The sequence below is a fragment of the Jiangella ureilytica genome, assembly GCF_004348545.1.
GTDB classification, from domain to species: Bacteria; Actinomycetota; Actinomycetes; order Jiangellales; family Jiangellaceae; genus Jiangella; species Jiangella ureilytica.
In genome coordinates, this window is sequence record NZ_SMKL01000012.1 from 1 (window position 1) to 56324 (window position 56324).

Consider the following 56324-nt stretch of genomic DNA (forward strand, 5'->3'; position numbering starts at 1 on the left):
GGCCCTCCCCACCCCGCCTCACCCGCGCCGGGTGAGACGACCACAGCTACAACAGCCCCAGTTCGCGGGCGCGGTCGACGGCCTGGCGCCGGCTGCCCACCTCGAACTTGCGGTAGATCGCCTTCAGGTGTGTCTTGACGGTGTTGACGCTCAGCACATGCGCGTCGGCGATCTCCTCCAGCGACAGCAGCGACGGCAGGTCGCGCAGCAGTTCCAGTTCCCGTGCCGTCAGTGCCTCGCCGGACACCGTCGCCGTCCGCTCCGATCCGGCCTCCTCTCCTCCCATGGCCAGGACCAGCGCGCGGACGAAGTCGTCGTAGGCGCCGAACCGGCCCCTGCCGTGGATCAGCAGCGACCGGACCCGGCCGGACGCCGCGACGAACTCGCGATACAGGTGCCGCGGCGCCGCGAGCTCCAGCGCCCGCAGCAGCGCCTCGTGGGCGCGGGCCGGCTCGTCCAGCTCCGCGGCGAAGTGGGCGGCCAGCAGCCACCCGGTGATCTCGGCGTTGACGACGTGACAGGCCAGCGTCCCCCCGAGCACCGGCTGCAGCGCCGCGCGGGCCGCCGCCTTCCGGCCGTCGTGCGCATGCACGAGAGCGCGCAGCACGAGCACGTCGCCGCCCTCCCCGAGCAGCCGCTCCGCCCGGCCGAGCACCTCCGTGGCCGCCGGCCGGTCGCCCGCGGCGAGCGCCAGCTGCAGCTCGGCCAGGCAGAAGTAGCTGACGCTGACGGGGAGCAGGGCGGTGTCGTCGTAGGGCCAGGCCCGGCGCAGCACGCGCGCGGCCTCGTGCCGGTTCGCGGTCTCGGCGGCGGCCAGGCAGGCCCGCAGCAACCGGGCCGACAGCTCCACCTCGGGCTCGAGGTCGGCATCGATGGACCCGACGAGCGACAGATACCGCGCCGCCTCGGCCTGGTCGAGCCGCTGGAACGCCGCGCCGGCCGCCAGCAGGTACACCGGCGGCATCCGGCCGGTGCCCGACCAGCCGCGGCGAGCGGCGAACTCGATCGTCTCAGCGGTCCGGCGCACGACGGCGTCGGCGTCACCTCGCGCGGCACCGATGACCGCGAGATAGGACAGGCACTCCAGCGCGAGGGCGTCGCGGCCGTCGCGCCGGGCCATGCGCAGGGCGCCGCGCAGGTCCTCGTCAGCGGCGTCGTACTCACGGAACCAGATCCGGAGGATTCCGCGGTTCACCGCCGCGAGGAGCAGCAGGTCGGACTCGCCCGGCGCCGGCTCCTCGCTCAGTTCGATGAGCCGCAGCAGGTCCGGGCCGCGGTCGCCACGCAGCCGGGCCTCGCACAGCAGCGCAGTGGTGTGCAGCAGCCGCAGCCGCGTCGACGCGTGCTCGGCCGGGTCGCGCCCGACGAGGTCGATGTGCCGGCGGGCCGCGGCCAGGGCGCCGTCGTGCAGCGCCGCCAGCGCCGCCAGCAGCGCCGTCACGGGCTCCGTCACCAGCTCGTCGGGCAGCCGCCGCACCGTCGCCGTCAGCCGCGACGCGTCGCCGGACAGCAGCAGCCGCAGGCCGTACCGGTCGATCAGCTCGGCCGTGCGCAGCCAGTCGCCGCCGTCGGCCGCGTGGTCGAGGGCGGGCCCGCGCATTCCGTGGTCGGCGAACCAGTGCGACGCCGCGACGTGGGCCCGGCGCTGTGCCTCGACATCGCGTCGGGCGGCCTCGGCGAGCAGGAAGCTGCGCAGCAGGCCGTGCACGCGGTACGACGTCGGCGCCCGGCCGACGCGCGAGACCAGCGCGTTGTCGCGGGCCAGCCGGGCCAGCACGGCGCCGGCGTCGGCCCGGCCCGCGAGCCGGCTGGCGAGGCCGGACGTCAGCGTCTCGGTGACCGCCGTCGCCAGCAGCAGCTCGACGGTGTCGTCCGACAGCGCGTCCAGCACCTCGGCCACGAGGTAGTCGGCGACCGGCCGCTCGTCGCCGGCGAACCCGGCGATGTACTTCGTCCGGTCCTCCTGCGAGGACAGCGACAGCGCCGCCATGCACAACCCGGCCGCCCAGCCCTCGGTCCGTTCGAGCAGCAGCGAGAGGTCGGACTCGTCGAGCCGGATCTGCCGCCGCCGCAGCAGCTGGTCCGCCTCGGCACGGTCGAACGCCAGGTCGGCCGCTCGCACCTCGGCCGCCTGCCCGTCGAGCACCATGCGCGCCACCGGCAGCGGCGGATCGAAGCGGCTGCCGAGCATGATCCGCAGCCGGGCCGGACGGTACCGGAGCAGCCCGGCGAGGCAGGCCAGCCCGCGCGGCGACGAGATGACGTGCACGTCGTCGAGGAGGATCCACAGCGGCCCCGGCAGCGCGTCGACGGCCTCGGCGAACGCCGTCATGAACCCGCGGTTGCCCGCGTCGGCGGGCGGGGTCAGCGCCGCCAGCCGCACCTCGGCGGCCGGGTCCAGCCCGCGTACCGCGCGGCCGCACGCCCGCAGCAGCCCGGACCACAGCACGAACGGGTCGTCGTCGTGGTCGTCGAGCGCCAGCCAGGCCGCAGGCACTCCCGCCGGGCGGAGCCGTCGCCACCACTGCGCCAGCAGCATCGTCTTGCCCGCGCCGGCCGGCGCCGAGACGAGCGTGAGCGCGCGTCCCTCCGCCTCCGCAGCCTCGAGGTCACGGAGAAGACGGGTACGCGGCACCACGCTGGGCGGCATGCGAGGGACCCGCAGCTTCTGTTCCAGTACGCTCGCACGCCCCGCGTGGGCGGTGGTGGCGGCCACGATCATCACACTAGCGGCGATCAGCCGATCCGGAGCTTGATCAGCCGCTTCACCTCGGGTCACGCCGGATCGGGCTCCCGGGCGACCGGCAGGCCCGCACAGCGAAGGCCGGAGCCGTCGCGCCCCTTCACCCCGTGCGGGTGAGCCGGTCCCCGTCGCCGCCAGCGATGGTGGAGCGTGTCCGCAACGAAGCCATGGGGGCGCATGCACATGCGCTACGAGTTCCTCGTCGCCGGCCGGGTGTCCGACACCGTCCGGGCCGCGTTCCCCGAGTTCGAGATCGCCGACGGACCCGCCGGCGGCACCTCGATCTTCGGGCCGGTCCGTGACAAGGCCGCGTTACGGGGGATGCTGGCGCGGCTCGACTCACTGGGCCTGACGGTCGTCGAGATGCGCAAGCTGCCCGACTCCCAGAGCGCCACCGACGTCCCCGACTGACGTCACCGACCGACGTCCCCGACCGACCGACCGCCCGCCCGAGGAGGCCGAGCCGATGACCCACGACCCCTCTCCCCGGCCCGGTCCGCCCGGCGTCGACGCCCGCCGGATATGGGCCGGTGGCGTGGCGACGGCGGTGATCGGCGCCCTCATCGCCGTCGTCGGGATCGTGCTGGTCCGCGGCGTCTTCGACATCCCGATCCTGGCGCCGGAGGGCGAGGGCACCTGGGGCGACGCGAGCACCGGCTGGTACGCGGCCGGCGCGGCGCTGGCGGCGCTGCTGTCGACGGGGTTGGTGCACCTGCTGTTGCTGACGACGCCGCAGCCGCTGCGGTTCTTCGGCTGGGTGGTGGGACTGGCGACGGTGATCGGCGTGGTCGCGCCGTTCACCTCCGACGCCGAGCTCGACGCGCAGGTGGCGACCGCAGGGCTCAACCTGGTGCTCGGGGTCGCCATCGGCACGCTCGTCTCGTCGGTGGCGCAGAGCGCGAGCCGGCCGCCGGGGCGCCGCGTCACCCGCAACGGGTGAGGCGTCGGGCCGGCCGGCGGCGAAGGCTGGGCGGCATGGACACCGTGGAAGTGGGACCCGTCGACGTGCTGCTGCTGAAGTTCCCGGGCAACCGGTTCAAGGGCGAGATCGTGCCCGCGCTGCGCGACCTCGTCGTGAACGGGATGATCCGGGTCATCGACCTGCTCTTCGTGTACCGCGACGACGACGGCAGGGTCGGCTCGATCGAGCTGGCCGGGCTCGGGCCCGAGCTGACCCCGTCGTTCGCCGACCTCGACGGCCAACTCGGCGGCGGCATGCTGGACGCCGAGGACGTCGACGAGGTGGCGGCCGACCTGCCGCCGGGCAACTCCGTCGCGGTCCTCGTCGTCGAGAACACCTGGGCGATCCCGTTCGTCAACGCCGTCCGGGGCGCCGGCGGCGAGGTCGCCGACCAGGCCCGCATCCCGGCCGAGACCGCAGACCGCGCGCTGCGCGGCCTCGACATCGGCTGAGGGGGCGACCGCGATGGGACTGCTCCGCGGGATGGCCCGGACGGCGGTCGTGGCCGGCACGGCGACGGCGGTGTCGAACCGCGTGTCGCGCCGGCAGGCCACGCGCTGGCAGCAGCAGGAGTACGACCAGCAGGCACGGGCCGCGTACGCCGCCCCGCAGGCACCGGCGCCGGCGCCACCGCCCGCGCAACCGCAGGCGGCACCGTCGGCACCCGCCGGCGACGACAGCCTGTCCGCGCAGCTGGAACGGCTGGCGGACCTCAAGGCCCAGGGCGTGCTCACCGACGAGGAGTTCGCCGCGGCCAAGGCACGCCTGCTGAACGGCTGACGCGGGTGCGCCCGCGCCTCCTCGTCCTCGTCCTGACGGTGGTGCTCGCCACCGGGTGCGCCGAGGACGACTCCCCGGCCACGCAGTGGGCCGACGGCGTCTGCTCGGCCTGGTCGGAGCTGCGGACCGACGTGTCCGGGCTGACCTCGGGGCTGAGCCTGGACGCGGTGACGCCGGAAGCCCTGGACAGCCTGCGGTCCGAGCTCGAGGACCGGCTGGCCGCGATCCGGGCCGGCGCGCAGAACCTCGCCGACGCGATCGCCGACACGCCCGACGGCGCCGATCAGGCCGTCGAGGACGCCCAGCAGGAGCTGAGCGGCCAGACCGACGAGGTGCGGGCCGGGCTGGACGCCGTCGGGCAGGCGCTGCAGGGCGTCTCGGGCGCCACCAGCGGCGAGGACGTCACGACCGCGCTGTCCGACGCGCAGGCCGGGCTCTCGGAGACCGGCCAGGCGCTCACGGCGCTCGGCGACACCGTCGGCGGCTACGCGTCGGCCGCCGACGACACGCTCCAGCAGGCCTTCGACGACGCGCGGTCCTGTCAGCAGACCCGCACAGGAGGGACGCCGTCATGAGCGACGACGCGAGCGCTACCGCGAACCTCCCCCGGCACTCCGTCAGCGCGGAGACCGCGGCCGTCGTCATCGCTGCCGAGCCGGCGCCGCCCGAGCGGGCCGACGAGGCCGCCGCGAAGGCGTGGCACCCGCACCGGTCAGCTGCTGGGCGAAGTAGGCCAGCGCCGTCCGGGTCTTCGTCAGCTGCACGCCGCCCAGGTCGATGCCGCGCTCACCGAGGAAGGCCCGCGACTCGGCCGCGACGTTGAGCGCCTCGGCCGGCAGGCACTTCGTCGACAGCTCGAGGATCCGGTTGCCGTCGGGGTAGAACCAGAGCTCCGCGACCATCCGCCGGCCGATCTCCGGCGAGGCGAACTTGAGCTTCATGATCGGGATCGGGCCCAGCGGGCGCAGCTCGTCCAGCTCGATGCCGTCGGGGCCGAACGCGGCGAACAGGTCGCGCTGCTGCTTGGTGAACAGCTTACGGATCGGCCGCTGACCGGCGAGTACGTCCTTCACGTGGGCGTTGTCCGCCGGCGCCTTCATCGTGGCGGAGGCGACGAACGAGCCGCCCGGCATCGCGTCGACCTCGACCCCGAAGTCCGGCGACCGGCGCAGCGACGGCGGCAGCCGGTCCGGGTCCACCGGACGGAGCTTCACGACCGCGTCGCCGGGCCGGCGCTGCACCCGGCGGGCCCGGATCACGACGCCGGCCTTGTCGAGGGCGAGGTCCGGGGTGTCGAAGAAGACGACCTGCCGGATCTGCGCGTCGAGCGGGTCGATCCCCAGCGCCTGGACCGCCGACCGCTGGTCGCCGTCGGGGACGCTGAGCTTGAGCTCGACGGTGTCGGCGGCCTTGACCAGTCGCAGCAGCTCCCCCAGCCGGTCACTCGACATGATCGGCAGCACGGTCTCGGCCATGTGACCACCCCTTCGGTGTGGGTCCGACCGTCTCTCCGGCGGGTCCGTCCGGCACCACCCGTACGGGGTGAAGCCGGCCACAGCCCTTGACCTCAATCGCGGTTGAGGTACGAGGCTGGGGGCATGACCACAGACCTCGACGCCATCCGCCACGTCATCGACACCGTCGAGCACGCCCAGAACCACGAGCAGCCCGACGAGTTCCTCGCCCTCTTCCGGCCCGACGCCATCTGGACCACGGGCGGCGGGAAGCGCCTCTACGGCCTCGACGAGATCACCGAGTTCACCCGCCAGGTCCTCCCCGGCGGCATGCGGGGGATGTCGGTGCGGTTCGAGCTGGAGCACGTCCTGTTCATCCGGCCCGACGTCGCCGCCGTCAAGCTGCGCCAGGTCTACACCACGCCCGACGGCCTCGACGTCGGCTCGCCGCTGTGGATCATGGCCAAGGAGGACGGCCGCTGGCTGCTGACCGCCTGCCAGAACATCGGCGTCCCCGACGACGAGGACGTGGCGCCCGGCCGGCCGGTGTTCGGCGCCGCCTCCTGACCTCGTCGTCGCAGCCCCGGCGTCAGCGGGCGTTGCGGCCCACCGCGCGTTCCAGCACGGTGATGCCGTCGTCGCGTAGGTGCCGGATGAACTGCCGGTAGGCGCCACGGATCCCGTGGATGCGCATCCCCGCCGGCCCGTCCACCGGATCGGGGACCTGACCGGCGAAGACGAGCAGCTCGTCGGCCAGCCGCTTGCGGATCGTGCCGTCGATGGCCTGGTAGGCGACCGGGCCGAGCCGGCCCCAGCGCCACTCCATGGGTGCCCGCGCTCCGCCGGGGACGCGCAGGGCGACGGCGGCGGTGCGGGCGACGTCCTCGCGCGGGACGAACGCGCGGGCCGCGAACGTCGTCCCGCCGAGCGCCTGCCGCATCGCCGTGCCGCGCTGCGACAGCGACACCTCCGCCCGGCCCAGCTTCACGCCGGCTCCGCGCACCCGCTCCAGTTCGCGCAGCGACGCGATGACAGCGACGACGGCCATCCGGCGGGTCTCGATGCCGAACCGGTTCGACCCGAGGTGACCGTCGCCCATGGCCCGCCAGTGGTGGCCGCCCGGGACCGGTTTGCCGTCGGCGTCGACGTCGCTGACGACGTCCAGGCCGAGGTTGTCGACGTCGTGCAGGGCCAGGCTCACGATGTCGCCGAGGGAGATGTTCGCGACCGCCTCGCCGCCCAGCGTCCGGATCCGGTCCACCATGACACCGCGGGTCACCCAGCCGAACCACCAGGCCAGCTGCGGCAGCTGCTGCCGTTCGTCCAGCCGGTCGAAGAGGAACCGCGCCAGGTACTGCAGGATCCGCTGGCCGCTGTCGGGGAAGCGCTGCTGATACCAGTCGCGGATCTCCGCGCGCGGCGTGCGCACGTGCCCGGCCGAGAACGAGTCGGTCAGGAAGTGCAGCCCGAACGCCTCCTTCGTCAGCGCGCGCCGCCAGAGCGCCGGGTCCGGCGTCCGGCCCGCGTCCAGCGCATCGACCAGCGCTTTCGCGTGCCAGCTGGTGTACGCCGGCCAGGCCGTGCCACCGCCGGAGAAGTGGGAGATGTTCCGCGACGCGAGCAGCAGGTACCGGTCGGTGACGGACTGGATGGTCGCGGCGTTCGTCGTCGGCGCGGCCACACCGTCGCGCGACAGCGACAGGCAGTGCCAGCGCGCGTACGCCAGCTCGATCCGTCCGGCCGCGGTCCGGGACAGGTCGCGCATCTCCTCGTAGGTCGCGAAGTAGTCGCCGGCCAGCGCCGTCACCTCGCCGAAGGTGAGCTGGGCGGGTGGGTCGCCGAAGCTCAGCGACGTCAGCTCCTTGCCGGAGGCGTTGTCCGTGATGTCGCGGTGCTCACTACCGCTGAACTCGGCCAGGTCGCCGTCGCCGACGGTGTCGGCCTCCGTCTCGCCCGCACCCGGCTCGGTCTCGCCGGGGGCGGTGCCGTAGCCCGTCGCCAGCAGCTCCATGGCCTCGTCGTCCCCGACGTCGTCCAGGACGGCCTCGCCCGAGCCGGACGACGAGCACGACATGCGGCCCGGCGTCAGGGCGTAGAGCTCAGCCATCGTCCGGTGCTCCGGCAGCAGGTCGGCGGTGACGAGGAACTGCTGGTAGCGGCGGTTCCGCTCGGCCGGGTCCTTGGTCACCTTCTCGGTGTGCGCGACGGCCTCGCGCAGCATGTGGGCGGTGCACCGCAGCTGCTCGGCGATGTCGGCGTTCACCTTGCCCGGGCGCGCTCTGGCCCACTTCGCGGAGTCGGTGTACGCCTCGACCTCGTAGCGCATCATCGTCGCGTGATCCGCCGGTGGCCTCCCGCCGGCCTTCGTGAACTGCCGGACGTGAATCGCCTCGTGGTACAGGGCGGCCGCCAGCAGCTCCGGGGCGTCGTTGGCCCGGGCCGCCACGTACACCGCCGTCGGCGAGTTGGTCCACGCGCTGAAGGCGGTCCTCGCGACCAGCGCGGACGGCACGCAGCCCTGGAGGTCGCGGAGGACGACCTTCGGCAGGTCCTTGATCAGCTTCGGCCACAGCGCCCGCGCCGCCGCCACGTGCGCCGGGATCGTCGGCTTCTCCTCCGCGCCCGGCACCCTCGTGTCGAGCAGGTCCGCGTCGTCGGCAGTGTGCGGGCGCAGCAGCAGCTGGCCGGGTCCGAGCCGCCACGAGGCCGCCTGCTCGCGCGGCAGCGTCGTCACCGTCCCGGGACCCGGCCGCCCGAGCGGGACGTCGACCAGCAGGTCGCCGCGGTCCGAGCCGGCCGCGACGTCCTGGCCGGGGCGGGCGAGAACGGCGAAGTGCTGGCCGACCCAGCTCGCCAGCTCACCACCCGGCCGGTACAGCAGCTCGCGGAACGCCTGCGCCGGGGTGACGGAACGGTCGGCTGCCATGACGGCCTCCTCGGGACGATCGCGGACGGTTGACAGGATGGCGGCCAGCCGGGTCAGGTCGAGGTACCCGGCTCCTGCGCGGCCGGGCGGCGAGGCGCGCGGTGCGGGCCGGACGGCGTCGAGCACCAGCCGGCGCAGCTCGACCGCGCCGAGCCGGCCGGCGGTCGCCTGCAGGCAGAGCGCGACCGCCCCGGTGACGTGCGGCGCGGCCATGCTGGTCCCGGACTTGCGGGTCAGCGCGCCGGCGCTGACCCGGCTCCCCGGGGGGGCGGACCGCGCGGACAGGACCGCCACGCCCGGCGCCAGCAGGTCCGGCTTGCCGCGGCCGTCACGCGTTGGGCCGGCGCTGCTGAACGGCGCGAGCGGCGCGGCCGGGTCGCGGGCGTCGTAGGCGCCGACGACGAGCGGCAACCGCCCGGTCGCGATGGTGCCGACGGTGCCGGTGCGCGCGACGTCCCGGGCGACGAACCGCGGCTGGCACGGACCGCACCGGTCGTCGCGCTCGAGCCAGGCGTCGAACCGCCCGCCGGCGACGTCCGCGGCCCGCAGGCTCACCGTCCAGTCGCCGGCCGGCGCCGTGGGTTCGAGAAACGCGTCGACGTGGTGGTCGTGGTTGTTGGGGTCGCGGAACCGGTGGTACAGCCGCCCGACGGTGTCCCCTCCGGCGACGACGGGGACCTGCTCGCCCAGCCGCGCCCACGGCCCGGGCGCACTGCCGGGCGGCGTGAGGCGGACGTCGAAGCGGTCGCCACCGTCGTACCAGATCTCCAGCTCGTTGCGGCTGGGGTCGCCGGGGCGGGTCCGGAAGGTCAGCGTGCGGGTGGTCCCCGGGGTGACGGTGCCGGCGGCGTGCGCGCGGGCGCGGAAGTAGTTGCCGGCGCTCTGCACGACGAGCGCGCCGGTGGTGGCGCCGAGCAGCTCGTCGAAGGCGAGCTCGAGGAGCGTCCGGCCGTCGTGCGGGCCGCCGTGCCGCCCGACGCTGAGGTTGATCACCCACGGGCGGCCGGCGGCGGTCCGCCGCACGAAGTCGGCGGCCTCCAGCAGCCGGACCGAGTCGCCGAGCGTCGCCAGGCCGCCGGTCCCCCGGTCGGCCAGGTGCACGAACACCAGGGCCGCGGCGGGCGCCAGCCCGGCGGCGATGGCGGTGACGTGCGTTCCGTGCGAGCCGCCGCCTCTGTCGGCGTCGGCCGGGTGGTAGCCGAGTGCGGCGTACGGATCGCCGGTCCGCAGCGCCGCCTCGACGGCGGCGCGGCCGTGCACGCGGCCGTATCCGTACGGCGCCGGGCTGCCGCCGTCGGCGCAGGCGTCGCCGTCGGCCCGTCCGTCGCGCTGGTCCCACAGCGCGAGCAGCCGGGTCCGGCCGGCGGCGTCACGGAACGCGGGGTGGTCCACGTCCAGGCCCCAGTCGACCACGCCGACGACGACGCCGTCGCCGGTCAGTCCGGCCGCGTTCAGCTCCGGCGGCCGCCGGACGTCACCAGGCCGCGGACCGCCGGGTACGCCGTCGGCGCCGATCCGCCGGGCCGGGTCCGGGCCGTAGCGGCGCGACGCCTTCAGGCTGCGGACCGCCGGGTGCCGCCGGACCGCCCGGACGTCGCCGGCGGCCAGCCGGCAGGTGGCGATCGGACCGAACCGCGCCACCAGCCGCACGCCGGGCACGACGGCTTGGGCGTCGCGCAGCCGGACGATCGCCTCGATCTCGCGGTCCGGCGTCGACCGCTCGGCGCGCAGCAGCTGCCACAGCGCCGGGTCCATCGGACGTCCCGCCGGTCAGGTCACGACGAGCGGGAGGCGGCGCGCGGGCAGCCCCTCCGCCGTCGCGATGAGGAACACCGCGCCGGCGTTGACACCGGTGACCTTGCCGGTGGCGTCGACGGTGGCGATGTTCGGGTCGCTGGTCGTCCACTGGACGGTACGGCCGGCCAGCACGTCGCCGCGCGGCGAGATCACCTGGGCATTGAGCTGCACGCTGGACTTCGCCGTCAGCTGCGACGGCGCCGCCACGTCGATGCTGGCCCGGTTGCGCTGCTCGCCGAGGACGGTGATGCCCAGGATCGCCGCGCCGCCGATGACCCGCGGGTCACTGGCGAACGCCTCCAGCCCGCGGCCGCGGCGCTGCGGCGTCAGCAGCAGCAAGGGCGCGAACCGCAGCGCGGCGCGCGCGTATACGTTCTGCGGCTGGTCGAAGGACTCGACGAACTGGCTGACGGCGAGACCTGCCACCGCCGCGTACTCGGAGCGGTTCATCCTCCTCCTCTGCAGGGCCAGTTCGCGGCGCAGGCTGTCGTGGGCGACGCGCGAGTCCAGGTCGACGGCGCGGATCGCGGCCGCCGTGCGGGCCGCCGGCGCCGGCGGTGCCGCCGCCGGGCGCGGTCGCACCGCCGTGGTGCGTGCGCGGGCCTGCGCCTGCGCGCGCACCTGTGCCTGCCGCCGGGCGACGGCGAGCTGCCGCGCCTGGGCCCGGCGGCGCCGCGACGCCCGCGACTCCTCGCTCTCGCCCTCGTCGCTCTCGCCCTCGTCCCATTCCAGGTCGCTCTCGGAGTCGTACAGCTCGCCCTCGTCGTACTCGGCGGCCTCCGAGTCCAGGTCTTCCAGCCACGTCGTGCTCACGATCGCACTCCCTCCTGTGGTGCGGCGGCCGCTCGCCGTTGGACGGCGGGCGCCACGTATTCGGCGTAGAGCTCGAGGTCGGGTTCGGTCCAGCCGGCGCTGCCGCGGCCGGCGCACACCGGGCAGCCGGGGTCGCGGCCCCAGCACACGCACGCGCCGAGTGCCGCGGCCAGCAGGATCTCGGTGTCGCCCAGCCCGGGTGCGGGCTGAACGACGGTGACCGGCTGCGCGCCGCCCGGTTCGGTGGCCAGCCGCTCCAGCAGCTGCTCCAGGACCCGGTCGGCGAATCCGCGCGGATCTGGCAGCGCCTGGAACAGCAGCGTCTCCAGTTGCTGCAACTCGCTGCCGTTCAGGTCGTGGTGACTCATGGCCAGCTCACCGCCTCACGCAGTTCGGCATTGTCGGCGTCGACCAGCGCCGTGTAGAGCGAGTCGTCGTCGCCCCACTCGGCCGCCTCCTCGGCGTCGCCGTGGCCACCGAGGTACATCAGCTCGTCGGCGTCGGCGGCGGCCCGTCCGAACACCGAGCTCAACATGCTCATGAGCGCCGCCACCGGTACGCCGTCGACGGTCTTCTTCCCGTGCTCGCCCATCGCCATGGCGAGCAGGCCCTTGGCCACCGTCGGGTGCTGGGTGAGGACGGCGGCCTGGGTGGCCGCCACCGACCCGCCGCCGGCCGACGGCGCGGGGGGTGCGGCTGCCGGCGTCGTTCGTGGCTGGGGCAGCGAGCGGGCGGCGACGGAGCCCAGCTGGGTGCCGACCGCCGTGCCCAGCGGGCCACCGATCGCGGTGCCGGCCGCTGCCCCGGCGACTGGCAACACCCGCCCGGCGATCTGCGCGAACGCCGGGTCGGACACCAGCTTCCCGGCGCCGCCGCCGAGCTGGCGCAGCGCCTTGCCGAAGCCGAACGCCTCTGCCGGGCTCAGCTCGTCGAGGACGTCGGCGACCGCCAGGTCGAGGTCGGCCGGGGTCGCGGCGGCGTAGTCGTCGGACAGCACCTCGGCGAGCGCCTCGCCGAGCCCGCCGCCGTCGCCGTAGCCGTCCTGGTCGTCGTCGTACGCGTCGTACGCGTCGTACGCGTCGTAGGTCTCGTCGTAGCCGGTGCTCATCGGTACCCCCAGGCGGCGTCGTTCTCGGCGACGCTGCGGATCGCCGCCGCGATGGCGCCGGGCGTCACCGCGTCGAGCGGCTCGAGCGCTGGCCGCAGCCGGTACACCGCGCCGCGGCCGGCCTCGACGTCGACGCAGACGACCCCGACCCGCGGGTACTCGTCGAGCAGCCGCTCGGCGACCGCCGGCACCCGCCCGCTCGGCATCGCGACCACGACGACGTCGGCGCGGCTCGCCTCGAGCATGAGGGCGACCTCGCCGGCGGCCGCCGCGACCAGCGTGAGGTCGGGCTGGCCGGCGAGTCCCGCCTCGACCAGCCGGTGCAGTTCCGCGGGCGCCTCGCCCAGCGCTATCCGGATCCGCCGCATGTCTCGACGCTAGGTCCCGGCCGCACTCGGCCGACAGGACCGGACGGGTCCCGGATCCGGCCAACGGTGGGTCCGGTCCCGAGGACCGGCCGGATCGGACCCGGGGTACTAGGACCGGGTCACCAGGCCCGGCCGCGCGGACGCCGCGACCAGCGCGGACAGCTCCGGCACCCGGGCGTCGCGGAGCCGGGCGGCGGCCTCGCTGCGGTGCCGGACCCGCAGCTTCTCGAGAACGTTGTGCACGTGGTTCTTGACCGTGCGCACCTCGATGCCGAGCCGGCGCGAGATCTCCTTGTTGGTCAGTCCCTGCTCGATCAGCACCAGCACCTCGCGCTCGCGGGACGTGAGCCGGCCGTCGTCGGCGGGCGCCCGCACGGCGCTGGCCTCGGCGTACACATGCTGCACCAGCGCGCCCACAACGCTCGGCGGGCACACCGTCTCGCCTCGGACGACGCCGGCGACGGTGGCCTCGAGGTCGCGCAGCGTGCCGGTGCGCAGCACGATGCCGGCCACGCCGGTCTGCGCGCAGGCGAGCGCGTCGTCGCCGTCGTCGGGCACGGCGATCGCGACGACCCGTGCCTCCGGCAGGGCCGCACGGACCGCCCGCAGCACGCGCAGCCCGCCGACGCAGCCGAGGTGGACGAGGACCACGCTGGACGCCGGGTCGAGTGGCAGCCTGGCAGTGGCCGCGACGTCGGCGGCGGTGTGGACGTCGCCGGCCCACGCCTGGCAGCGCAACTGGGCGGCCAGCGCGTCGCGCGACAGTGTGGTGTCGTCGACCAGGATCACAGACGTCATCGCACCGCCCCCCGTGCCATCCACTCTGGTCCCGGCGGCGGGCGCCGTCAAGATCGGCCGGTCGGTCACCTACGCTCGCCGCCATGAGGATCGCGGTGACCGGGGCCAGCGGCCGGGTGGGCCGTCACGTCGTCGAGCTGCTGGCGGCCCACCGCGAGCACGAGGTCGTCGCCCTGACCCGGCCGGCGGCCGACTACGCCGACCTCGGGGCGCTGCGCTCTCTCCTCACCGGCGTGGACACGCTGGTCTTCGTCTCGAGCGACGGCCACGCGGCGACGGTCATGCTGCACCACGCCAACGTCGTGCGGGCGGCCGCCGAGGCCGGTGTCGGGCACGTCGTCGCGCTGAGCGGCCTGGACGTCGACGTCGACTCGCCGTTCTGTTACGCCGTCACGAACGGGCACACCGAGCAGCTGCTGAGGGCGAGCGGCTGCGGCTACTCCCTCGCCCGCGCCTCGGTGTACGCAGAGTTCTTCGCCGGGCTGGTGCGCGGCGTTCTGGTGCCCGGACCGCGCGGCGACGAGGTCCGGCTGCCGGCCGGCGACGCCCGGGTCTCGCTGGTGGCCCGGGCCGACGTCGCGCGGTCGCTCGCCGCGCTGGCGCTGCTGCCGCCGTCGAACACCCACCACGACCTCACCGGCCCGGCGGCGCTCACCGTCGCCGAGGTCGCCGCGGCCCTCGACCCGGCCGCCCGGCACGTCGACGTCGCGCCGGCCGAGTACCTGGCCGCCCTGCTCGGCAGCGGCGAGACGTCCTGGTGGGCGCACGCCTACGCGACCATGCTGGAGTCGATCCGGCTGGGCCGCTGGGCGACGGTGTCCGGCGAGGTCGCCGCACTGACCGGCCGGCCGGCGACACCTGCCGGCCACGTCCTCAGCCGCTGAGGACGTGCCGCGGGAGCAGGTGGTCGCGGACCCAGGCCTGGGTGGCCATCTGGGTGGCGTCCCAGGGTGAGCCGAGCGGCGGGGTGTAGGAGAGGTCGAGCTCGCTGAACCCGTCCACCGTCGTGCCGTGGAACAGTGCGGTGGCGTAGGTGTCGACGCGCTTGGCGGTCTCGGTGCCGCGCGGCCCGACGAGCTGGGCGCCGAGCAGCAGGCCGGTGTCGCGGTCGCCGGTGATGCGGATGGTGATCGGCTGGGCACCCGGGTAGTAGGCCTTGTGGTCGTCGGGGGTGGCGGTGCTGCTGACCGGGGCGAACCCGGCCGCCGTCGCTTCGTGCTCGCGCAGCCCGGTGCGGGCGGCGACGAGGTCGAACACCTTGACGACCTGGGTGCCGAGGCTTCCGGCGAACCGCGCCTGCCCGCCGAGCGCATTCTCACCGGCCACCCGGCCCTGCTTGTGTGCCGTCGTGCCCAGCGGCAGGTACGTGACGCCGAGCTGGCGGTGGTGGGTGACCACGCAGTCACCGGCGGCCCACACGTGCGGCAGCCCGGTGGCCATCGTCTCGTCGACGACGACCGCGCCGCGCGGCCCGGTCCGCGCGCCGGCCGCGACCAACAGGTCCGTGTCCGGGCGCACGCCCACGACCACCAGCACCAGGTCGACGTCCCAGGCGAGCGGCGCGCCGTCCGGCCCCGTGCCGTCGACGTGCAGCCGAGCGGGCCCCGATTCATCGCGGGAGATCGCGGTGACGGTCGAGCGGGTGTGGACGGTGACGCCGTGCCGGTCCAGCTCGGCGTGGACCAGCGCGCCGAGCTCCGGGTCGACGGTCGGCAGGACCTCGGGCAGCATCTCGACCTGGGTGACGGCGATGCCGCGCGTGGTCAGGCCCTCGGCCATCTCCAGCCCGACGTAGCCCGCGCCGACGATCAGCGCCGTCGCCGGCTCGATGCGGTCCAGGCTCCGCTCGAGCGCGAACGTGTCGCCCATCGAGTGCAGCACGTGCACCCCGTCGGCCGCACCCAGCGAGTCCAGCCCGGCGATCGGCGGCCGGACCGGCAGCGCCCCGGTGCCGACGATCAGCTCGTCGTACTCGAGCGTCGTCTCGCTGCCGTCGCTCGCGCGCAGCGCGAGCCGCCGTCCCTCGACGTCGATCGCGGTCGCGAGCGTGTCCAGCCGCAGCCGCATCCCGGTGGCCTCGAGGTCGGCGTGGGTGCGGTGGGCCAGGTTCGACCAGTGCCCGACCTCGCCGGAGATGTAGTACGGGATGCCGCAGATGGAGAAGTTGGGGTACGCGTCGGCGACCACCACGGTCACCTCGGCGGACGGGTCCAGCTCGCGGGCGCGCAGCGCGGCGGAGATGCCCGCGTCGCTGCCGCCGACGGCGACGATGTGCACAGGGTGCCTCTCAGGCTCGGAGTTCGGTGGGTTCAGGATGCGGCACGACGACGGCGTCAGCAGCGCGGCCCGCGCTGGGGTACAGCACGAGGACGAGCAGGACGCCGACCGCGGCACCCACCAGCTGGGCACCGACGAACGCCGGTGCCGACGACGCAGCGATGCCGGCGAAGGTGTCGGTGAACATGCGTCCCACCGTGACGGCGGGGTTGGCGAACGACGTGGAGCTGGTGAACCAGTACGCGGCGCCGATGTACGCCCCGACCGCCGGCGCGGCCAGTGCCCCGCGGCCGGTCCGGGCGAGGGCGAAGATCAGCAGCACCAGCCCGGCGGTCGCGACCACCTCGCCGAGCAGCAGGCCGCCGCCGGTGCGTTCCGTCGAGGCCATCCCCGCGTCGACGGCGAACATGGCGTTCGCGAGCACGGCCCCGCCGATTCCGCCGGCGCACTGGGCGACCACGTAGGCAGCCAGCTCGCCGCCGGCGAGACCGGTGCCCGATCCGCGGCCCAGCCACCAGTCCGCCACGGACACCACCGGATTGAAATGTGCGCCCGACACCGGTCCGAAGAGCAGGATCAGCACCGTGAGCCCCAGCACGGTGGCCGTGCTGTTCTCCAGCAACTGCAGTCCCACGTCATCCGGCGACAGCCGCTGAGCGGCGATCCCGGAGCCGACGACCACGGTCACGAGGAGGCCGGTGCCGAGGAATTCGGCGAGCAGGCGTCGATACGTCACGGCGTCATCTTGACGGCGTGCATTAGCTCAGTCAAGATTGAGTCAATGAACACTGAGCGAACAGGCTTGGAGCGACGCGCCGCCAAGCACGCGGCGCTGGCCGACCCGGCGCGGCTGCACATCGTCGACCTGCTCAGTCTCGGTGACCTGTCCCCCAGCGAGCTGCAGCGTCGGCTCGACATGCCGTCGAACCTGCTCGCCCACCATCTCAAGGCGCTGGAAGCGGCCGGCCTGCTGGCCCGCGGCCGGTCCGAGGCCGACCGCCGGCGCAGTTACGTCAGGCTCACCGCGGACGCGCTGGACGGGCTCGTTCCCGGGGCGGCCGGCCGGGCGCGCCGGGTCGTGTTCGTGTGCACCGCCAACTCCGCCCGCTCCCAGCTCGCCGCCGCCCTCTGGAAGCGGGCCAGCACCATTCCCGTCGCGTCGGCGGGCACCCACCCGGCCGACCGCGTCGATCCCGGCGCCGTCGCCGCCGCCCGGCGGCACCGACTCCCGCTGCGCGCCACCCGGCCGCAGCGGCTGGCCGAGATCGCCGCCGACGGCGACTACGTCATCACCGTCTGCGACCACGCCCACGAGGAGCTCGGCGACCTCGGCGGCCTGCACTGGTCGATCCCCGACCCCGTCCGCGCCGGCACCGACGACGCGTTCGACGCCACCGTCACCACGCTCGCCGGCCGCGTCGGCGAACTCGCGCCGCGGCTCGCCGCCTCCTGAGAGGACCACCCATGTCGAACACCTACGAACGAGCGCCGATCACCCTGGACCAGCAGCTCGCCCTCACCACCGCCGCGACGCGGCTGGCCGGCGACTTCGACGGCGTCTTCGGCCAGGAGACGATCGAACGGTTCCTGCACACCTCCTACGACCAGTTCGCCGGCCGCGCCGTGGTCGCGAACTTCCTTCCGCTGCTGGCCGAGCGCTTCGCCCGCCAGCGGCTCACCGCGCTCGCCCGGGTCGAGGGCCTGCACCACGACGGCCGGCCCACCGTCCTGTTCCTCTGCGTCCACAACGCCGGCCGGTCGCAGATGGCCCTCGGCTTCTTCCAGCACCACGCCGGCGACAACGCCATCGCGTGGTCCGGCGGCTCCGAGCCCACAGACCAGATCAACCCCAACGCCGTCGCCGCCATGGCCGAACGCGGCATCGACATCTCCGCGGAGTACCCCAAGCCCTGGACCGACGAGGTGGTCCGCGCCGCCGACGTCGTCGTCACCATGGGCTGCGGCGACGCGTGCCCCGTCTTTCCGGGCAAGCGCTACGAGGACTGGGTCCTCGACGACCCCGCCGGGCAGGATCTCGAGGCCATCCGGCCGATCCGCGACGAGGTCGAGCGCCGCGTCCTCAGGCTGCTGGACGAGCTCGAGGTGCGTTAGCAGCAGTCGCAGCCGGGACCGCAGCCGTCGGCCTCGGGGTCGCGCAGCAGCGCGCCCGCCGACATCGCGCAGGCGTCGCCCCGCCAGGCCTCGACGCCCTCGCGGACGGCGAAACCGGCGATGACCAGCGCCGCCAGCAGGTCGGCCCACCACCAGCCGAACACGGAGTTCAGCACCAGCCCGGCCAGCAGCACCGCCGACAGATAGCTGCAGATCAGCGTCTGCCTCGAGTCGGCGACGACGGCGGCCGAGCCCAGTTCGCGGCCCGTGCGCCGCTCCGCGTACGACAGCGCCGGCATGACCGCCAGACTGACCGCCGCCAGCGCGATGCCGACGGTGCTGTGGCCGGCCTCGGCACCGCCGGCGAGAGCGCGGACCGCCTCGAACCCGACGTACGCGGCCAGCGCGAAGAACGAGAACGCGACGATCCGCAGCGCCGTCCGCTCGCGGGACTCGTGGTCGCGGCCGGCGAACTGCCAAGCGATCGCGGCCGCCGACACGACCTCGACCACGGAGTCGAGGCCGAACCCGATCAGGGCGGCCGACGACGCCGCGGCGCCCGCCGCGATGGCGACGACCGCCTCGACGACGTTGTAGCCGATGGTCGTCGCGACGATCAGCCGGACCCGGCGGCGCAGGACGTCGCGCCGGCCGGTCTCCGTGGGCCCCAGTGGCAGCGTCATCGGCAGGAACACCCCTCGGGTGCGCAGCAGGACGGGTCGACCACCAGCACCAGCTCCAGCAGCACGCCCAGCGTGGCGCCGAGGTGCGCGTCGGCCAGCCGGTACCGGGTCCGCCGTCCCTCAGGAGCCGATTCGACCAGCCCGCACCCGCGCAGGCAGGCCAGCTGGTTCGACATCACCTGCCGCGACACGCCCAGCTCGGACGCGAGGTCGGACGGGAACGCCGGCGCCTCGCGCAGCGCCAGCAGGATCCGCGCCCGCGTGCCGTCGGACAGCGCGTACCCGAGCCGGGCCAGCGCCTCCGTGTGCGACGCCGTCACCATGGTCATGCGGCTGACAGTACAGCAATCGCTGTACTGACTGAAGCCCGTGACCTCAGGGCGCCCGGCGGGTCAGCTGGAGCAGCTCCGGCTCCGCCGCCGGTCCGCAGCACCCGCCGCCCCCGGCGGCACCGTCGCCGTCGTACCCGCCCGACCCGCCGCAGACGCCGGACTCCGGCAGCACCAGCTCGACCCGCTCGGCGGCGGCACGGTCGCCGGCGAACGCGGCGGCGATGCTGCGCACCTGCTCGTAGCCGGTGAGCGCGAGGAAGGTCGGCGCGCGGCCGTAGCTCTTCATGCCGGCGAGGTAGACGCCGGGCTCGGGGTGGGCGAGCTCGCGGACTCCGTGCGGCGGCACGCTGCCGCACGAGTGCACGTTGGGGTCGATCATCGGCGCGAGCCGGACCGGCGCCTGCAGCGTGGAGTCGAGCGAGAGCCGCAGCTCGGACAGCCAGGCGAGGTCCGGCCGCAGCCCGGTGAGCGCGACCACGTGGTCGACGGCGTCGACGGTCCGGCCGTCGTCGGCGACCAGGACCAGCGACCCGCCGGCGCCTGCCTGGACCGCCGCCGTCCGGAAGCCGGTGACCACCCGCACGCCGCCCGCCTCGACTGCCGCTCGGGCCTGCTGCCCGAGCCGTCCGCGGGCCGGCAGCTCGTCGGCCGCGCCCCCGCCGAACGTGTCGTCGATGCCACCGCGACGCAGGATCCATGTCACCGTTGCGTCACCGTTCCGCCTGGTCAACGCCACGAGGGCGGTGAGGGCGGAGTGTCCGCTCCCGGCGACGACGACGTGGCCGGCGAGGTTCGCGCGCGGGATGCGGTAGGTGAGCCGCCCGGCGTCGGCGGCGGCCCGCTCCCCGAGGGCGGGCAGGCCGTCGCCGCCCAGCGGGTTCGGCGTGCCCCACGTGCCGGACGCATCGACGACGCCGCGGGCCCGCACCCGCTCCTCGCGGCCGTCGGCGTGCCGCACGTGGACGGTGAGCGGCTCGGTGTCGCGGCCGGCGTCGACCACCCGGTCCCGGCCGCGGCGGGCGACGCCGACGACCTCGGCGCCGGTGCGCACCCGCTCAGCCAGCGTGGCCGCCAATGGTTCCAGGTAGTGGCGGACCCACTCGGCGCCGGTCGGGTAGACGCCGGCAGGCGGTTCGGTCCAGCCGGTCGGTTCGAGCAGCCTCCGGGCCGCGGGCGCCACCAGTTCCGGCCAGGCCGAGAACAGCCGGACGTGCCCCCACTCCGCGACCGCGGCTCCCGCCGTCGGGCCGCGTTCGAACAGCACGACCTCGACATCGCGCTCGGCGAGTTCCGCCGCGGCCGCCAGGCCGACCGGGCCGCCGCCCACCACCACGACCGGATCCGTCATGACTCACTCTCTTTCATCGAAGACTGTCGATGAAAGCATGCCTCGTCGATCGACGTTTGTCGATAGACTGCGCGCATGACGACCCAGGCCGCTCCGGCCCCGCTGCTCCCCGCGGACGCCGCCACCGACTACGCCGAGTGCTTCGCCTGCCTCTCCGACCCCACGCGGGTCCGGGTGCTGCACGCCGTCGCGGGCTCGAACGGCGGGCTGACGGTCGGCGAGCTCACCACGCTGCTCGGCATCAGCCAGTCGACCTGCTCGCACCACGTGCGCAAGCTGGCCGCCGTCGGGTTCGTGCACGTGGCGAAGGTCGGCACCAGCACCCGCGTCACCGTCAACGAGGCCTGCTGCACCGGGCTTCCGCACATGGCCGACGTCGTCATGGGCGCGGTCGGCGCCACCCGGCCGTGCTGCCCCGACGACGTCCCGGCCGACGTCACCGTCCGGGCGCTCGACGACGGCGACTGGCCGGCGGTCCGGCGCATCTACGGCGAGGGCATCGCGACCGGCATCGCGACCTTCGAGACGTCCGTGCCGCCCAGCACGCGGCTGGCCGCGACCTGGCTGCCCGGGCATCGCTGGGTCGCCGAGCTCGACGGCGCCGTCGTCGGCTGGACGGCGGTATCCCCCGTCTCGGCCCGCGACTGCTACAGCGGCGTCGGCGAGACCTCGGTCTACGTCTCCCCCGAGCACCGCGGCCGAGGCGTGGGCAAGGCGCTGCTGCGCAAGCAGGTCACGGCCGCCGACGCCGACGGTATCTGGACGCTGCAGACGTCGGTGTTCACCGAGAACCGGGCCAGCCTGTCCCTGCACCACCAGGCCGGCTACCGCACCGTCGGCATCCGCGAGCGCATCGCCCGGCGCGACGGCGACTGGCACGACACGGTCCTGCTGGAGCGCCGGGCATCATGAGGGCATGACGGCTCTCACCCCCGCCGGCGGCGACGCGATCCTCGCCGCGAACTTCGCCCCCTGGGTCCGGGACCTCGGCCTCGCCGTCGTCGGCACCGGCGACGACCACGCCACGCTGCGGCTGCCGTGGAGCGACCGGCTGGCGCGCGAGGGCGGTGCGCTGTCGGGGCAGGCACTCATGGCCGCTGCCGACACCGCGACGGTGGTCGCGATCAGCGCCGCCCGCGGCGGCTACGGGCCGATGACCACCGTCCAGCAGTCGACGAGCTTCCAGCGCCCCGTCGTCGGCGCGGACGTCCTGGTGACGGCGCGGGTGAGCAAGCTCGGCCGCACGCTGGCGTTCGTCGACGTCACCATGGCTGCCGACGGCGACGACCGCGCCGTCGCCCAGGCGTCGACGGTGTACGCCCTGCTCAGCTGAACCCCGTCGGCCGGCGCAGCGTGTACGGCTCCTCGAGCAGCGCGGCCTCGTCGTCGGTCAGCTCGAGGTGCAGCGCCGCCACCGCGTCGGTCAGGTGGTACGGCTTCGTCGGCCCGACGATGGGCGCGCTGACCACCGGGTTGCGCAGCACCCAGGCGAGTGCGACCTGCGCCATGGGCACGCCGCGCGCCTCGGCGACCCGCTGGACGGCGTCGGCGATCGGTTTGTCGGCCGCCTCGGTGTACCGGCTCCGCGCCAGGGTGTCGGTGTCGCTGCGGGCGGTCGACGCGCCCCACGGCCGGGTCAGCCGGCCCTTGCCCAGCGGGCTCCACGGGATGCTCCCGACGCCCTGGTCGGCGAGCAGCCCGTACAGCTCGCGCTCGTCCTCGCGCTGCATGAGGCTGTACTGGTTCTGCATCGACACGAACCGGGTCCAGCCGCCGAGGTCGGCGGTGTACTGCAGCTTCGCGAACTGCCAGGCCCACATCGACGACGCGCCGAGGTAGCGCGCCTTGCCGGCCTTGACGACGTCGTGCAGCGCCTCCATGGTCTCCTCGACCGGCGTCTCGTGGTCGAAGCGGTGAATCTGGTACAGGTCGACGTAGTCGGTGCCCAGCCGGGTCAGCGACGCGTCGATCTGCTCCATGATCGCCTTGCGCGACAGCCCGGAGCCGCCGGCGCCGTCGTGCATCGGGAAGAAGACCTTGGTCGCTAGCACGACGTCCTCGCGCCGCGTGTAGCGCTTGATCGCCCGGCCGACGATCTCCTCGGACGACCCGTCGGCGTAGATGTTGGCGGTGTCCCAGAACGTGATGCCGAGCTCGAGCGCCTGCCGGAACACCGGCTCGGCCGCGTCGTCGCCGAGCGTCCACTCGCTGCCGCCGTCCGCCGCGTCGCCGAAGCTCATGCAGCCCAGCGCGATGCGGCTGACCTTCAGTCCCGAGTCGCCCAGCCGGGTGTGCTCCATGGTCCGCTCCCGTCGTCGTGGGGGTCGACGGGGCCATCCTTCCGCACGTGCCGGTGGTGGCGGTGGTGCGGGCGCGCGTACTCGTCGTAGCGCCAGAGCATGACGCCGAGCATCGCGGGGATCATGACGGCGTGCTGGACGCCGAGGCCGGCCCCGGCGCCGAGGGCGCCGGCCGCCACGAGGGCCGCGGCGAGCGCCGTCGGGACCATCATCGACGCCGCCATCTCGGCGCTGCGCAGCGCCGGGTGCCGGCGAAGCGTCATCCACAGCACCATCGGGATGGTCATGTTCACGCCCATGAGCAGGACGCGGAACCAGCCCGCCTGGGCGCCGACGCTGCTGCCGGCCGCGCCGAACGCGAGCGCCGCGAGGCCGCTGAAGATGCCCATGCCCGCGAACATGACCACGACCATCTCGAGGACGTGCAGCCAGAACCGTCTCCGGCTGGGTGCGCGCTCGTCGTCGACGCTGATCGGCTGCGGCTCCATGGCCGCGAGGATCGCAGCCCGTCGCCGCGCACGGCCAGAGGGCGAGCTGCGCCGGCCCAGGACGGGTCCGGAATCCTGGGAAACCTGTCCCACCGGACCCGGTCGCTTCTCCTAGGGTGGGCGGGTGACGTCGCGGCAGGTCGTGGTCGTCGGGTACGACGGTGCCGAGCTGGTCGACATCGCGTCCGTGACGACCGCGTTCGATCTGGCCAACCGGCTCGGCGCGGCGCCGCTCTACGACATCGCCCTGGCGACGGTCGACGGCGGTGCGCTGCGGTGCGAGACCGGGCTGATGCTGCACGCCCAGAGCCCGCTGCGCGCACTGGACGCCGCTGACACGCTCGTGGTGTCGGGCGGGCGCGGGCACACGGCGGCGGCAGGCGACGCCGAGCTGATCCGGCAGGTCCGGCGGCTCGCCGGCACGGCCCGGCGGGTGGCGTCGGTCTGCACGGGCGCGACGGTGCTCGCCTCGGCCGGCCTGCTCGACGGCCGCCGCGCGACCACCCACTGGTGGTACGCCGACGAGCTGGCGACGGCGTACCCCTCGGTCCAGGTCGACGCGGCGCCGATCTACATCCGCGAGGGCAACGTCTCGACGTCCGGCGGCGTGACGGCGTCGCTCGACCTCACGCTGGCCTTCATCGAGGAGGACCACGGGTCGGAGCTGGCCCGCTGGGTGGCCATGGGCATGGTCGCCTACCTGCAGCGACCCGGCAACCAGGCGCAGATGAGCGTCTTCACCACCGCCCGCCGCCCCGACCACGCCACCCTGCGCGCCGTCATGGACCACGTCACCGCCCACCCCGACGCCGACCTGACGACGGCGGCGCTGGCGGAGCGGGCCGGGGTGAGCGCCCGGCAGCTCAGCCGGCTCTTCCGCGACCACCTCGGCGAGCCCCCGGCCGCCGTGGTCCGCCGCTTCCGGCTGGAACTGGCCGCCCGCCTGGTGGCGTCGACGGACCTGCCGCTGTCGCAGGTGGCGAAGCGGTGCGGGTTCAGTTCCGCCGAGGCGCTGCGGCAGGCCTTCATCGCCCGTTACGACGTCAGCCCGCGCGCCTTCCGCCAGACCCAGTCTCGCGCAGCCGCCGGCGGCTGACGCCTGTCACCCGCGCGCGAGTCCGAAGATCGCCTGTTCGATCTCGACTCTCGTTCGGCCGAACCGGTCGCCCCAGACCTCGAGTAGGGCGAGATAGTCACGGTAGGACTTCGTCTTGGCTGGGTTCAGATTCATCACCCCGTTGGCACGCAGCCAGGTGGCGACCTGCGTGTCCAGGATGGGAGCGGCATCTCGGCCATGGACGCCGTCCACGGCCGAGACGAAGTAGAGCCACTTTGTGAAGAACGCCCCGCCGAGATACTTCACGCGACCGGCCCCGTACATGTAGCCATAGGCCTCCGCCGCGCCCTCGTTCCGCACGACGTCGACGGCACCGCGAAGCTTGCTCGACACCTCGGCGTCGCGGACCGGTGCCTGGTAAGAAGCGACGCCCCATTGGCCAGTGAGCGCTGATCGCACGCGAGTCGGTCCGTAGCCAGTCGTGCCATGGCCCCACACCATCGCGGCGACGAAGGCGGGAATCACCCGATCCCGCTGCAGTGCTCGAAGCACGAACTCACGAGTCACCTCCCTGTCGACTTCAGCAGGCAGGTCCTGGAGGAGCTGCAGCACGTCGGGGAGATCGTGCATCCGGTTGTTCCAGGCCGAACGGGACCAGAAAAAGGTCTGCTGCCGCGTTGGTTCAGCCGCGAGGACCGCTGCCAACTCCGCGGGTGGCCGCGGCGTCATCGCTCCACCATGCCGATGCGCGCGTGGCTCCAGATGGCGTAGTCGATCGCGGTCGCGTCGACCCTCAGCTCGGCCGCGGCGGCCTTGACGAGATCGCGGCTCTCGGCCGACGACGGGGTGCGGCGCAGCGCCCGGTGCACGAATCGGTTGATCCAGACGTCCGCCTTCACGCCCTGCCTGCCGAGCAGCATGAGGAAGTGCTCCCACGTGACGTCGCCGAGCCCGACGACATCGGTGTAGGCGAGCTTCTGCCCGGTCGAGTCCGGGTCGACGTCGGCGGCGTGCCGGACACCGAGTTTGCTGAGGTTGCGCGCCGCCTCGACGATGGCCTCGGCCTTCGACGCGCCACCGGACAGTCGTTGCTTCCCGACGATGCCCGTGAGCACGGCCGGGTCGGTCTCGGCGAGCACCGTCAGGTCGTCCGTCCTATCAGAGCCACGATGGGCACGCCACTGTCCCACGGCGCCGCGGACGCCGTTGTGCTCCCGTCCGTACGCCGCTCGGATCGACCGCACCGCGTCGATGAGCGCCGCCTCGATCTGGTCCGGCCAGCCGCCCGGCCAGGCCGGCCCGTCACCGGGCAGCTCCGTGCGGACCACGGCCACCAGCGTCTGGACATCGTCGTTCGCCATGAACCCCCCAGCTCACCTCGTGTGCGGGCAGCCTAGGGGAAGGGCCGGACAGATCAGTCGGTCACCGAGGCCGGCTCGCCCAGGGTGAGACGGCGAACGCGAGCGCGCACGTCGTCGGGGGCGGCGGCGAGGGCCGCGTCGAGACCGGCCGGGCCGTCGGCGAAGTGGGACCAGCCCTCGTAGTGGACCGGGACGGCGACCCGCGGCCGCAGCGCCCCGATCAGCGAGACCGCGTCGCGGCCGGTCATCGTGTAGCGGAGCGGGCCGGTGATGCCGAACCGGACGCCGCCCACGTGCACCAGGGCGACGTCGACGGCCAGGGACGCAGCCGCCTGGCGCAGCGGCCCGTACAGGACGGTGTCGCCGGTGATCCACAGGAGCACCGGCTCCGACTCCGACCGCCGCAGCGCGAAGCCGACCACGTCGCCCACGATGGGGCGGGACAGCGGCGGGCCGTGCCTGGCCGGGGTCGCCGTCACGGACAGCGACGGCCGCGTGCCGTCACCCGGCAGCACCGTCGTCGCGCCGGCGGCAAGGCCCCGGACCGGTCCGAGACCACGAACGGAACCGAGCCGGCGCGCGCCCGGCATCGTTGTCACCACGGTCCCCGCGGACGACAGCAGCCCACGCCCCGCGACGTCGAGGTTGTCGCCGTGGTGGTCGTGCGTCAGCAGGACGACGTCGACCGGCCCCACATCCGCCACGGACAGCGCCGGGCCGGTCAGCTTCACCGACGACGAGCCCCACCCGAAGGAGTAGCGCTCCCCGGGTGGGTCGAACGTCGGGTCGGTCACCAGCCGCCAGCCGTCCGTCTCGATCAGGACGGTGGGGCCGCCGATGTGGGTGAGGATCAACGAGCGTGCTCCACGGCCCAGGCGAGGACCTCGTCGGCGATCTGCTCCCAGCCCTTCTGGGCGGGCAGCAGGTGGGCGTAGCCCTCGTACTCGCGGATCTCGGTCACGGTGTTCGACTTGTAGTGCTTCTGGTTCGACTGCTGGATCGCCGGCGGCATGATGTGGTCCTCGCTGCCCGACACGAACAGCAGGGGCGCGCGGCCGTCGTTCTTGTAGTCGACCCAGGTCTCCTGCGGGCCGGGCTGGAAGTTGGCCAGCACGCTCCCCCACAGGATGCCGCCGTTGGCCGGGATGTGGTACCGCTCGTACAGCGCCTTCGACTCCTCCTCGGTAAAGGTGTTCGTGAACGCGTACCGCCACTGCTCCGCCGTCAGCCCCACGGCCTTGTGCCGGTTCGCCGGGCTCTTCAGCACCGGGAACGTCGACTTGACCTGCGAGAACGGGACGACCTTCACACCCTCGGTGGGCGCGGAGTTCATGGCGACGCCGGCGGCGCCGAAGCCGTGGTCGAGCAGGATCTGGGTGAACGCGCCGCCGGCGGAGTGGCCGATGATGATCGGCGGACGGTCCAGCTCGCGGAGGATGCCCTCGATCTTCTCGATGATCGCAGGGACGGTGACGTCGACGATGATCTGCGGATTCTCGCGCAGGGCCTCGACCTCGACCTCGAAGCCGGGGTAGCCGGGCGCGATGACCTTGTACCCCTTCGCCTCGTAGTGCGTGATCCAGTGTTCCCAGCTCCGGGGCGTGACCCAGAAGCCGTGCACGAGCACGATCGTGTCCGGTTTCATGTGCCGATCATCGTGGGCAACCCGCTGGCCAGGCACTACGCTGAGCGCCAGAGTTACCACGAATCCGGCCACGGGGGTGTGAATTGGGGCGCCACCGGGTGGCCGTGATCGTCCTCGGCGGGACGTTCGTCCTCGACCTCGCCGTGGCGGTGCAGGCGTTCGGCCGCCGGCCGTCGGTGTTCTCGAAGATCCGCGACGAGCCCGAGGCGCCGTATGAGATCGGCGTCTGCGGCATCGCCCCCACCCCGACGTCGCTCGGCTTCACGATCGCCGACCTCAAGCCGGTCGACTGGATCACCGGCGCCGACACCGTCGTCGTCCCCGGGCTGGAGGCGCCGTGGGCGCCGCAGGATCCGGCGGTGATCGAGGCCGTCGCCCGGGCCGCCGACGACGGCGCGCGCCTGGTCTCGCTGTGCGCGGGCGCGTTCGTGCTGGGCCAGGCGGGGGTGCTCGACGGGCGGCGGGTCACCACGCACTGGGCGCTGGCCGACGAGTTCCGGGCCGCGTTCCCGAAGGCCGACCTCGTCGAGCACGCGATGTACGTCGACGACGGTCAGATCCTGTCGTCGGGCGGCATGCTCGCGTCGGCGGACCTGTGCCTGTACGTGCTCGGCCAGGACCACGGCCAGTCCTACGCCAACGATGTCTCCCGCGTGCTGGTCAGTCCGCCGCACCGCACCGGCGGCCAGGCTGTGTACGCCAAGCCGGGGCCGCGCCCGTCCGGCCCGCTCTCCCCCGTCTTCGACTGGCTCGACGAGCACCTCACCGAGCCGCTCCCCGTCGGCCGGGTCGCCGTGCAGGTGCACATGAGCCAGCGCACGCTGGAGCGGCGGTTCCGTGAGGAGACCGGCGAGAGCCTGGCCGGCTGGATCGCGCGGCGGCGGGTCGAGCGGGCGCGGGCGCTGCTCGAGGACTCGCACCTGACGGTCACGCAGATCGCCCACGCCGCCGGGTTCGGCTCGACGGAGTCGATGCGCCGGCACTTCCTCACCCACACCGGCACGACGCCGCGTTCCTATCGCGAGACCTTCCGCGGCTCGGTCTCCGCGAGCTGACCCGCGGATGGACCGGGCCGGGCATAGTCTGCCGGTGTGGACGACGAAGATCGCATCGCTCTGTTCCTCGACTACGAGAACCTCGCCATCGGCGCCCGCGACAGCCTCGGCGGCACCGCGTTCGACGTGCGGCCCATCGCCGATGCCCTCGCCGAGCGCGGCCGCGTCGTGGTGCGGCGGGCCTACGCCGACTGGTCCTACTTCGACGAGGACCGCCGTATGCTCACCCGGTCGCACGTCGAGCTGATCGAGATGCCGCAGCGCATGGGCGCCTCGCGCAAGAACGCCGCCGACATCAAGATGGCGGTCGACGCCGTCGAGCTCGCGTTCGTGCGCGACTACGTCTCGACGTTCGTCGTGTGCACCGGCGACAGCGACTTCACCCCGCTGGTCTACAAGCTGCGCGAGCTGAACAAGAGCGTCATCGGCGTCGGCATCCGGTCGTCGACGTCGGCGCTGCTCCCGCCCGCCTGCGACGAGTTCCTCTACTACGACGATCTCGAGGGCGTGGAGCCCGCTCCGGTCCGGCGCCGGGCGCGGCGCACGACGCCCGAGCCGGCGCCCCCCGAGCCCGCTCCGCCCGCCGTCGCGGTGCCGGTGCCGGACGAGGAGCTCCCGCCTCGCGACCTCGACGACCTCGCCGTCCTGGTCGCCCAGACGGTGTCGGGCCTGCAGCGCACCGGCGGGCCGGTCACGGCGTCGGTGCTGAAGCGGACGCTGCTGCGCAAGGACCCCACGTTCAACGAGGGCGACCACGGCTTCCGGGCGTTCGGCGAGCTGCTGCGCCATCTGGGCGAGCGGCACGTCATCGAGCTGGCCGAAGGCTCGGCCAAGGGCGACCCCGAGGTCCTGCTGCCCGCGCTCGACGGCCAGGAGGAGGCGTTCGAGCTGCTCCACTCGGTGGTCCGCGACGTCATCGACAAGCACGGGCGGGCCGCGCTGTCCGGCCTCAAGGACCAGCTCCGCCGCGTGCGCCCCGGTTTCAGCGAGCAGGCCCTGGGCTACCGCAGCTTCCTGCAATTCTGCCGTGCCGCCGCCACGACCGGCGCCATCCGGCTCCAGTGGGACGACGACGCCGACGACTATGTGGTGACGTCCGCCGACAACTGAGTCAGTCAAGGATGATCGCATGCACACGACCATCTCGCCCGACGGCACCACGCTCGCCTTCGACCGCAGCGGCGACGGCCCGTCCGTCGTCCTCGTGGGCGGCGCATTCGGCACCCGCGACCACCCGTCCTTCGTCGGCCTGGCGCAGCATCTGTCCGAGCACGTCACCGTCTACAGCTACGACCGCCGGGGGCGCGGCGACTCCACCGACACTCCCCCGTACGCCGTCGAGCGCGAGATCGAGGATCTCGCCGCCGTCATCGACGCGGCCGGCGGGCGGGCCCACGCGTACGGCCTGTCCTCCGGCGCGGGGCTGGTCGCCCGGGCGGCCGCGGCCGGCCTGCCGATCGACCGGCTGATCCTGCACGAGCCGCCATACGACGTCGACGGCGCGCGACCGCCGCTGCCGGCCGACTTCGCCCAGCTGGTCGCGGCGCTGGTCGCCGAGGGACGCCACGGCGACGCCGTCGAGTACTTCATGACGCGGGGCATCGGCCTGCCCGAAGAGATGATCGGGTCCATGCGGCCCACGCCCGTGTGGGCCGGCCTCGAGGCACTGGCGCCGACACTCGTCTACGACAACGCCGTCATGGGCGACAACTCGCTGCCGGCCGACGATCTTCGCGCGATCGAGCAGCCGGTCCTGGTGCTGTCCGGCGAGCTCAGCCCGAGCTGGTTCCACCGCGCCGCCGAGGCCACCGCCGCCGCCTGCCCGGACGCCCGTCACCTGCAGCTGGCCGGGCAGAGCCACTTCGCCCCCGACGACGCCGCCATCGCCGCCGCGATCCTCGAATTCCTCCGCCCGTAGGGATGACCCGGGCGTGGCGTCGATGCCCCGCCCTCGTTGATCTTGGAGCAACTGCGGCATTCATCGGACATTCCGGACGGGATCTCCGCGATTACTCCAAGATCAACTCGGGGTGGGGAGGACAGAGGCCGCGACCGCGAGGCGAGCACCACGCGTGGGTGACCGAGGGCACGTCGTTAATTGGTTGCGTGGCGCAACCAACTTGATAGGCTGACGGACGCACGCCGCCGTCGTGCCACGCGCCGACCTCCACCCCGGTACGCAGGAGCACGCATGACAGACGCTGTCGCCACGGTCGTCGACGATCGCCTCGAGACCCGCCGCACCGCCACCCCGGCGCTGACGCTGCTGGCCCTGGGCGCCGCGGGCCTGGTCATCTCGCTGCAGCAGACCCTGGTGCTGCCACTGCTCCCCCGGCTGCAGCAGACGTTCGACACGTCCGTGACGGCGGTGTCCTGGGTGTTCACGGCGACGCTGCTGGCCGGCGCCGTCGCGACGCCGCTGCTGTCGCGGTTCGGCGACATGTACGGCAAGAAGCGGATGATCACCGTCACCATGGGGCTGCTGGTCGCCGGCTCCGTCGTCTGCGCGCTCTCGGACTCCCTCGGCGTGCTGATCGCCGGCCGGGCGCTGCAGGGCTGCGCCGCCGCGGTCATCCCGCTCGCCATCGGCATCATCCGCGACACCTTCCCGCGCGAGCGGGTCATGTCGGCCATCGGCATCGTCAGCGCCACCATGGGCGTCGGCGGCAGTGCCGGCATGCTCGTCACCGGCGTCGTCGCCGACCACACGCAGAGTCACCACCCGGTGTTCTGGATCTCCGCCGGCATGGGCGTGCTGGCCCTGGTGATGGTGCTCGCGTTCACCGTCGAGGCGGGCGAGCGCGCCGGCGGCCGGCCCGACGTCGCGGGCGCGGTCCTGCTGGCCGGCTGGCTCGCCACGCTGCTGCTCGGCATCAGCCAGGGCAACTCGTGGGGCTGGACCAGCGGCCGCGTCCTCGCGCTGTTCACCGCCGCCGTCGTGCTGTGCGCCGCCTGGGTGGCGGTCGAACGGCGGGTGCGCGAGCCGCTGGTGCACCTTCGGCTGCTGACGGGGCCGAGGTCACTGTCGGCGAACCTGGCGTCGGTGCTGCTGGGATTCGCGATGTTCGCGGCGTTCACGCTGGTGTCGAACCTCATCCAGACGCCGTCGGCGGTCGCCGGATACGGCCTCACCGGCTCCGTCCTCGACGTCGGCCTCTACATGCTGCCGAGCACGGTCACCATGCTGGTCCTCTCGGTGCTGGCCGGACGGTTCGAGGTCCGGCTCGGCGCCGCGTTCACGCTGGCCGTCGGGGCGGTGTTCGCGGCGACCAGCTACACCTGGCTGGCGCTGAACCACGACACCCCGCTCGACGTCATGATCTTCAGCGGGCTGCAGGGCATCGGGTTCGGCATCGCCTACGCCGCGCTGGGCACCCTCGCCGTCGAGCACGTCCCGATGAACCAGAGCGGCATCGCCAGCGGCATCAATGCACTGGTCCGCACGGCCGGGGGCAGCGTCGCCAGCGCGGCGACGGCGGCGATCCTGACCGGCACGCTCATCGCCGGCACCTCCATCCCGGCCGTCGACGGCTACGTGGTCTCGTTCGCGACCGCCGGCGTGGCCGCCCTGCTGACCGCCGTCATCGCGACGGTGCATGGGCTGCGGCACCGGCGCGTGCATCTCCCCTAGCCGTGGATCTTGGCGATCTCGGACCGGTCCGTCCCTGATTCCGACCCGCCGTCCAGCAGGGCCAGGCTGCTCGCGATGGTGAGCATGCTGGCGACCAGAAGGGCGAGCAGGCGCCGTTCGGCACCCGGCCGCAGGAGCCAGCGACGCATCTCGCTCAGGACGTGGTGTCCGGTCACGGGAGGGTCCTCCGTCTGCTTCGGGGGTCGATGAGCATCAGGCCACTACCCGCTCGCCGGGCCTCGAAACGGTCCATGGCCGACGCCACCGCCAGGCGCCCGGCACCGCTCCCGTGCTCCCGCGGCTGCGCGAGACCATGGCGGCTTCGTTGCGCGACACGCCCCTGGCAAGGCTTGCCGAGGGCGACCCGTCCTCAGTCGAGGAACCAGCCGCCGGTGATCGCGTCGTGCCAGTCGGTGACGACGGCGGGGGCGATGCCGAGCGGGAGGTCGCCGTCGGCGCCCCACATCGTGTGGGTGCCCCCCAGGTAGCGGGTCAGCGCGTACTTCGGCCTCGGCTCGATCGCCTCGACCATCGGGACGATCACCTCGGCGTAGACCTCGGGGCTGTGGTCGCGGCTGCTTCCCGAGATGCCGGCGAGGGTGGGCGGGAGCGGCTTGACGCCAGGGTCGCGCAGCGACCGGGTGTAGCCGGTGAACCGGTCGACCAGCGCCTGCGTCCCCGCGGCGCCGAGGCCCAGCCGCTCCGCGGACACCGTCGCCGCGGCGACGAGCGAGGAACGGATGTCGTGGGTGATGAGGTACTCGCACTTGAACCGTGGGCGGACGGTCTGCGCGGCCCACTCGTCGAGGATCTCCTCCATCAGCCACGGCAGCCGCATGAGCGCGGCGGGGCCCTCGGCGGCCAGCGCCTCGGGGCCGCGGTAGCGGGCGTGGTCGCGCCACGTGCGGATGTAGAGGTCGTTGAAGAGGTCGTAGCGCGCCTTGCCCGGCGCCGCGGTGCGCTCGTAGCCGTCGACCTTCCCGGTCGGCGCCCAGGCGTACTTCGCGGCGTTGATGTAGCCGAACGGCGAGCTCTCCGCCGCGAGGTTGCCGGCGCAGTTCGGGATCCGCTGCGACAGCATCGACACGATCGGCCCGCCCGTGGAGTGGCCGTGGACGTACACGGAGTACTCCGGCTCGGCGAGGTGCCGGCGGGCGGCCTCGACCATGCCGACCTCCATCGCCGCCGGCCAGGCCGCCATGCGGTGGTAGAACCGGGTGCCCGGCTTCGCCCGGGCGAGCGTCCGCGTCCCGTCGCGCAGCCGCTGCTTCTGGTCCTTGATGACGTCGTAGTCGTCCGGCGGGACGAACTCGCCGTCCTGCCAGATCGGGGTGCGCACCGTCCCGTCCGGATGGATGGTGTCGCCCGGCCAGTTCCGGCTCGGGTCCGGCAGGTACAGCCGCCCGGGGAACGTGGGCAGGACGACCTTCCAGCCCAGCTTGCCGACCAACAGCTCGGCGAGGGGCACCAACTGGCGCCAGTCGTCCTCGCCTCCGTGCAGCATGAACGCGCCGACTCTCTTGCGATCGGCGCCGACGGCGGTCCGCTCGGGGCTCGTGGGCTCGAAGACGCGAACGCCGATGTCCCACTGCAGACCCAGGGCCTCGACGGTGAAGACGTCCTCGCTCTCGCTGAACGGGATGTCCTCGCGGCCGAGCAGCGCGGTCGTCGCCGCGACCATGTCGGGCCTCTCGACGATCGGTTGCGGCGTCCACACGGTCTGCGTCATGGTCGAAGACTCCCGTCCCACCGGACTGATACCTTCCACCACCCGTATATCATGTTTTATATCCACGGTCATCGGGTTGACTCCTGATCACCGCCTCGCCGAGCGGGTCGCACCCGTCACCGCACCCGCCGGGATGGTCGCTTACGGCGTGCTCGGCTGGATCGACGGCCGCGGCTCATCCCCTCTCCCAGGTCGAGGTGAGTCGGACGGCCGGCAGCGCGCCCGGCCGTCATCCCTCACCCCATGGCGGGTGCGCGAGGCGGGGCTCCCGCCCGGACCCCACGCACCCATGGCACCACGGCACGTGCGGGTCACGAGACCCAGTACGAATACAGGTCGACGTTGACGAGGTGGAAGCGGAACTTGACCTCCTGCCCCGCGAGGGTCGCGAGCCGGGCCCGGCCGCGCCAGTTCACCGAGGCGTCCAGTCGGTCGCCCTTGATCGGGATCATGTCCGCGCCGGTGAAGCCCGGGATCGGTGCGCCGTCGGCCGTCAGCACCTCGACCAGCAGGCTGCCGCCGTCGTGCACCACGGCGTTGACGTGCAGCTGCGAGCCGTCGAACGCGACCGGCTTCGTCGTGACCTCGCCGGCGTCGCCGAGGCCGGGCAGTGAGGCGTTCGACATCGAGGCGAAGCCGTCGCGCCGCCAGGTCGCGAGCCCGACCTGGCCGAAGTGCTCATCGCGGTTCGGGTCGTCGGAGTCGGCGCCACCGTGGCCGTTCTGGAAGCCGGCGTAGTACATCGAGATCGTCGTGTCGTCGACCAGGATGTTCGAGGCCGTGTAGAGCGCGCCGTCGTCCCAGGCGCCGCCGCGGCTGGGCTCGAGGATCGGGTCGCGCACCGGACGGTCCCAGCGCAACAGGTCCCGCGACGACGCCAGTTGCGGCAGCACCGGGCCGTCGGCCGCCGACGCGTACTCGCCGGACGTGTAGTCGGTGGTGAGGAAGACCCACGGGATGCCGATGTAGGTGCTCTCGTACGGCAGCACCGGCATGCCGTAGATCTGCCCCTCGACGCCGCCGATCGCCTCGGCCGCGCCGTCGTCGGCGGAGTCGCCCATGACGGCCAGCTGGGGTGTCGTCCAGTTCTCGAGGTCGGTGCTGGTCGAGACGAACGCAGCCCGCTCGTAGATGCCGGGCGTGCGCGCCGTGAACATCCGCTTCTTGATGGTCGCGATGTAGAGACCCGCCTCGGGGTCGTACGCGGTCTGCACGACGTCGCCGTCGTTGAGCAGGTGCTGCGCGCGAAGCGGGGTCCAGTTGTAGCCGTCGGGCGACTTCCAGCCGTAGTAGCCGTTGCCTCCTGGCACGCCCGGCGCCGGCTGCGTCTTCATGGCGAAGTAGCGGCGGTCGGCGGGCGCGTCGGGGTTGTAGACGACGTGCGCGCTGCTGCCGGCCATGACGATGTTCGTCTCCGAAGCCGGGATGTCCTTGTAACCGACGCCGGACACCGTCGAGCGGCCCACCGGCTTGTCCCAGGTGACGCCGTCCTCGCTCTCGGCGTAGCAGAGGTGGTAGTGCGGCGCCTGGTCGTTGTAGCACGTGTACCACATGCGGTGGAGGCCGTCGATCACGTAGACCGAGCCATAGGCGTAGCTGCTGTCCTCCCACGGCCGGTCCGGCCGCAGCACCGGCCGCTCCCGCTTCTCGCCGGGGTGCACCACGCGCTCCACGTCGTGCGCGGACTCGATGCGGTAGTCATCGAGGAACAGCTCGCGCTCGGTCCCGAGCTCGGGGTCGTAGGCCGGCGCAGCCGCCGTCAGCACGGCCTCGTCCCAGTACGAGATGCCGGCCGCCGCCTGCGAGCCGTAGATGTGCGCCGTCACGTGTGCGGTGTTCGCCGGGGCGAAGCCCGTGACGCTGACCTCCTGCCAGTCCGCGCTGAACGCCGGCTCGACGTGGGGCGCGCCGATGCGGTTGCGGTCGAAGTCCCAGAACTCCAGATACAACCAGGCGGGCGTGCCACTGCGCCCCTTGAGGTTGGCCGTCAGCGTGTACTCGTCACCGGCCGTGGCGACGATCCGCTCGCTGCGCACCGACACCGACGTGCCGGCGGCGTCGTTGATTTCCAGCGACCCGAGGCCCGCGGTCCGGTACGCCTGCAGGTTGACGACGTTGGCGCCGTCGGCGTTGCCCTCCACGCCCCAGCCGAGCGGGTGGCCGCTGCGGTCGCCGGCGTCGAACGCGCCGTTCTGCAGCAGCAGGCCGGGCCGGCCGACGATCGGCTGCGGCAGCGGCTGCGCCGACACCAGCAAGGTGGACGACAGGCCGACGGCGGCGGCGACGGCGACGGCCGTGGCGGCCGCGCGCACGAGGCGCCCTCGTGGGGTGCGCGGCTGGGTCGGGTAGGACATGACGACTCCGATGCTCTGGGGGACGGGGACGGCACTCCGTGGTCGGCAGCGAACACGGGCCAACGTTTCATGTCAATAGACATGTCGTGATGAACGTGGTCTTGACCGCTGACGCCGGACGGACCTACCGTCGCCGGCCAAAGGTATGGAATGTCATTCCAATCAACGCCGAGTGTTGGGAGTCCCCCTCGTGCCCACTCGCTTCTCCGGCCTCGTCGGCGGCCTGGTCGGCTTCGGCGCCGCCGTCGTCCTGCTCAGCAGCACCCTCGGCGCCCCCGCTGACGACGCCGCCGTCGACCCCGCAGCCGAGACGCCGGACGGCGCGATCAACCCGCTGCCCGCCGGCGACGGCCCCGCGCCCGACGCGTCGGTCACCGGCGTCGGGCCGCAGTGGAACGTGCTGAACTGGGGACCGGGCCCGCGCGCCGCCGTACCCGCGTCGTTCGGCTTCGACACCGTCGTCGACGGGCGGACCGAGCAGAAGATCTTCGTGTCGACGCAGGCCAACGACGACGTCGCGGCCGCCGACTCGATCGTCAACATGTCCGTGTCCGAGGACTCCGGGCTCTCGTTCCTCACCACCGAGCGCCACTACCCGACGACGGCGCTGAACATGACCCGGCTGCCCGACGGGTCGCTGTTCGCCGTCGACTTCATCCCGGAGTGGGGCGACAGCACGCGCACCTGGGTGAACCTGCTGTCCTGGCGGTCGACGGACGGCGGGCAGACCTGGGAGCGGATCAAGGGCCGGTTCACGCCGCCCGACGGCGAGCAGTTCGCCGGCACCGACCGCGGCCTGCGTGTGCACCGGGTCCCGCGGGTCCTCGCCGACGGCGCACTCGTCGTGCCGGTCTACACCGTCTACCGCTCGATGCCGCGCCGGATCAGCGCCTTCCTGCAGTCCACCGACGGCGGCCTGACCTGGACGCAGCGCTCGTTCGTGCCGTCGAGCATCGGCACCAACGAGGTCGGCTGGGGGCACACGAAGGACGGCCGGCTGATCGCCGTCATGCGCACCGAGGGTGAGAACCCGGCCCGGCTGCGGGTGAGCTGGTCCAGCGACGACGGCCACACCTGGACGCCGTCGCAGCCGCTGCTGGACCCCGACGGCGCGCAGGTAATCGGCATCTACCCCGACGTCGTGCTGCAGCCCAACGGGGTCATGCTGATGAGCACCGGCCGGCCGGACAACCGCGTCTACATCGACTACGACGGCACCGGCGAGACCTGGGACGAGGTCCGCAACGTCTTCACCCTCTACCCGTCCGACACCGGCAACGGCCGCTACGACGGCTCCAGCGGCAACCAGTCGATGACCAACGTCGGGTCGAGCCGGACGCTGTTCTTCGGCGACCGCTGCCACGTCTGGGGCTGCAAGGCCTACAACGAGCAGTACGGCGTCGTCGCGGTGCTGATGAACGCCGTCACCGACGGCGTCGGCAAGATCGACGTCGCGTCGCAGCTGGCCGTCGGGGTCGCGACGGTCACCGGCGACTTCGCGCCGGCCGATGCGCGCTTCCCGGAGCAGCGGCCCGAGGGGGCGTTCGACGGGAGCTCGCGGCCGAACTCCGCCGCGGTCCTGTCCGGCTCCGGGTCCGGCACGCCGGCGATGACGCTGAAACTGGACCGGCCGTACTCGATCGACCGCATCGGCCTCATGCTCGGCAACGGCGCGCCGCTCGACGCGAACGTCCAGCTCTCGCTCGACGGGCGGCGCTGGAGCCGGCCGGTGGTGCGGACCGTCGACAGCCGCGACCACTCCATGCGCTACACCGACTTCCCCGCCCAGCAAGCGCAGTACGTGCGGGTGACGGCGCCCGCGGGCAGCACGACGCCGGTCACCGAGCTCGAGGTCTACTCGAGCGACGTGCAGACCTTCGAGAACGACCCGGTCTACGGCATCCCGCGCGGCTTCGTCGACGCCAGGAACACCACCGTCAACGACCAGGAGGTCAAGGGCTGGAACAGCAGCTCGTCGCTGCGGCTGTTCGACAAGTTCCTCGACGACAACGCGACGGCGACCAAGCCGGCGGCGCCGGTGGAGCACCAGCGGGCGACGTTCGCCTGGAGCACGAACGACTTCCGCGGCCCGTTCACCTTCGCCGTCGAGGGCGATGCCGGTGGGGACGCCGTCACCCCGTGGCGGTTCCGCCTCGTGCCCGGCGCCAGCGCGACGACGCCGCCGTCGCTCGAGGTGTCCGACGGCTCCGCCTGGACGTCGCTGGGCGCGCTGTCCGCCGTCGTCCCGATCAACACCTGGATACCGGTCACCGTCGACACGACGACGTCCTCGGCAACGGTGACGATCGGCGGACAGGAGTTCCGCACCGAGGTGACCGCCGAGAACGCCGACCGGCTGGCCGGGCTCACGTTCACCACCGGCGACCCGATCGCCTACGGCATGTCCTTCTTCGTCGACGACCTCACCATCGCGGCCGTGGAGTAGGCGTCTCGTAGGGTGGGGAGCCGTGATCCTCGCGCATGCCAGTGACCCCCATGTCGGCAGCATCCACGACGACGAATTGCTGCGGGCCTGGCGGTCACTGCCCGCCGCGCTCGACGGCGTCCGACCGCGGCCCGGCCTGCTCCTGCTGACCGGCGACCTCACCGACCACGGCACCGCACCCGAGTACCGGCGCCTCGACGACCTGCTGTCGGGGCTCGAGGGGCTCGGCGTGCGGTGCCGGGTCGTTGCCGGCAATCACGACGACCCGGCGGTGCTGCGGGAGACGGTGCCGCACCTGCTGGGCGCGGTCGATCCGGCGGCCGGCTCGCCGGCCGCCTGGACCGAGGTGGTCGACGGGGTGACTCTGGCCGGGCTGGACAGCTCGTCCGGGACGCTCGGGCCGGTGCAGCTCGAGTGGCTGGACGGCGTGCTGGCGACGGCGCCAGGCCCGGCGCTGGTCGCCCTGCACCACCCGCCGTTCCCCACCGGCCTGGACCAGCTCGACACCGAGTGGCCGCTGGCCGACGCCGCCCGCCTCCGCGCCGTCGTGGCCCGGCACCCCGCGGTCGCCGGCATCCTGTGCGGCCACGACCACCGCCACATCGCGACCCTGCTCGACGGACGGGTGCCGATGGTCTCGGCGCCGGCGCTGTCGTGGCGCCCCCGTCTCGACCTCCGCCCCGGCGAGCCCCTCACCCCGTCGCGCGAGCCGGCCGGCCTGCTCGTCCACGTGCTCGACGAGGTCGGCCTGCGGACCCACCATCTGAGTCTGTCTGCCTGAACCGGCCCGGGCGGGCTCAGCCGAGGAGGCCGGCCTGGGCGGGCACGTACTCGGCCATCAGCCCGGGGTGGTTGTTGCGGACGTTGCCGACCTCGGGGCCGACGGGGCGGGCGATCAGCTCGGCGCCCACGCGGCCGGCGGACGAGCGGGCGAGGTCGAGCAGCGACGCCGCGTCGTCGTTGCCGCGGTCGAGCCAGTCGGGGACGGCGTCCGGGGTCAGGAAGACCGGCATCCGGTCGTGGATGTGCGCGAGCTCCGGCGCCGGAGTGGTCGTCAGGACGCTGGCCGACAGCACCCACCGGGCCGGGTCCTCGGCCGGCACGGAGTCGTCGCGCCACCAGTCGAAGACGCCCGCCATCGCCAGCCGGCCACGGGGCGGGTGGATGAAGAACGCCTGCTTCCGGCCGGAGCCGCTCCCCCGCTGCCACTCGTAGTAGCCGCAGGCCGGGACGACGCACCGACGGCGGGCGACGGGGCCGCGGTAGGCGGGCTTGCCGGCGACGGTCTCGATGCGGGCGTTGATCATCTTGGCGCCGCCGGACGGGTCCTTCGCCCACGACGGGATCAGCCCCCAGCGAGCGGCGTGCAGCTGCCGGGTCCGCCCGGGCGGCTCGTCGGTGCGCTCGAGCACGACGGGGACGCGGTCCGTCGGCGCCACGTTGAACGACGGCATCAGCTCCAGCACGCTGCCGTCGGCGATGGCGGCGAACTCGGCCGCGAGGTCGTCCATCGAGGCGTCAGCCACGTACCGTCCGCACACGCCTCGATTCTCACACGACGGCGCCGGAGTGCCGTTCCGCGGTGCGCTCGTCCTCCGTCGCTGCCGCCATGATCATCCACGGTCTGGGTCGTGGGCGCAGCCGGCGGCCGGTGCGGCCCGGCACCGGCGGCTGAGGGACCATCGGAGCGCGAGGGCCGCCCTACCGCACCGCGCCGCCACGGCGCTTGTTCCAGATGTCGAAGGCGACCGCCAGCATGAGGACCAGGCCCTTCACCACCGACTGCACCGACTGGTCGACGCCCATGAGCTGCATGCCGTTGCTCATGACGGCCATGATCAGGCCGCCGACCATGGCGCCGACGACGGTGCCGACGCCGCCCGTCACCGCCGCCCCGCCGATGAACGCGGCCGCGATCGCGTCGAGCTCGAACATCGTGCCGGCCGCCGGCTGCGCGCCGTTGGAGCGCGAGGAGTAGATGACCCCGGCGACGGCGGACAGGAAGCCCATGTTGACGAAGATCCAGAAGTTCACCGTCCGTACCCGCACGCCCGACAGCAGCGCCGCGGACAGGTTGCCGCCGATCGCGTACACCTGCCGGCCGAACACCGTCTGCCTGGTCACGACGGCGTAGGTGATGACCAGCAGGCCCAGGATGATCAGCACGATCGGCAGGCCGCGTGCGTGCGCGAGCTGCCAGGCGAAGGCCATGACGACGGCGCCGACGGCCAGGACGCGGGCGACGAACAGCGGGAACGACTCCACGGGCTGGCGGTAGCGGATCCGCGCGACCCGGGTCCGGAACCCGCTGATCGCGTAACCCGCCACCGCGAACGCGCCGATGAACAGCGTGAACGCGTCGTAGCCCTGCCCGCCGAGCAGCCCGTTGAGGAAGCCGTTGGCGACCCGCTGGTACTCGGCCGGGAACGGCGACAGCGAGATGTTGTCGAGCACCTGCAGCGTCAGGCCGCGGAACAGCAGCATGCCGGCCAGCGTCACGATGAACGCCGGGATGCCGACGTAGGCGACCCAGAAGCCCTGCCAGGCGCCGACGGCGACGCCGACCAGCAGAGCGACGACGATGCCGATCCACCAGGCGTAGCCCTGCTGGATCACGATGACGGCCGACACCGCCCCCGTCAGCGCGACGACGGAGCCGACGGACAGGTCGATGTGCCCGGCGATGATGACGATGACCATCCCGATGGCGAGCACCAGGATGTAGGAGTACTGCAGGACGATGTTGGTGATGTTCCCCGGGCTGAGCAGCACGCCGTCGGTCAGGATCGCGAACAGCGCGACGATCACCACGAACGCCACGTAGATGCCGCTCTGGCGCACGTTGCGGGTCACCAGCGTGCGCAGGTTGCTGGTGCCGGTGTGCAGAGCGGCGGCTTGGGCGCTCTGCGCCTCCGCGCGGTCCTCGGCCGGCGGCCGCTGGGTGCTCGTCATGCGACGCCCTCCCTGTCCCTGGTCATCAGTGCCATGAGGTTCTCCTGGGTCGCCTCGGCGATCGGCACCTCGCCGGTGATCCGGCCGGCGGCGAGCGTGTAGACGCGGTCGCAGACGCCGAGCAGCTCCGGCAGCTCCGACGAGATGACGAGGACGGCCTTCCCGGCGGCCACGAGCCGGTTGATGATCGTGTAGATCTCGTACTTGGCGCCGACGTCGATGCCGCGCGTGGGCTCGTCGAGGATCAGCACGTCGGGGTCGGCGAACAGCCACTTGGCCAGCACGACCTTCTGCTGGTTGCCGCCGGACAGCTTGCCGACGGCGGTCATCACACTGGTCGTGCGGATGCCGAGGTGGTTGCGGCTCTCCTCGGCGACGCGGATCTCCTCGTTGCCGTCCACCCAGCCGCGGCTGGCCAGCTTGCGCAGTGCCGCCGCCGAGATGTTGCGGCGCACGTCCTCGATGAGGTTGAGGCCGTAGCGCTTGCGGTCCTCCGTGGCATAGGCGATGCCGTTGTCGATCGCCTCGGCCACCGACCGCGGCCGCACCTCGCGCCCGCGCACGAACAACCGGCCGCTGATGTCGCGGCCGTAGGAGCGGCCGAACACGCTCATCGCCAGCTCGGTGCGCCCGGCGCCCATGAGCCCGGCGATGCCGACGACCTCCCCCGCGCGGACCGTCAGGCTGACGCCGTCGACCACCTTGCGGTCCTGGGTGGGGTGCCAGACGGTCCAGTCCTCGATGCGCAGCACCTCGTCGCCCGGATCGCTCTCGCGGTCGGGGTAGAAGCTCTCGAGGTCGCGGCCGACCATGCCGCGGATGATCCGCTCCTGCATGGTCCCGCTGTCGCCGTCGCCGTCGCCCACGCCGTCGCCGTCGCCCACGCCGTCGTCGGTGCGCAGCGTCTCGACCGTCCGGCCGTCGCGCAGGACGGTGATGGCGTCGGCGATCGCCGTCACCTCGTTCAGCTTGTGCGAGATGAGGATGCAGGTGATCCCCTGATCACGCAGCCGGCGCAACAGGTCCAGCAGGTGGGCGGAGTCGGTGTCGTTCAGCGCGGCGGTCGGCTCATCCAGGATCAGCAGCCGGACCTCCTTGGACAGCGCCTTGGCGATCTCGACCAATTGCTGCTTGCCGACGCCGAGCTGCGCGACCGGCGTGACGGGGTTCTCGTCCAGCCCGACCGACGCCAGCAGCTCGGTGGCCTCGGCGTTGGTGCGGTTCCAGTCGATCAGCCCGCCTCGGCCCCGTCGCTCGTTGCCGAGGAAGATGTTCTCGGCCACCGACAGGTACGGCACCAGCGCCAGCTCCTGATGGATGATCACGACGCCGACGGCCTCGCTGTCGCGGATGCCGTGGAACTGCACCGGCTGCCCGTCGAACACGATCTCGCCGTCGTACGAGCCCGCCGAGTGCACGCCGGACAGCACCTGCATGAGCGTCGACTTGCCGGCGCCGTTCTCGCCGCAGATCGCGTGGATCTCGCCGCGCCGCACCGCCAGCGACACGTTCTCGAGCGCCGTCACGCCCGGGAAGGTCTTGGTGATGCCGCGCATCTCGAGGATGGTGTCCATCGCCGTCCTCATCGTCGGCCGGGCCGGCCCGGTGGGTATGCGCCACCGGGCCGGCGGTCGGGGTCGTGGACGGCGTCAGCCGTCGGTCTGGCCGGCCGCCACTTCTTCGGCCGTGTAGTACCCGGAGTCGACGAGTGCGGTCTGGATGTCGTCGCGGTAGACCGTCTCGACCGGCAGCAGGTACGAGGGGACGACCTTGACGCCGTTGTCGTAGGTCTCGGTGTCGTTGGCCTCGGGCTCCTCGCCGGCCAGGAACGCCTCGGCCGCGACGACGGCCTGCTCGGCCAGCAGCCGGGTGTCCTTGAAGATCGTCGAGTGCTGCACGCCGTCGTCGATCAGCTTCACCGACGCGATCTCGGCATCCTGTCCGGTCACGACCGCCATGGGGTTGGCCGCGGCGCCGTACCCGGCATTCTGCAGGGCGGTGATGATGCCGCGCGAGAGCCCGTCGTACGGCGACAGCACGCCGTCGACCCGGGAGCCGTCGTTGTAGCTCGACGTCAGCAGGTCCTCCATGCGCCGCTGCGCGGTCTCCTGCTGCCAGCGCAGGATGGCGACCTGCTCGATGTCGGCCTGACCGGACTTGACCACCAGTGAACCGTCGTCGATGAACGGCTGCAGGGTGTCCATCGCGCCGTCGAAGAAGAAGTGCGCGTTGTTGTCGTCGAGTGAGCCCGCGAACAATTCCACGTTGAACGGCCCGGTGGCCTCGCCCGGCGCGCCGTCGGCGGTCCGCAGGCCCAGCCCGGTGAGCAGCGCCTCCGCCTGCGCGACGCCGACGCGGTAGTTGTCGAAGCTGACGTAGAAGTCGACGTTCTCGCTGTCGCGGATCAGCCGGTCGTAGGCGATCACCGGGATGTCCGCGTCGGCGGCGGCCTGCAGCTGGCTGCTCAGCGCCGTACCGTCGATGGCGGCGATGATCAGGACGTCCGCGCCCTGCGTGATCATCTGGTCCACCTGTTGCGACTGCGTGGGGATGTCGTCGCCGGCGAACTGCAGGTCGACCTGGTAGCCGAGCTCCTCGAGCTGCTCCCGCACCGAGTCGCCATCGGCGATCCAGCGCTCCGAGGTCTGCGTGGGCATCGAGACCCCGATGGTGAGATCCTCCGGTGCGGCCGACTCCTCGGTGTCGCCGCCGGCGCCCTCGCCGCCGCACGCCGCCACCGAGAGGGCCAGCACCGCACCGCCGAACACCGTCACGAATCGTCTGTTCACAAGACCCCTCCCTCGCGGAAACCAGCGCTGTGACCAGCCGCTTCCGCTGAGCCCGGATTGCGTGGTTTGTGAACGTTAACAGCAGTTTCGACACCGGGCAGTCACGATCCGATAACAGGGTGTCGGAGTGGTCATGACCAGTGCCTGAGGCCAATTTCACAGGTGCTGACCGGCTCTGCGGCGGGCCGCCGCGCCTAGGGTCGGCTCCATGCCGGCCGCGCGGGGTCCCGCCGCGGCCGAGCCGCCGCCGGGCGGGTACCGACGCGGCTCGGCCGGCTACCGTCGGGCGAGCTCAGCGGCCTTCCTGGCCGGCGCCGGGACGTTCGCGCTGCTGTACGGGGCGCAGGCGCTGCTGCCCCAGCTCTCGGACGCGTTCGGCGTCTCGGCCGCGACCGCCAGCCTGGCGTTGTCCGCGGCGACCGGCGCGATCGCCGTGTCGCTGCTGCCCATGAGCGCGGCGTCGGGGCGCTGGGGCACCTCGCGGGTCATGACGGCCTCACTGGCCGCCGCGACGGTGCTCGCGCTGCTGGTGCCGCTGGCGCCGTCGTTCTGGCTGCTCCTGGTGCTGCGGGCGGCACAAGGGGTGGCGATGGCGGGCGTTCCGGCCCTCGCGATCGCCTACCTCGGCCGCACGATCCACCCGTCCGCCCTGGGCGGCGCCGTCGGGCTGTTCGTCGCCGGCAACACGATGGGCGGGCTGTCCGGCCGGCTCATCGCCGCGGCGGTCTCCGACCTGCTCGACTGGCGGGCCGCGTTCGCCGTCACCGCCGTGTTCGCGACGGCGTGCCTGGCGGCGTTCTGGTGGTTGCTGCCCACACGCGGGGCGGCGGACGACGAGCGGGCCGCCGCCGGCCGCGCCGGGGCCGCGGCGCCCGGGGCGCGCCGGTCTGTCCTGGTACACCTGCGCGACCCCGTACTGGTGCGGCTGTTCGGGCTGAGCTTCGTGCTGATGTCGGCGTTCGTGACGGTCTACAACTACCTGCCGTACCGGCTGCTGGCGGCGCCGTTCGTGCTGTCCGCCACCGTCGTCGGCCTGGTCTTCCTGGCCTACGTCCCGGGCTCGGTGTCCGCGGGGGTGGCCGGCCGGCTGGGCGACCGGCTGGGCCGGCGGACGGTGCTGTGGGCCAGCGTGCTGCTCGCGCAACTGGCGATCCTGCTGACCTGGCCCGACGTGCTCGGCTGTGTGCTCGCCGGGCTCGTGCTGTTCACCGTCGGCTTCTTCGGCGCGCACGCCTCCGCGAGCACCGCCGTCACCCACCGCGCCGTCCGCGGCCGGGCCCAGGCGTCCGCGCTCTACCTGACCGCGTACTACGCCGGCAGCAGCCTCGGCGGGTCGCTGAGCGGACTGGCGTTCGCGGCGTACGGCTGGACCGGCATCGTCGGCTTCGTCACCTGCGCGATCGTGCTCGCGGCCTGGCTGGTCTCCGGCGTGTGGGCCGACCGCGGCTAGACTCCCCGGCCACAGTCGAGGCGTGTTCCGGGGAGGCCGGGTGAACGTTCGCGCGGTGCGCCGCCGCACGGTGCTCGCCGTCGCCGCCGGGTCCGCGCTGCTCGGCTCCTGCTCGTCGACCCGGGCCGCGCAGGACGTCGAGCTGCGGCTGGCGACCGGGCCGGCCGGCGCCGTCTACCGGCGCATCGGCGGCGCGCTGGCCGAGCGCATCACCGCGCGAGTGCCCGGCGCGCGGGTGACGACGGTGCCCAGCGGCGCGTCGACGGACAACATCCGGATGCTCCTCGACGGCGAGGTTCACCTGGGCCTGACCAGCCTCGACGCCGTTTTCCCGGCCGGCAGCGACGAGTCGCCCGCAGGGTTGTCGGCGCTGTGCCGGCTGTACGACAGCCACCTGCACCTCGTCGTGCTGGCGGACTCCCCCGTGACCTCGCTGGCCGCTCTCGCCGGTGCCCGGGTCGGACTGGGCGCCCGCGACTCCGGGACGGAGTTCACGTCGCTGCGGCTGCTGGAGCTGAGCGCCGTCGAGGTGGAGGGCTCGTACAACCCCCAGGCGATCTCCGCGCAGGAGCTGATCCGCGGCGACCTCGACGCCATGTTCTCGCTCAGCGGCGTGCCCACCCCGGCCGTCAGCCAGCTCGCCGCCCGGAGCCCGATCCGGCTGATCCCGCTGGACCGCGAGGCCGGTGCGCTGGCGCAGGCCTACCCGGGTCCGTACGTGCCGGCCGCGATCCCGTCGACCGCCTACGACGGCGTGCCCGCGACCGGCACCGTCGCCGTCCCGAACATCCTCCTGGTCCGCGACGACGTGCCGGCCGACCTCGTCGAGGCGATCACCGAGACGATCTTCACCGACACCGAGGCGCTGGCCACCGACAGTGACCGCGCCGACGCCACCGCCGAGCCCGTCCCCGAGGCGTGGCAGATCAACGTCCGCACCGGCATCTCCACCGGCCCGGTGCCGCTGCACCCCGGCGCCGCCGCCTGGTTCCGCTCGCAGAAACGCTGACCTCCCGCACACGTTGATCATGGAGAAGAGCGCCTTCCCGGGCACGGGGAACCTGCCCTTCTCCATGATCAACTTGAGGTTCAGGCGTGGTCGGAGCGGGGCTGTGGATAACCTTCGAGGCAGTCGGCCGATCTGGGCGATGATCGCGTCCTGCCCCGTCGTGTCAGCGTTCCCGAACCGCTTCGGCAGCGGCCGTTCCATGTGGCGGACGGCAGAGACGCGGGCGTGCCGAGGGGCGTGCTGGCAGGCCCTCGGTTCCAGCGGCCGTTCCGGGGCGTGCGGATCCCGGCAGCGCTTCCCAACACACTCGCCACCCGGTGCCGCGCGCTCCGGCTCGTCCTGCCCCGTGACGTGGCGTTCAGCCACGAGACCGCCGCCCTGCTCTGCGATCTGCCGGTCCCGGAGTTCGACGGCGAAGTCGACGTCATCGTGCCGCCCGGCTCCGTGGTTCCAAAGATCGCCGGCGTCGACGGCCACGTCGGTCTAGATCCTGCGACCGTCATCGAGGTCCACGGCCTGCCCGTCGTGCAGCCGGAGCGCACCTTCGTCCACCTCGCCGCGACCTGGCGCCGCGACGACCTGGCCGTGTTCGGCGACGCCATGCTACGCCGCTGGACCACCCACGAACGCCTGCACGACGAAGTCGCCGGCCTCGCCCGCCGCCGCGGCATCGTCCGCGCCCGCGACGTACTCCGCCTCGTCATGCCCGGCGTCGACTCACCCATGGAGACCCGCGTCCGGCTCCTCCTCGTCGACGCCGGCCTCCCCTGTCCGGAGGTCGGCGTGAATGTCACCGACCGCACCGGCACCTGGCTCGCCCGCCCCGACCTCTCCTACCCCGACCTGAAGATCGCCATCGAATACGACGGCGACCACCACCGCACCGACCGGCGCCAATGGCAACGCGACCGCTACCGCGACGAGCAACTGCGCGACGCCGGCTGGATCGTCATCCCACTCACCGCCGACGACGTCCTCCGCCACCCCCAGCGCACCATCGAGCGCATCCGCCGCTACATCCACCTCCGCTCCACTCTCCCCGCACCCCGTTGATCATGGAGAAGGGCACCTTCCCCGTGCCGCAGAGGCTGCGCTTCTCCATGATCAACGGGGGTGGACGGGCCGGGGCGGCCGCTGAGTGGCGGTCAGGTGGGGGCGTCGGCGGGCTCCGCGGCGACCGGCAGGGCGACCACGGCGGCGAGTCCGCTGCCGCCGTCGTCGCGCGCGAGCCCGTCCTCGAGCCGCAGCTCTCCCCCGGCCCGGGCCACGAGCTCGGCGCAGATGGCGAGGCCGAGGCCGGTGCCGGGCACGTTCTGGTGCTTCGGCGCCCGCCAGAACCGGCGCAGCGCCTGCTCGCGGTCGGACGGGTCGATGCCGCGGCCGTCGTCGCGGACGGCCACCTCGACGAATCCCGCCGGGCCGGCCGGGCGCGCCGCCACCTCGACCACGGACGCCTCCGAGAGCCGCATCGCGTTGCTGATCAGCTCGTCGAGGATGCTGCCCAGCCCGCCCGGCGGCTCGAGCAGCAGCAGCCCGGGCGTGACGTCGACGCGCAGCTCCTGGCCCTCGACGGAGGTCAGCGCGCGCCAGCGGTCGACGCGGGTCGCGAGCAGGGTGTCGAGGTCGACGGGCTCGGCGGTGCGCATGCTCTCCATGCGGGCGCTGGCCAGCAGCGCGTTCAGCATCCGGTGCATGGCCCGCAGCTCGTCGACGGCGACGTCGTGCGCCTGCCGGCCGCCGTCGCCGCTCAGGTGCGGGCGCAGGCTCTCGACCACGAGACGCAGGCTGGTCAGCGGGTTGCGCAGCTGGTGCGACGCGTCGGCGACGAACGCCCGCTGCCGCTGCACGGAGTGCTCGACGGCGTCCATCATCGTGTTGAACGAGCCGGCCAGGTGGCGCAGCTCGACCGGGCCGCCGCCGGCGTCGACCCTGATGGTGAGGTCGCCGCGCGAGATGCCGGCGGTCGCGGTGTCCAGCTTGCGCACCGGCCGCAGGATCCAGCTGGATACCGGCCAGGCCACCGCCACCAGCGCGAGCAGCGGCAGCAGCCCGAGCGCGGCCAGTTGCGCCCAGCGGGTGAGGATGCGTTCGCGGGTGCGGTCGAGGTCGGAGATGGTGACGACGACGCCGACCACCTCGCTGTCGCGGCCCACCGGCTCGGCGACCACCAGCGGCGAGTCCTGCCAGGGCCAGACGTCGCGCGACGGCTCGGACCGGGCGCCGGCCAGCGCCGCTTGGATGATGGTCGGCAGCGCGTCGCTGTCGCCGCGGGCGGCGTCGAACTCGCGCTCGGACCCGAGCACGACGGCGCTGTCGGTGGCGATGAGCGCGCCGGGGATGCCGTACAGCTCGTGGTAGCGCTCCAGCTCCTGGTCCAGTGCCTCGGTGCGGCCGCCGGACAGCGCGGTCTCGGCGAGTGAGGCGAACCGGCCGGCGTCGTTGAGGCGGTCGACGTAGGTCTCCTGCAGCTCGCGTTCGGCGACGGTGATGCCCAGCGGCACGCCGAGGGCGCCGACCAGCAGCACCGCGAGCGGGACCAGGACGGCCAGGAGACGGTGGCGCACGTGCTAGCCGATCAGCTCCGGGTGGTCGGCCATGAGGCGGTAGCCGACGCCGCGGATGGTGCGGATGGGGACGCCGGGCCCGAGCTTCCCGCGCAGGGCGGCGATGTGGGTGTCGAGCGTGCGCGTGGACGCCTCCCACGACACGCCCCAGATCTGGTCGAGGATGACGTCGCGGCTGACGACGTTGGGCGCGCGCCTGGCCAGCAGCACGAGCAGCTCGAACTCCTTGCGGGTGAGGAGGACCGGCGAGCCGTGCACCGTCACCTCGCGGGTGCCGGGGTCGATGCGCATGCCGGCCAGCTCGAGCGGCTGGTCCGGGTGGGGCTGCGCGCGGGCGGCCCGGGTGCGGCGCAGGACGGCGTCGATGCGGGCCAGCAGCTCGGGCACCCCGAACGGCTTCACGATGTAGTCGTCGGCGCCGGTGCGCAGGCCGCGCACTCGCTCGTGCTCCTCGGACCGGGCGGTGACGGCGATGACCGCGGTCTCGGGCTGGTCGCGCAGCTGCCGGATGACGTCGAGGCCGTCGCCGTCGGGCAACCCGAGATCGACGAGCACGACGTCGGCGGGCGCGGTGCGCACCGCTTCGACCGCCGTGGCGACCCGGTGGACCTCGAAACCGGCCTGCGTGAGGACGGTGACGAGTCCACGTGCCACGCGGTCGTCATCTTCGACGACGGTGATCCGCATACCGGTGCATTCTACGGATTTCCGGGGGCCGTATCCGGACCGGGATTTTCTTGAGATTTCTCTGACACAACGCCCGCGCATTCCGCCCAAGAATGGTCCGCGACACGAGACCCGACGCTGACGAGGAGGTCAGCTGGATGAGCATCATCAACACGCGCGCCGGCACGGTGCGGCTGCTCGCCGCGCTCGCCGCGGTGTCGCTCACCGTCGTCGCCTGCGGTGAGGGCGACGGCGGCCCGGTCACCGGCAACGGCGGTGGTGACGGTGGTGGTGACGGCGGCGACGCCTCGAACTACCCGGACCAGAACATCACCGTCGTCGTCCCGTTCAGCGCGGGCGGCCCGACGGACACCGTCACCCGGCTGATCGCCGAGCCGATGTCGGAGGAACTCGGCCAGCAGATCGTGGTCCAGAACGTCGAGGGCGCGGGCGGCACCGTCGCCTCCGGCGAGGTCGCCAACGCCTCGGCCGACGGCTACACCGTCCTCATGCACCACATCGGCATGTCGACCGCGCCCGCGCTCTACCAGGACCTGGGTTTCGACCCGCTCGAAGACTTCGAGATGATCGGCCTGGTCACCGAGGTCCCGATGACGATCGTCGCCCGCAGCGACTTCGAGCCCGAGACGCTCGAGGACCTCATCGACTACGTCACCGAGAACGCCGACACCGTCACGCTCGCCAACGCCGGCATCGGCGCGGCGTCGCACCTGTGCGGGCTGCTGTTCCAGGACGCGATCGGCGTGACGGTGCAGGAGGTTCCGTACGAGGGCACCGGCCCGGCGCTCACCGACCTCGTCGGCGGCCAGGTCGACTTCATGTGCGACCAGACGACGAACACGAGCGGCCAGATCGCCGCCGGCGAGGTGAAGGCGTACGCCGTCACGACGCCGGAGCGGGTCGAGAGCCTGCCCGACCTGCCGACGACCGAGGAGGCCGGCCTGCCGGACCTGCAGGTCGGTGTCTGGCACGGGCTGTACGTGCCGGCCGGGACGCCGGAGGGGATCGTCACCCGTCTCTCCGACGCGCTCAAGGTGGCCCTGGCCGACCAGGGAGTCATCGACCAGATGGCCGAGCTCGGCACCGCTCCGGTGCCCGAGGAGGACGCCACGCCGGACGCGCACCGGGCCCGGCTCGAGGAGCAGATCGAGACCTGGGGCCAGATCATCGCCGACGCCGGAGTCGAGCAGAGCTGAGCCTTTGATCGAGGTGTGAGCGGCCCGTTCGCGTCCGCGAGCGGGCCGCCCATCGCCCCCGTTCTCGCTCTGGAGGTGACGCGTTGGACAACCGTCGGTCCGTCCCGGACATCCTGGCCGGCGCGATCTTCGCCGGGATCGGCCTCGCCTTCGTCGTGGCCTCGCTCGGCTACGAGCTGGGCACGCCGCTGCGCATGGGACCGGGCTACTTCCCGCTGGTGGTCGGCGGCATCCTCGTCCTGCTCGGGCTGGGCATCGTCGTCAAGGGCCTGGTCGCCGGGGAGGCGATCGAGTGGGGACCGGTCCCTTGGCGATCGATGCTGCTGATCGTGGTCGCGCTGGTGTTCTTCGGCCTCACCCTCCGGCGAGCCGGGTTCCTGCCCGCGGTCTTCGTGACGGCCCTGCTCACAGCCTTCGCCAGCTACCGGATCAAGCCCGTGACCGCCGTCATGGTCGCTGCCGGGCTCACCGGGATGAGCATCCTCATCTTCATCGTCGGCCTGCAGCTGCGCCTGCCGCTGTTCGGCCCCTGGCTCACGTTCTAGGCGGCCCCGCATGCTGGACAACCTGGCACTCGGCCTCGAGACTGCGTTCCAGCTCGAGAACGTCCTGTACTGCCTGCTCGGTGTCGTGCTGGGGACCGCGGTCGGCGTGCTGCCCGGCATCGGCCCGACGGCGACGATCGCGATGCTGCTGCCGATCACCTTCAGCCTGGAGCCGATCCCCGCGCTGATCATGCTGGCCGGCATCTACTACGGGGCCCAATATGGTGGGTCGACGACGGCGATCCTCATCAACCTGCCCGGCGAGTCCTCTGCCGCCGTCACCGCGATCGACGGTCACGAGATGGCCCGGCAGGGCCGGGCGGGACCCGCCCTGGCCGCCGCGGCCCTGGGCTCGTTCTTCGCCGGGACGGTGGCGACGGTGGTGCTGGCGGTCTTCGCGCCACCCCTGGCGCGGGCGGCGCTGGAGTTCGGCTCGGCGGAGTATTTCTCGCTCGTGGTGCTCGGCCTGATCGCGTCGATCGCTCTGGCCCGCGGCTCGGCGCTGAAGGCACTGGCGATGATCGCGCTGGGCGTGCTGCTCGGGACGGTCGGGCAGGACATCTACACGGGGACGCCGCGGTTCACACTGGGCGCGCGCGAGCTCTTCGGCGGCCTCGACTTCGTCTCCGTCGCCGTCGGAGTCTTCGGCGTGGCGGAGATCCTGCGGAACCTGGAGAACGAGACGACCCGGTCGGCGTTCGTGGAGCGCGTGAAGAACCTGTGGCCGAGCCGCGACGACTTCCGGCGGATCGTGGGTCCGGTGGTGCGCGGGACCGGCTTGGGTTCGCTGCTCGGTGTGCTGCCGGGTGGCGGTCATGTGCTCGCCTCGTTCGCGTCGTACTCGGTGGAGAAGCGGCTGTCGTCGACGCCGGAGCGGTTCGGCCACGGCGCGATCGAGGGCGTGGCGGCCCCGGAATCGGCGAACAACGCGGCCGCGCAGACCTCGTTCATTCCCCTGCTGACGCTGGGGTTGCCGGCCCATCCCGTGATGGCGCTCATGATCGGTGCGTTCATCGTGCAAGGCATCACGCCCGGGCCGAACGTGATCAACGAGCAACCGGCGCTGTTCTGGGGCCTGATCGCATCGATGTGGATCGGGAACCTGCTGCTGGTTCTCCTGAATCTTCCCTTGATCGGGTTGTGGGTGAGAATGCTGGCGATCCCGTACCAGTGGCTCTTCCCCGCGATCGTCGTCTTCGCCGCGATCGGGACGTACTCACTGAGCTTCAACTCGTTCGACGTGTACGCCGTGGCGGTGTTCGGGGTGCTCGGGTACGCGCTGATCAAGTGCGGGTGCGAGCCGGCTCCGCTGCTGTTGGGGTTCGTGCTCGGGCCGCTGCTGGAGGAGCACCTGCGGCGGGCGCTGATCATCTCGCGGGGTGACGCTTCCGTGTTCTTCACCCGGCCCATCTCGGCCGTGTTGCTGGCACTCGCTGTCGGCGCGCTCGTGGTGTCGGTGCTGCCCGCGATCCGTCGCAAGCGCGAGGAGGTCTTCGTCGACGACGACTGACATACCGCCCCGTTGATGCGTACGCCCGGTTCCCGCGGGTGCTCGGCGCGTGAGCCGCAGGTGTTTTACACGCCGGCGGGCGTCGGCGATGCTGTGGGCGTGGAGTACGTGTCCAGAGTGCCGCGACCGCCGCTGGACGGGCTGATCGACGACCTCTACTACCTGGAGGGTGCGCCGCCGTACGCCCGGCTGACGCTGCCGCCGGCGCCGTCGGCGCTGCTCATCGTCAACCTCGGTTCGCCGTTCCGCATCCGCGGCGGCACCGACATCGAGTCGGCCGAGTACGCCGACGGCTGCGTGGTCACCACGCCCACCCGCGCGTGGGACTTCGGCTACCCACCCCGGACCCGGTCCGTCGGCGTGCACGTCAAGCCGTGGGGGCTGGCGCCGTTCCTGCCGATGCCCGCGGCCGAGCTGTGTGACCGGCCGGTGACGGTCGAGCAGGTGTGGGGCCGGCCCGCCATCGCTGAGCTGCGAGACCGGCTGGGCACGGCGGACGGGCCGCACGAGATGCTGACGCTGCTCGAGGAGGAGCTGATGCGACGCCTGCGTCAGACCGCAGGCTTGGGGCTGGTTCGCCACATGAGCAGTGTCATCGTGGCGACCAGCGGCGTGGTGGCGATCGGCGATCTGAGCGTGGCAGCCGGTGTCAGCAACACTCATCTGGCACAGCGGTTCAAGGAGCTCATCGGCGTCACGCCGAAGCGGCTGGCCCGCGCCCACCGCTTCGCCGCGACCGTGCTTGCGATCAACCCCGCCGAAGCGGTCGACTGGAGCGACGTGGCCGTTGGCGCAGGCTACTTCGACCAGGCGCACTTCGGTCACGAGTTCCGGGAGTTCACCGGGCTCACGCCGACCCGGTACATCGAAGTACGGCGGCGGTTCCTGCGCGAACATCCCGGCCACACGCTGGACGGCTGGCCGCTGCCGGCCGATTGATTTCTTACAAGACCGGCAACTCACGACACGCGACTATTGGGGGCACCCCAAAGCAGAGGAGGGCCCCATGGGCACAGTAGTCATGTATGCCTCGGTGTCGGTCGACGGTTTCATCGCGGACGAGAACGACCAGCCCGGACCGCTGTTCGACTGGTTGGTCGGCGGTGACGTGCCGTTGGACGAGAGCGGCGTCTTGAAGGTGTCACAGACGTCCTACGACTACATCCGGCCGTACTGGGACCAGATCGGGGTGACCATCGCCGGTCGCCACGTCTTCGACGTGACGGACGGCTGGGACGGGACACCTCCGGCTGGGGTGGACCACGCCGTCGTCGTGACCCACCGGCCGGCGCCCGAGGGCTGGAACCCCGAGGGGTCGTTCCACTTCGTCGACGGCATCAAAGCGGCCGTGGCCAAGGCGCAGGAGCTTGCCGGTGACCGCATCGTCGAGGTCGCCGCCGGCGACGTCGGCGGCCAGGTGCTCGCCGCGGGCCTGGTCGACGAGGTGCGCATGGACGTCGCCCCCGTCGTGTTCGGGTCCGGCAAGCGCTACTTCGGGTCGGTCCACGCGCAGCACCTGTTGGCGGATCCTGATGTGGCGATTCAGGGCAACGGGGTGCTTCACCTGCGCTATCGGGTGCGCCGTTGACAGATCGGAGCGAGGAGCGCGCCGAAGTGCTCCCGATGGTCCTGGCGTGCGCCACTGTCACAGGTCACATCGATGACGCCGGCGCGACCCCAGACCGGACGCGACTCGAGGCGAGAAGGACGCCGGTCGAGAAGACCGCGGCCAGAGCGAGCAGGCCGGGGAAGCCCCACAACGCCATGAGCGGACCCGCGGCCGCGGCCGCGCCGGCAGACACGACCGTCATGGCGGTGTCGGCGGCGCCCTGGACGCGGGTGTCGCCCACCGAGCAGGTGGCGATGTGCGACGAGGCGGCCACGGTCGAGACGGACCAGCCGAGGCCGAGCAGGAACAACCCCGATCCGTGGGTGAAGTCGGAGGAACCGAGACCACCCGCCGACACGACGAGCGAGAGCAGCAGGGTCGCGCCGCCGACCACGAGCGCCGGCCGCACTCCGGCCCGGTCGGCGAGCAGGCCGGAGAGGGGCGCGAAGGCGAACATCCCCAGGAAGTGGACCGAGATGGCGGCGCCGACGGCGGTGTGGGTGGCGCCGTCATGATGCATCTGCACCGGGGTCATCACCATGACGGCGGTCATCGTGGCGTGGGCGAGGACCAAGGCCGCCACCGTCGGCGCGACACCGTCGAATGAGGGGCGAGAGGTGCGGGCGGCAGCAGACGGCGACGACGCCCGCGCCGGTGCGACCGTCGAGCGGGCGAGCAACAGAGGGTCGGGCCGGAGGAGGGTGACGATGATCAGGCAGGCGACCGCAGCGCAGGCCAAGTCCAGCAGAAACGGCCCGGCCAGCGGAGGCAGCCCGAAGCCCGACGCCACCGTCGCGGCCGGTCCGACCATCAGGGGGCCGACCACGGCGCCCGCCGTCGCCACCCACACGACCAGAGACAACGACGTCGCGCGCCGCGCGGCCGGTGCCAAGTCGGTCGCGGCATAGCGGGCGACATTCGTCGAGGCGGACGACGCACCCAGGGCCACGGTCCCGGCCACCAGCAGCACGAAGCTCTCCGTCGCGGCGGCCACCACGCACAGTCCGGCCCCGGCGGCGCCGATCAGGTAGCCCACCGCCATCCCGATCCGCCGGCCGCGCCGGTTCATCAGGCTTGCCAGCAGGTACGAGGCCGCGCCCGCGCCGAGCGTCAAGCCGGCCTGGTTCACGCCCGCCGCGCCGGTCGAGCCGGACAGCTCGACGGCGAGGATGCCGCTCACCGCGAACGTGACCGTCACCGCGATGCTGCCCAGAATCTGACTCACGACCAGCAGCGACATCGTCCGCCGCTGCACCAGCCGGACATCGACGGTCACGCTCATGACGACTCCTGACGTCGTTCGGCGACGAGTCGGAGGCCGAGCACCGACTCGACCTCTCGCAGCGACTCGTCCTCGAGGTAGCGGTGCAGGTACGGGACCCGTGTGAGCGAGGTGATGGCGAAACGCCGGGCGACGGCCTCGAGCATGGCGGTACCGGTGTGGAGG

General features: G+C 72.9%; 56 protein-coding genes (1 of these 56 running past the window's edge). 26 read left to right on the top strand and 30 right to left on the bottom strand.

The window, feature by feature from the left end; all coding sequences use genetic code 11:
- Window positions 1-46: 46 nt before the first annotated feature.
- On the bottom strand, window positions 47-2716 hold the full coding sequence (locus tag E1212_RS07040) for a helix-turn-helix transcriptional regulator (protein ID WP_131980738.1): 2670 nt from the start codon (window positions 2714-2716) through the stop codon (window positions 47-49).
- Between the two features lie 204 nt (window positions 2717-2920).
- Here E1212_RS07040 and E1212_RS07045 point away from each other — a divergent pair, with 204 nt between their 5' ends.
- Genes E1212_RS07045 through E1212_RS07065 form a run of 5 tightly spaced genes read left to right on the top strand, consistent with a single transcriptional unit; the run spans window position 2921 to window position 5059 of the window.
- A complete protein-coding gene (locus tag E1212_RS07045; RefSeq protein WP_131980940.1) occupies window positions 2921-3154 on the top strand; it encodes a hypothetical protein in 234 nt (77 codons plus the stop codon).
- Between the two features lie 55 nt (window positions 3155-3209).
- Complete coding sequence (locus E1212_RS07050; protein WP_131980740.1) at window positions 3210-3683, top strand: DUF6069 family protein; 474 nt, start codon at window positions 3210-3212, stop codon at window positions 3681-3683.
- 35 nt (window positions 3684-3718) lie between these two features.
- On the top strand, window positions 3719-4156 hold the full coding sequence (locus E1212_RS07055; protein ID WP_131980742.1) for a DUF6325 family protein: 438 nt from the start codon (window positions 3719-3721) through the stop codon (window positions 4154-4156).
- A 13-nt stretch (window positions 4157-4169) separates the two neighbouring features.
- Window positions 4170-4484: an SHOCT domain-containing protein gene (locus tag E1212_RS07060; RefSeq protein ID WP_131980744.1), complete on the top strand. Its 315-nt coding sequence runs from the start codon at window positions 4170-4172 to the stop codon at window positions 4482-4484.
- Between the two features lie 5 nt (window positions 4485-4489).
- On the top strand, window positions 4490-5059 hold the full coding sequence (locus E1212_RS07065; protein WP_131980746.1) for a hypothetical protein: 570 nt from the start codon (window positions 4490-4492) through the stop codon (window positions 5057-5059).
- A 66-nt stretch (window positions 5060-5125) separates the two neighbouring features.
- Here E1212_RS07065 and E1212_RS07070 read toward each other — a convergent pair whose 3' ends face one another.
- Window positions 5126-5959: a CYTH domain-containing protein gene (locus E1212_RS07070; protein WP_131980748.1), complete on the bottom strand. Its 834-nt coding sequence runs from the start codon at window positions 5957-5959 to the stop codon at window positions 5126-5128.
- Between the two features lie 123 nt (window positions 5960-6082).
- Between E1212_RS07070 and E1212_RS07075 the strand changes: the two genes are divergently transcribed.
- Window positions 6083-6505: an SgcJ/EcaC family oxidoreductase gene (locus E1212_RS07075; RefSeq protein WP_131980750.1), complete on the top strand. Its 423-nt coding sequence runs from the start codon at window positions 6083-6085 to the stop codon at window positions 6503-6505.
- Window positions 6506-6527: 22 nt separating this feature from the next.
- On the opposite strand, the gene E1212_RS07080 is transcribed toward E1212_RS07075, so the two are convergent.
- The 6 genes from E1212_RS07080 to E1212_RS07105 form a co-directional block, all read right to left on the bottom strand.
- Window positions 6528-10619 carry a S8 family serine peptidase gene (locus E1212_RS07080; protein ID WP_131980752.1) on the bottom strand — a complete coding sequence of 1364 codons (4092 nt, stop codon included), beginning with the start codon at window positions 10617-10619 and terminating at the stop codon, window positions 6528-6530.
- 15 nt (window positions 10620-10634) lie between these two features.
- Window positions 10635-11474, bottom strand: coding sequence for an Ig-like domain-containing protein (locus E1212_RS07085; RefSeq protein ID WP_131980754.1), 840 nt, complete (start codon window positions 11472-11474; stop codon window positions 10635-10637).
- The gene (locus E1212_RS07090) at window positions 11471-11842 is read right to left on the bottom strand and encodes a hypothetical protein (protein ID WP_131980756.1); all 372 of its coding nucleotides are present in this window, start codon (window positions 11840-11842) and stop codon (window positions 11471-11473) included. The genes E1212_RS07085 and E1212_RS07090 overlap by 4 nt, the downstream gene beginning before the upstream one ends.
- Window positions 11839-12582 carry a hypothetical protein gene (locus tag E1212_RS07095; RefSeq protein WP_131980758.1) on the bottom strand — a complete coding sequence of 248 codons (744 nt, stop codon included), beginning with the start codon at window positions 12580-12582 and terminating at the stop codon, window positions 11839-11841. The genes E1212_RS07090 and E1212_RS07095 overlap by 4 nt, the downstream gene beginning before the upstream one ends.
- Entirely contained in the window at window positions 12579-12950 is a 372-nt protein-coding gene (locus tag E1212_RS07100; protein WP_131980760.1) for a hypothetical protein, read from the bottom strand. The genes E1212_RS07095 and E1212_RS07100 overlap by 4 nt, the downstream gene beginning before the upstream one ends.
- Window positions 12951-13058: 108 nt before the next feature.
- Entirely contained in the window at window positions 13059-13748 is a 690-nt protein-coding gene (locus E1212_RS07105; RefSeq protein WP_131980762.1) for a LuxR C-terminal-related transcriptional regulator, read from the bottom strand.
- A gap of 83 nt (window positions 13749-13831) precedes the next feature.
- On the opposite strand from E1212_RS07105, the gene E1212_RS07110 reads away from it, so the two are divergent.
- On the top strand, window positions 13832-14632 hold the full coding sequence (locus tag E1212_RS07110) for an NAD(P)H-binding protein (RefSeq protein WP_131980764.1): 801 nt from the start codon (window positions 13832-13834) through the stop codon (window positions 14630-14632).
- Here the strand turns inward: E1212_RS07110 and E1212_RS07115 are convergent.
- Both E1212_RS07115 and E1212_RS07120 read right to left on the bottom strand, forming a co-directional pair.
- The gene (locus E1212_RS07115) at window positions 14622-16025 is read right to left on the bottom strand and encodes an FAD-dependent oxidoreductase (protein WP_131980766.1); all 1404 of its coding nucleotides are present in this window, start codon (window positions 16023-16025) and stop codon (window positions 14622-14624) included. The genes E1212_RS07110 and E1212_RS07115 overlap by 11 nt on opposite strands.
- Before the next feature lie 10 nt (window positions 16026-16035).
- Window positions 16036-16761 carry an aquaporin gene (locus E1212_RS07120; protein WP_131980768.1) on the bottom strand — a complete coding sequence of 242 codons (726 nt, stop codon included), beginning with the start codon at window positions 16759-16761 and terminating at the stop codon, window positions 16036-16038.
- A 45-nt stretch (window positions 16762-16806) separates the two neighbouring features.
- Here E1212_RS07120 and E1212_RS07125 point away from each other — a divergent pair, with 45 nt between their 5' ends.
- Together E1212_RS07125 and E1212_RS07130 are read left to right on the top strand one after the other, a co-directional pair.
- Window positions 16807-17478, top strand: coding sequence for an arsenate reductase/protein-tyrosine-phosphatase family protein (locus E1212_RS07125; RefSeq protein WP_131980770.1), 672 nt, complete (start codon window positions 16807-16809; stop codon window positions 17476-17478).
- A gap of 11 nt (window positions 17479-17489) precedes the next feature.
- On the top strand, window positions 17490-18137 hold the full coding sequence (locus E1212_RS07130) for an arsenate reductase ArsC (protein ID WP_203416549.1): 648 nt from the start codon (window positions 17490-17492) through the stop codon (window positions 18135-18137).
- Here E1212_RS07130 and E1212_RS07135 read toward each other — a convergent pair.
- From E1212_RS07135 to E1212_RS07145, 3 genes are read right to left on the bottom strand one after another with little or no spacing between them, the layout of a single operon-like run.
- Window positions 18134-18820 (bottom strand): cation efflux transmembrane domain-containing protein, encoded by a 687-nt coding sequence (locus tag E1212_RS07135; protein ID WP_131980772.1) that lies wholly within the window; start codon window positions 18818-18820, stop codon window positions 18134-18136. The genes E1212_RS07130 and E1212_RS07135 overlap by 4 nt on opposite strands.
- Window positions 18817-19149 carry an ArsR/SmtB family transcription factor gene (locus E1212_RS07140; protein ID WP_131980774.1) on the bottom strand — a complete coding sequence of 111 codons (333 nt, stop codon included), beginning with the start codon at window positions 19147-19149 and terminating at the stop codon, window positions 18817-18819. The genes E1212_RS07135 and E1212_RS07140 overlap by 4 nt, the downstream gene beginning before the upstream one ends.
- A 46-nt stretch (window positions 19150-19195) precedes the next feature.
- Complete coding sequence (locus tag E1212_RS07145; RefSeq protein WP_131980776.1) at window positions 19196-20500, bottom strand: FAD-dependent oxidoreductase; 1305 nt, start codon at window positions 20498-20500, stop codon at window positions 19196-19198.
- Window positions 20501-20575: 75 nt separating this feature from the next.
- Here E1212_RS07145 and E1212_RS07150 point away from each other — a divergent pair, with 75 nt between their 5' ends.
- Both E1212_RS07150 and E1212_RS07155 read left to right on the top strand, forming a co-directional pair.
- Window positions 20576-21412 carry a helix-turn-helix domain-containing GNAT family N-acetyltransferase gene (locus E1212_RS07150; RefSeq protein WP_131980778.1) on the top strand — a complete coding sequence of 279 codons (837 nt, stop codon included), beginning with the start codon at window positions 20576-20578 and terminating at the stop codon, window positions 21410-21412.
- Between the two features lie 4 nt (window positions 21413-21416).
- Window positions 21417-21833 carry a PaaI family thioesterase gene (locus tag E1212_RS07155; RefSeq protein WP_131980780.1) on the top strand — a complete coding sequence of 139 codons (417 nt, stop codon included), beginning with the start codon at window positions 21417-21419 and terminating at the stop codon, window positions 21831-21833.
- On the opposite strand, the gene E1212_RS07160 is transcribed toward E1212_RS07155, so the two are convergent.
- Window positions 21826-22800: an aldo/keto reductase gene (locus E1212_RS07160; protein WP_131980782.1), complete on the bottom strand. Its 975-nt coding sequence runs from the start codon at window positions 22798-22800 to the stop codon at window positions 21826-21828. The two genes, E1212_RS07155 and E1212_RS07160, sit on opposite strands and share 8 nt — an antisense overlap.
- A complete protein-coding gene (locus tag E1212_RS07165) occupies window positions 22767-23288 on the bottom strand; it encodes a hypothetical protein (protein WP_131980784.1) in 522 nt (173 codons plus the stop codon). The genes E1212_RS07160 and E1212_RS07165 overlap by 34 nt, the downstream gene beginning before the upstream one ends.
- A gap of 124 nt (window positions 23289-23412) precedes the next feature.
- On the opposite strand from E1212_RS07165, the gene E1212_RS07170 reads away from it, so the two are divergent.
- The gene (locus E1212_RS07170; protein ID WP_131980786.1) at window positions 23413-24384 is read left to right on the top strand and encodes a GlxA family transcriptional regulator; all 972 of its coding nucleotides are present in this window, start codon (window positions 23413-23415) and stop codon (window positions 24382-24384) included.
- Between the two features lie 6 nt (window positions 24385-24390).
- On the opposite strand, the gene E1212_RS07175 is transcribed toward E1212_RS07170, so the two are convergent.
- The 4 genes from E1212_RS07175 to E1212_RS07190 are packed head-to-tail and all read right to left on the bottom strand — an operon-like array spanning window position 24391 to window position 27351.
- The gene (locus E1212_RS07175) at window positions 24391-25074 is read right to left on the bottom strand and encodes an 8-oxoguanine DNA glycosylase OGG fold protein (protein ID WP_131980788.1); all 684 of its coding nucleotides are present in this window, start codon (window positions 25072-25074) and stop codon (window positions 24391-24393) included.
- Entirely contained in the window at window positions 25071-25706 is a 636-nt protein-coding gene (locus E1212_RS07180) for a hypothetical protein (protein WP_131980790.1), read from the bottom strand. Before E1212_RS07180 ends, E1212_RS07175 begins: the two co-directional genes overlap by 4 nt.
- 53 nt (window positions 25707-25759) lie before the next feature.
- Entirely contained in the window at window positions 25760-26560 is an 801-nt protein-coding gene (locus E1212_RS07185) for an MBL fold metallo-hydrolase (RefSeq protein WP_131980792.1), read from the bottom strand.
- Complete coding sequence (locus E1212_RS07190) at window positions 26557-27351, bottom strand: alpha/beta hydrolase (RefSeq protein WP_131980794.1); 795 nt, start codon at window positions 27349-27351, stop codon at window positions 26557-26559. The genes E1212_RS07185 and E1212_RS07190 overlap by 4 nt, the downstream gene beginning before the upstream one ends.
- Before the next feature lie 98 nt (window positions 27352-27449).
- On the opposite strand from E1212_RS07190, the gene E1212_RS07195 reads away from it, so the two are divergent.
- The 4 genes from E1212_RS07195 (at window position 27450) to E1212_RS07210 (ending at window position 32037) form a co-directional block, all read left to right on the top strand.
- Entirely contained in the window at window positions 27450-28406 is a 957-nt protein-coding gene (locus E1212_RS07195; RefSeq protein WP_131980796.1) for a GlxA family transcriptional regulator, read from the top strand.
- 36 nt (window positions 28407-28442) lie between these two features.
- Window positions 28443-29516, top strand: a complete 1074-nt coding sequence (locus E1212_RS07200; protein ID WP_131980798.1) for a PIN domain-containing protein — start codon at window positions 28443-28445, stop codon at window positions 29514-29516.
- A 19-nt stretch (window positions 29517-29535) separates the two neighbouring features.
- On the top strand, window positions 29536-30324 hold the full coding sequence (locus E1212_RS07205; RefSeq protein ID WP_131980800.1) for an alpha/beta fold hydrolase: 789 nt from the start codon (window positions 29536-29538) through the stop codon (window positions 30322-30324).
- 273 nt (window positions 30325-30597) lie between these two features.
- Complete coding sequence (locus E1212_RS07210) at window positions 30598-32037, top strand: MFS transporter (RefSeq protein WP_131980802.1); 1440 nt, start codon at window positions 30598-30600, stop codon at window positions 32035-32037.
- On the opposite strand, the gene E1212_RS07215 is transcribed toward E1212_RS07210, so the two are convergent.
- The 3 genes from E1212_RS07215 to E1212_RS07225 form a co-directional block, all read right to left on the bottom strand.
- Window positions 32034-32213, bottom strand: coding sequence for a hypothetical protein (locus E1212_RS07215; RefSeq protein WP_131980804.1), 180 nt, complete (start codon window positions 32211-32213; stop codon window positions 32034-32036). The genes E1212_RS07210 and E1212_RS07215 overlap by 4 nt on opposite strands.
- Before the next feature lie 194 nt (window positions 32214-32407).
- Window positions 32408-33766 carry a hypothetical protein gene (locus E1212_RS07220; RefSeq protein WP_131980806.1) on the bottom strand — a complete coding sequence of 453 codons (1359 nt, stop codon included), beginning with the start codon at window positions 33764-33766 and terminating at the stop codon, window positions 32408-32410.
- A gap of 311 nt (window positions 33767-34077) precedes the next feature.
- Window positions 34078-36120 (bottom strand): glycoside hydrolase family protein, encoded by a 2043-nt coding sequence (locus E1212_RS07225; protein WP_131980808.1) that lies wholly within the window; start codon window positions 36118-36120, stop codon window positions 34078-34080.
- Between the two features lie 190 nt (window positions 36121-36310).
- Here E1212_RS07225 and E1212_RS07230 point away from each other — a divergent pair, with 190 nt between their 5' ends.
- Together E1212_RS07230 and E1212_RS07235 are read left to right on the top strand one after the other, a co-directional pair.
- Window positions 36311-38566, top strand: a complete 2256-nt coding sequence (locus tag E1212_RS07230; RefSeq protein ID WP_131980810.1) for a sialidase family protein — start codon at window positions 36311-36313, stop codon at window positions 38564-38566.
- A 22-nt stretch (window positions 38567-38588) separates the two neighbouring features.
- Window positions 38589-39347, top strand: coding sequence for a metallophosphoesterase (locus tag E1212_RS07235; protein ID WP_131980812.1), 759 nt, complete (start codon window positions 38589-38591; stop codon window positions 39345-39347).
- Window positions 39348-39363: 16 nt separating this feature from the next.
- On the opposite strand, the gene E1212_RS07240 is transcribed toward E1212_RS07235, so the two are convergent.
- The 4 genes from E1212_RS07240 to chvE all read right to left on the bottom strand — a co-directional run bounded on the left by E1212_RS07240 (window position 39364) and on the right by chvE (window position 44307).
- Complete coding sequence (locus E1212_RS07240; RefSeq protein WP_131980814.1) at window positions 39364-40107, bottom strand: SOS response-associated peptidase; 744 nt, start codon at window positions 40105-40107, stop codon at window positions 39364-39366.
- A gap of 160 nt (window positions 40108-40267) precedes the next feature.
- Window positions 40268-41518, bottom strand: coding sequence for a multiple monosaccharide ABC transporter permease (gene mmsB, locus E1212_RS07245; RefSeq protein ID WP_131980816.1), 1251 nt, complete (start codon window positions 41516-41518; stop codon window positions 40268-40270).
- Window positions 41515-43092, bottom strand: coding sequence for a multiple monosaccharide ABC transporter ATP-binding protein (gene mmsA / locus E1212_RS07250; protein ID WP_131980818.1), 1578 nt, complete (start codon window positions 43090-43092; stop codon window positions 41515-41517). Before mmsA ends, mmsB begins: the two co-directional genes overlap by 4 nt.
- 75 nt (window positions 43093-43167) lie before the next feature.
- Complete coding sequence (chvE, locus tag E1212_RS07255) at window positions 43168-44307, bottom strand: multiple monosaccharide ABC transporter substrate-binding protein (RefSeq protein ID WP_131980820.1); 1140 nt, start codon at window positions 44305-44307, stop codon at window positions 43168-43170.
- 208 nt (window positions 44308-44515) lie between these two features.
- On the opposite strand from chvE, the gene E1212_RS07260 reads away from it, so the two are divergent.
- The 3 genes from E1212_RS07260 (at window position 44516) to E1212_RS07270 (ending at window position 47819) form a co-directional block, all read left to right on the top strand.
- Window positions 44516-45757, top strand: coding sequence for an MFS transporter (locus tag E1212_RS07260; RefSeq protein ID WP_131980822.1), 1242 nt, complete (start codon window positions 44516-44518; stop codon window positions 45755-45757).
- Between the two features lie 40 nt (window positions 45758-45797).
- Complete coding sequence (locus E1212_RS07265; protein WP_131980824.1) at window positions 45798-46766, top strand: TAXI family TRAP transporter solute-binding subunit; 969 nt, start codon at window positions 45798-45800, stop codon at window positions 46764-46766.
- 351 nt (window positions 46767-47117) lie between these two features.
- Window positions 47118-47819, top strand: coding sequence for an endonuclease domain-containing protein (locus E1212_RS07270; RefSeq protein ID WP_131980826.1), 702 nt, complete (start codon window positions 47118-47120; stop codon window positions 47817-47819).
- Between the two features lie 92 nt (window positions 47820-47911).
- Here E1212_RS07270 and E1212_RS07275 read toward each other — a convergent pair whose 3' ends face one another.
- Window positions 47912-49330 (bottom strand): sensor histidine kinase, encoded by a 1419-nt coding sequence (locus E1212_RS07275; RefSeq protein WP_131980828.1) that lies wholly within the window; start codon window positions 49328-49330, stop codon window positions 47912-47914.
- Window positions 49331-49333: 3 nt separating this feature from the next.
- Window positions 49334-50017: a response regulator transcription factor gene (locus tag E1212_RS07280; protein ID WP_131980830.1), complete on the bottom strand. Its 684-nt coding sequence runs from the start codon at window positions 50015-50017 to the stop codon at window positions 49334-49336.
- A 137-nt stretch (window positions 50018-50154) separates the two neighbouring features.
- Here E1212_RS07280 and E1212_RS07285 point away from each other — a divergent pair, with 137 nt between their 5' ends.
- The 5 genes from E1212_RS07285 (at window position 50155) to E1212_RS07305 (ending at window position 54856) form a co-directional block, all read left to right on the top strand.
- Window positions 50155-51213 carry a tripartite tricarboxylate transporter substrate-binding protein gene (locus tag E1212_RS07285; RefSeq protein ID WP_131980832.1) on the top strand — a complete coding sequence of 353 codons (1059 nt, stop codon included), beginning with the start codon at window positions 50155-50157 and terminating at the stop codon, window positions 51211-51213.
- 83 nt (window positions 51214-51296) lie between these two features.
- Complete coding sequence (locus E1212_RS07290) at window positions 51297-51758, top strand: tripartite tricarboxylate transporter TctB family protein (protein ID WP_131980834.1); 462 nt, start codon at window positions 51297-51299, stop codon at window positions 51756-51758.
- 10 nt (window positions 51759-51768) lie between these two features.
- Complete coding sequence (locus tag E1212_RS07295; protein ID WP_131980835.1) at window positions 51769-53268, top strand: tripartite tricarboxylate transporter permease; 1500 nt, start codon at window positions 51769-51771, stop codon at window positions 53266-53268.
- 117 nt (window positions 53269-53385) lie between these two features.
- On the top strand, window positions 53386-54207 hold the full coding sequence (locus E1212_RS07300) for a helix-turn-helix domain-containing protein (protein ID WP_131980944.1): 822 nt from the start codon (window positions 53386-53388) through the stop codon (window positions 54205-54207).
- A gap of 67 nt (window positions 54208-54274) precedes the next feature.
- Window positions 54275-54856, top strand: a complete 582-nt coding sequence (locus tag E1212_RS07305; RefSeq protein ID WP_131980837.1) for a dihydrofolate reductase family protein — start codon at window positions 54275-54277, stop codon at window positions 54854-54856.
- 64 nt (window positions 54857-54920) lie between these two features.
- Here the strand turns inward: E1212_RS07305 and E1212_RS07310 are convergent, their stop codons facing one another.
- Both E1212_RS07310 and E1212_RS07315 read right to left on the bottom strand, forming a co-directional pair.
- Complete coding sequence (locus tag E1212_RS07310) at window positions 54921-56159, bottom strand: MFS transporter (RefSeq protein ID WP_131980839.1); 1239 nt, start codon at window positions 56157-56159, stop codon at window positions 54921-54923.
- On the bottom strand, window positions 56156-56324 hold the end of the coding sequence (locus E1212_RS07315) for a class I SAM-dependent methyltransferase (RefSeq protein WP_131980841.1). The gene runs 389 nt beyond the window's last position; the window shows 169 of its 558 coding nt (coding positions 390-558); its start codon lies beyond the right edge, outside the window; its stop codon occupies window positions 56156-56158. Before E1212_RS07315 ends, E1212_RS07310 begins: the two co-directional genes overlap by 4 nt.

Bases quoted from the DNA above. Each gene is read 5' to 3' on its own strand.
- E1212_RS07130 (WP_203416549.1), top strand. From the start codon at position 17,490: ATGTCGAACACCTACGAACGAGCGCCGATCACCCTGGACCAGCAGCTC.
- E1212_RS07055 (WP_131980742.1), top strand. From the start codon at position 3,719: ATGGACACCGTGGAAGTGGGACCCGTCGACGTGCTGCTGCTGAAGTTC.
- E1212_RS07095 (WP_131980758.1), bottom strand. From the start codon at position 12,582: ATGAGCACCGGCTACGACGAGACCTACGACGCGTACGACGCGTACGAC.
- E1212_RS07285 (WP_131980832.1), top strand. From the start codon at position 50,155: ATGAGCATCATCAACACGCGCGCCGGCACGGTGCGGCTGCTCGCCGCG.
- E1212_RS07305 (WP_131980837.1), top strand. From the start codon at position 54,275: ATGGGCACAGTAGTCATGTATGCCTCGGTGTCGGTCGACGGTTTCATC.
- E1212_RS07075 (WP_131980750.1), top strand. From the start codon at position 6,083: ATGACCACAGACCTCGACGCCATCCGCCACGTCATCGACACCGTCGAG.
- E1212_RS07105 (WP_131980762.1), bottom strand. From the start codon at position 13,748: ATGACGTCTGTGATCCTGGTCGACGACACCACACTGTCGCGCGACGCG.
- E1212_RS07220 (WP_131980806.1), bottom strand. From the start codon at position 33,766: ATGACGCAGACCGTGTGGACGCCGCAACCGATCGTCGAGAGGCCCGAC.
- E1212_RS07225 (WP_131980808.1), bottom strand. From the start codon at position 36,120: ATGTCCTACCCGACCCAGCCGCGCACCCCACGAGGGCGCCTCGTGCGC.
- E1212_RS07090 (WP_131980756.1), bottom strand. From the start codon at position 11,842: ATGAGTCACCACGACCTGAACGGCAGCGAGTTGCAGCAACTGGAGACG.
- E1212_RS07135 (WP_131980772.1), bottom strand. From the start codon at position 18,820: ATGACGCTGCCACTGGGGCCCACGGAGACCGGCCGGCGCGACGTCCTG.
- E1212_RS07070 (WP_131980748.1), bottom strand. From the start codon at position 5,959: ATGGCCGAGACCGTGCTGCCGATCATGTCGAGTGACCGGCTGGGGGAG.
- E1212_RS07155 (WP_131980780.1), top strand. From the start codon at position 21,417: ATGACGGCTCTCACCCCCGCCGGCGGCGACGCGATCCTCGCCGCGAAC.
- E1212_RS07205 (WP_131980800.1), top strand. From the start codon at position 29,536: ATGCACACGACCATCTCGCCCGACGGCACCACGCTCGCCTTCGACCGC.
- E1212_RS07160 (WP_131980782.1), bottom strand. From the start codon at position 22,800: ATGGAGCACACCCGGCTGGGCGACTCGGGACTGAAGGTCAGCCGCATC.
- E1212_RS07190 (WP_131980794.1), bottom strand. From the start codon at position 27,351: ATGAAACCGGACACGATCGTGCTCGTGCACGGCTTCTGGGTCACGCCC.
- mmsB (WP_131980816.1), bottom strand. From the start codon at position 41,518: ATGACGAGCACCCAGCGGCCGCCGGCCGAGGACCGCGCGGAGGCGCAG.
- E1212_RS07210 (WP_131980802.1), top strand. From the start codon at position 30,598: ATGACAGACGCTGTCGCCACGGTCGTCGACGATCGCCTCGAGACCCGC.
- E1212_RS07260 (WP_131980822.1), top strand. From the start codon at position 44,516: ATGCCGGCCGCGCGGGGTCCCGCCGCGGCCGAGCCGCCGCCGGGCGGG.
- E1212_RS07140 (WP_131980774.1), bottom strand. From the start codon at position 19,149: ATGACCATGGTGACGGCGTCGCACACGGAGGCGCTGGCCCGGCTCGGG.
- E1212_RS07060 (WP_131980744.1), top strand. From the start codon at position 4,170: ATGGGACTGCTCCGCGGGATGGCCCGGACGGCGGTCGTGGCCGGCACG.
- E1212_RS07180 (WP_131980790.1), bottom strand. From the start codon at position 25,706: ATGGCGAACGACGATGTCCAGACGCTGGTGGCCGTGGTCCGCACGGAG.
- E1212_RS07125 (WP_131980770.1), top strand. From the start codon at position 16,807: ATGAACACTGAGCGAACAGGCTTGGAGCGACGCGCCGCCAAGCACGCG.
- E1212_RS07310 (WP_131980839.1), bottom strand. From the start codon at position 56,159: ATGAGCGTGACCGTCGATGTCCGGCTGGTGCAGCGGCGGACGATGTCG.
- mmsA (WP_131980818.1), bottom strand. From the start codon at position 43,092: ATGGACACCATCCTCGAGATGCGCGGCATCACCAAGACCTTCCCGGGC.
- E1212_RS07165 (WP_131980784.1), bottom strand. From the start codon at position 23,288: ATGGAGCCGCAGCCGATCAGCGTCGACGACGAGCGCGCACCCAGCCGG.
- E1212_RS07080 (WP_131980752.1), bottom strand. From the start codon at position 10,619: ATGGACCCGGCGCTGTGGCAGCTGCTGCGCGCCGAGCGGTCGACGCCG.
- E1212_RS07045 (WP_131980940.1), top strand. From the start codon at position 2,921: ATGCACATGCGCTACGAGTTCCTCGTCGCCGGCCGGGTGTCCGACACC.
- E1212_RS07145 (WP_131980776.1), bottom strand. From the start codon at position 20,500: ATGACGGATCCGGTCGTGGTGGTGGGCGGCGGCCCGGTCGGCCTGGCG.
- E1212_RS07100 (WP_131980760.1), bottom strand. From the start codon at position 12,950: ATGCGGCGGATCCGGATAGCGCTGGGCGAGGCGCCCGCGGAACTGCAC.
- E1212_RS07110 (WP_131980764.1), top strand. From the start codon at position 13,832: ATGAGGATCGCGGTGACCGGGGCCAGCGGCCGGGTGGGCCGTCACGTC.
- E1212_RS07175 (WP_131980788.1), bottom strand. From the start codon at position 25,074: ATGACGCCGCGGCCACCCGCGGAGTTGGCAGCGGTCCTCGCGGCTGAA.
- E1212_RS07280 (WP_131980830.1), bottom strand. From the start codon at position 50,017: ATGCGGATCACCGTCGTCGAAGATGACGACCGCGTGGCACGTGGACTC.
- E1212_RS07050 (WP_131980740.1), top strand. From the start codon at position 3,210: ATGACCCACGACCCCTCTCCCCGGCCCGGTCCGCCCGGCGTCGACGCC.
- E1212_RS07150 (WP_131980778.1), top strand. From the start codon at position 20,576: ATGACGACCCAGGCCGCTCCGGCCCCGCTGCTCCCCGCGGACGCCGCC.
- E1212_RS07295 (WP_131980835.1), top strand. From the start codon at position 51,769: ATGCTGGACAACCTGGCACTCGGCCTCGAGACTGCGTTCCAGCTCGAG.